The sequence below is a fragment of the Methylorubrum rhodesianum genome (genome assembly GCF_014199985.1).
Taxonomy (GTDB): Bacteria; Pseudomonadota; Alphaproteobacteria; order Rhizobiales; family Beijerinckiaceae; genus Methylobacterium; species Methylobacterium rhodesianum.
Genome location: NZ_JACHOS010000018.1, coordinates 1 through 57,244 on the forward strand (window position 1 = coordinate 1; position 57,244 = coordinate 57,244).

51 protein-coding genes (1 of these 51 cut by a window edge) are annotated in these 57,244 nt (G+C 69.2%); 33 read left to right on the forward strand and 18 right to left on the reverse strand.

Translation table 11 applies throughout. The features are described from left to right. Positions 1-560 (reverse strand): saccharopine dehydrogenase NADP-binding domain-containing protein (locus HNR01_RS21980; protein WP_183669838.1); only part of this gene is annotated, 560 nt, incomplete at its 3' end. Between the two features lie 278 nt (positions 561-838). Here HNR01_RS21980 and HNR01_RS21985 point away from each other — a divergent pair. Further along, positions 839-1,027 carry a hypothetical protein gene (locus HNR01_RS21985; protein WP_183669840.1) on the forward strand — a complete coding sequence of 63 codons (189 nt, stop codon included), beginning with the start codon at positions 839-841 and terminating at the stop codon, positions 1,025-1,027. 157 nt (positions 1,028-1,184) lie between these two features. Here HNR01_RS21985 and HNR01_RS21990 read toward each other — a convergent pair whose 3' ends face one another. Next, positions 1,185-1,742, reverse strand: coding sequence for a GNAT family N-acetyltransferase (locus HNR01_RS21990; RefSeq protein WP_183669842.1), 558 nt, complete (start codon positions 1,740-1,742; stop codon positions 1,185-1,187). Between the two features lie 192 nt (positions 1,743-1,934). After that, complete coding sequence (locus HNR01_RS21995; protein ID WP_017485402.1) at positions 1,935-3,101, reverse strand: type III PLP-dependent enzyme; 1,167 nt, start codon at positions 3,099-3,101, stop codon at positions 1,935-1,937. A 672-nt stretch (positions 3,102-3,773) separates the two neighbouring features. Here HNR01_RS21995 and HNR01_RS22000 point away from each other — a divergent pair. The 4 genes from HNR01_RS22000 to HNR01_RS22015 all read left to right on the forward strand — a co-directional run bounded on the left by HNR01_RS22000 (position 3,774) and on the right by HNR01_RS22015 (position 7,988). Continuing rightward, on the forward strand, positions 3,774-5,399 hold the full coding sequence (locus HNR01_RS22000) for a glucan biosynthesis protein G (RefSeq protein ID WP_183669844.1): 1,626 nt from the start codon (positions 3,774-3,776) through the stop codon (positions 5,397-5,399). Next, complete coding sequence (locus HNR01_RS22005) at positions 5,396-5,908, forward strand: GNAT family N-acetyltransferase (RefSeq protein ID WP_183669846.1); 513 nt, start codon at positions 5,396-5,398, stop codon at positions 5,906-5,908. Before HNR01_RS22000 ends, HNR01_RS22005 begins: the two co-directional genes overlap by 4 nt. A gap of 146 nt (positions 5,909-6,054) precedes the next feature. Beyond that, complete coding sequence (locus HNR01_RS22010) at positions 6,055-7,143, forward strand: alkene reductase (RefSeq protein ID WP_017485405.1); 1,089 nt, start codon at positions 6,055-6,057, stop codon at positions 7,141-7,143. 113 nt (positions 7,144-7,256) lie between these two features. Beyond that, positions 7,257-7,988, forward strand: a complete 732-nt coding sequence (locus HNR01_RS22015) for an HAD hydrolase-like protein (RefSeq protein WP_183669848.1) — start codon at positions 7,257-7,259, stop codon at positions 7,986-7,988. On the opposite strand, the gene HNR01_RS22020 is transcribed toward HNR01_RS22015, so the two are convergent. Continuing rightward, a complete protein-coding gene (locus HNR01_RS22020) occupies positions 7,925-8,422 on the reverse strand; it encodes an outer membrane protein assembly factor BamE (RefSeq protein ID WP_017485407.1) in 498 nt (165 codons plus the stop codon). The genes HNR01_RS22015 and HNR01_RS22020 overlap by 64 nt on opposite strands. Positions 8,423-8,579: 157 nt before the next feature. Between HNR01_RS22020 and HNR01_RS22025 the strand changes: the two genes are divergently transcribed. From HNR01_RS22025 to HNR01_RS22075, 11 genes are all read left to right on the forward strand, one after another. Further along, positions 8,580-9,140 (forward strand): ubiquinol-cytochrome C chaperone family protein, encoded by a 561-nt coding sequence (locus tag HNR01_RS22025; protein WP_183669850.1) that lies wholly within the window; start codon positions 8,580-8,582, stop codon positions 9,138-9,140. Then, positions 9,137-9,655: a YceD family protein gene (locus HNR01_RS22030; RefSeq protein ID WP_017485409.1), complete on the forward strand. Its 519-nt coding sequence runs from the start codon at positions 9,137-9,139 to the stop codon at positions 9,653-9,655. The genes HNR01_RS22025 and HNR01_RS22030 overlap by 4 nt, the downstream gene beginning before the upstream one ends. 165 nt (positions 9,656-9,820) lie before the next feature. Next, the gene (plsX, locus tag HNR01_RS22035) at positions 9,821-10,891 is read left to right on the forward strand and encodes a phosphate acyltransferase PlsX (RefSeq protein ID WP_153876258.1); all 1,071 of its coding nucleotides are present in this window, start codon (positions 9,821-9,823) and stop codon (positions 10,889-10,891) included. A gap of 35 nt (positions 10,892-10,926) precedes the next feature. After that, positions 10,927-11,907 carry a beta-ketoacyl-ACP synthase III gene (locus tag HNR01_RS22040; RefSeq protein ID WP_153876257.1) on the forward strand — a complete coding sequence of 327 codons (981 nt, stop codon included), beginning with the start codon at positions 10,927-10,929 and terminating at the stop codon, positions 11,905-11,907. A gap of 209 nt (positions 11,908-12,116) precedes the next feature. Then, on the forward strand, positions 12,117-12,443 hold the full coding sequence (locus HNR01_RS22045; RefSeq protein ID WP_183669852.1) for an integration host factor subunit alpha: 327 nt from the start codon (positions 12,117-12,119) through the stop codon (positions 12,441-12,443). A 68-nt stretch (positions 12,444-12,511) separates the two neighbouring features. Further along, positions 12,512-12,994 (forward strand): MerR family transcriptional regulator, encoded by a 483-nt coding sequence (locus HNR01_RS22050; RefSeq protein ID WP_153876256.1) that lies wholly within the window; start codon positions 12,512-12,514, stop codon positions 12,992-12,994. Positions 12,995-13,114: 120 nt separating this feature from the next. Next, entirely contained in the window at positions 13,115-13,534 is a 420-nt protein-coding gene (locus tag HNR01_RS22055) for a hypothetical protein (protein ID WP_026105662.1), read from the forward strand. A 149-nt stretch (positions 13,535-13,683) separates the two neighbouring features. After that, positions 13,684-14,157 carry a 4-aminobutyrate aminotransferase gene (locus HNR01_RS22060; RefSeq protein WP_153876255.1) on the forward strand — a complete coding sequence of 158 codons (474 nt, stop codon included), beginning with the start codon at positions 13,684-13,686 and terminating at the stop codon, positions 14,155-14,157. Between the two features lie 257 nt (positions 14,158-14,414). Next, positions 14,415-16,367, forward strand: a complete 1,953-nt coding sequence (locus HNR01_RS22065) for a PrkA family serine protein kinase (RefSeq protein WP_017485416.1) — start codon at positions 14,415-14,417, stop codon at positions 16,365-16,367. An 88-nt stretch (positions 16,368-16,455) separates the two neighbouring features. Then, entirely contained in the window at positions 16,456-17,754 is a 1,299-nt protein-coding gene (locus tag HNR01_RS22070) for a YeaH/YhbH family protein (protein WP_017485417.1), read from the forward strand. A gap of 53 nt (positions 17,755-17,807) precedes the next feature. After that, entirely contained in the window at positions 17,808-19,379 is a 1,572-nt protein-coding gene (locus tag HNR01_RS22075; RefSeq protein WP_017485418.1) for a SpoVR family protein, read from the forward strand. Between the two features lie 130 nt (positions 19,380-19,509). On the opposite strand, the gene purN is transcribed toward HNR01_RS22075, so the two are convergent. Both purN and purM read right to left on the reverse strand, forming a co-directional pair. After that, complete coding sequence (gene purN / locus HNR01_RS22080; RefSeq protein ID WP_183669854.1) at positions 19,510-20,169, reverse strand: phosphoribosylglycinamide formyltransferase; 660 nt, start codon at positions 20,167-20,169, stop codon at positions 19,510-19,512. After that, positions 20,166-21,233, reverse strand: coding sequence for a phosphoribosylformylglycinamidine cyclo-ligase (gene purM, locus HNR01_RS22085; protein ID WP_153876254.1), 1,068 nt, complete (start codon positions 21,231-21,233; stop codon positions 20,166-20,168). Before purM ends, purN begins: the two co-directional genes overlap by 4 nt. A gap of 243 nt (positions 21,234-21,476) precedes the next feature. Here purM and HNR01_RS22090 point away from each other — a divergent pair, with 243 nt between their 5' ends. The 5 genes from HNR01_RS22090 (at position 21,477) to ppx (ending at position 28,141) form a co-directional block, all read left to right on the forward strand. Then, the gene (locus tag HNR01_RS22090) at positions 21,477-22,568 is read left to right on the forward strand and encodes an AI-2E family transporter (protein ID WP_183669856.1); all 1,092 of its coding nucleotides are present in this window, start codon (positions 21,477-21,479) and stop codon (positions 22,566-22,568) included. Between the two features lie 52 nt (positions 22,569-22,620). Beyond that, positions 22,621-23,094 (forward strand): hypothetical protein, encoded by a 474-nt coding sequence (locus HNR01_RS22095; protein WP_183669858.1) that lies wholly within the window; start codon positions 22,621-22,623, stop codon positions 23,092-23,094. A gap of 61 nt (positions 23,095-23,155) precedes the next feature. Next, entirely contained in the window at positions 23,156-23,953 is a 798-nt protein-coding gene (locus tag HNR01_RS22100; RefSeq protein ID WP_183669860.1) for a P-loop NTPase family protein, read from the forward strand. A gap of 193 nt (positions 23,954-24,146) precedes the next feature. Continuing rightward, positions 24,147-26,513, forward strand: a complete 2,367-nt coding sequence (locus tag HNR01_RS22105) for an RNA degradosome polyphosphate kinase (RefSeq protein ID WP_183669862.1) — start codon at positions 24,147-24,149, stop codon at positions 26,511-26,513. A gap of 131 nt (positions 26,514-26,644) precedes the next feature. Next, positions 26,645-28,141, forward strand: coding sequence for an exopolyphosphatase (gene ppx, locus HNR01_RS22110; RefSeq protein ID WP_375373204.1), 1,497 nt, complete (start codon positions 26,645-26,647; stop codon positions 28,139-28,141). A gap of 292 nt (positions 28,142-28,433) precedes the next feature. Here the strand turns inward: ppx and HNR01_RS22115 are convergent, their stop codons facing one another. Then, the gene (locus tag HNR01_RS22115) at positions 28,434-28,733 is read right to left on the reverse strand and encodes a hypothetical protein (protein WP_017485425.1); all 300 of its coding nucleotides are present in this window, start codon (positions 28,731-28,733) and stop codon (positions 28,434-28,436) included. Positions 28,734-29,140: 407 nt separating this feature from the next. After that, the gene (locus tag HNR01_RS22120) at positions 29,141-30,343 is read right to left on the reverse strand and encodes a pyridoxal phosphate-dependent aminotransferase (protein WP_153876251.1); all 1,203 of its coding nucleotides are present in this window, start codon (positions 30,341-30,343) and stop codon (positions 29,141-29,143) included. Between the two features lie 453 nt (positions 30,344-30,796). Between HNR01_RS22120 and HNR01_RS22125 the strand changes: the two genes are divergently transcribed. The 5 genes from HNR01_RS22125 (at position 30,797) to pyrH (ending at position 38,010) form a co-directional block, all read left to right on the forward strand. Beyond that, positions 30,797-32,779 (forward strand): acyl CoA:acetate/3-ketoacid CoA transferase, encoded by a 1,983-nt coding sequence (locus HNR01_RS22125; RefSeq protein ID WP_183669865.1) that lies wholly within the window; start codon positions 30,797-30,799, stop codon positions 32,777-32,779. 381 nt (positions 32,780-33,160) lie between these two features. Beyond that, positions 33,161-34,837 carry a methyl-accepting chemotaxis protein gene (locus tag HNR01_RS22130; RefSeq protein ID WP_183669867.1) on the forward strand — a complete coding sequence of 559 codons (1,677 nt, stop codon included), beginning with the start codon at positions 33,161-33,163 and terminating at the stop codon, positions 34,835-34,837. 211 nt (positions 34,838-35,048) lie between these two features. Then, a complete protein-coding gene (locus HNR01_RS22135) occupies positions 35,049-36,113 on the forward strand; it encodes a 30S ribosomal protein S2 (RefSeq protein WP_017485429.1) in 1,065 nt (354 codons plus the stop codon). 129 nt (positions 36,114-36,242) lie between these two features. Then, positions 36,243-37,163 (forward strand): translation elongation factor Ts, encoded by a 921-nt coding sequence (gene tsf, locus HNR01_RS22140; RefSeq protein WP_183669869.1) that lies wholly within the window; start codon positions 36,243-36,245, stop codon positions 37,161-37,163. A 124-nt stretch (positions 37,164-37,287) separates the two neighbouring features. Beyond that, positions 37,288-38,010 carry a UMP kinase gene (gene pyrH / locus HNR01_RS22145; RefSeq protein ID WP_183669871.1) on the forward strand — a complete coding sequence of 241 codons (723 nt, stop codon included), beginning with the start codon at positions 37,288-37,290 and terminating at the stop codon, positions 38,008-38,010. Positions 38,011-38,391: 381 nt separating this feature from the next. On the opposite strand, the gene ppa is transcribed toward pyrH, so the two are convergent. Further along, on the reverse strand, positions 38,392-38,931 hold the full coding sequence (gene ppa, locus HNR01_RS22150) for an inorganic diphosphatase (protein WP_017485432.1): 540 nt from the start codon (positions 38,929-38,931) through the stop codon (positions 38,392-38,394). A 387-nt stretch (positions 38,932-39,318) separates the two neighbouring features. On the opposite strand from ppa, the gene HNR01_RS22155 reads away from it, so the two are divergent. After that, positions 39,319-39,774 carry a hypothetical protein gene (locus HNR01_RS22155; RefSeq protein WP_246417609.1) on the forward strand — a complete coding sequence of 152 codons (456 nt, stop codon included), beginning with the start codon at positions 39,319-39,321 and terminating at the stop codon, positions 39,772-39,774. Between the two features lie 184 nt (positions 39,775-39,958). On the opposite strand, the gene HNR01_RS22160 is transcribed toward HNR01_RS22155, so the two are convergent. Further along, complete coding sequence (locus HNR01_RS22160) at positions 39,959-40,465, reverse strand: GNAT family N-acetyltransferase (protein WP_183669873.1); 507 nt, start codon at positions 40,463-40,465, stop codon at positions 39,959-39,961. 151 nt (positions 40,466-40,616) lie between these two features. On the opposite strand from HNR01_RS22160, the gene HNR01_RS22165 reads away from it, so the two are divergent. Together HNR01_RS22165 and HNR01_RS22170 are read left to right on the forward strand one after the other, a co-directional pair. Next, positions 40,617-41,342, forward strand: coding sequence for a fused DSP-PTPase phosphatase/NAD kinase-like protein (locus HNR01_RS22165; protein ID WP_017485435.1), 726 nt, complete (start codon positions 40,617-40,619; stop codon positions 41,340-41,342). Positions 41,343-41,352: 10 nt separating this feature from the next. Continuing rightward, on the forward strand, positions 41,353-42,351 hold the full coding sequence (locus HNR01_RS22170; protein ID WP_183669875.1) for a WcbI family polysaccharide biosynthesis putative acetyltransferase: 999 nt from the start codon (positions 41,353-41,355) through the stop codon (positions 42,349-42,351). A 76-nt stretch (positions 42,352-42,427) separates the two neighbouring features. Here HNR01_RS22170 and lpxD read toward each other — a convergent pair whose 3' ends face one another. From lpxD to frr, 7 genes are all read right to left on the reverse strand, one after another. After that, complete coding sequence (lpxD, locus tag HNR01_RS22175; RefSeq protein ID WP_153876443.1) at positions 42,428-43,480, reverse strand: UDP-3-O-(3-hydroxymyristoyl)glucosamine N-acyltransferase; 1,053 nt, start codon at positions 43,478-43,480, stop codon at positions 42,428-42,430. A 167-nt stretch (positions 43,481-43,647) separates the two neighbouring features. Next, positions 43,648-46,212, reverse strand: a complete 2,565-nt coding sequence (gene bamA / locus HNR01_RS22180) for an outer membrane protein assembly factor BamA (protein WP_183669877.1) — start codon at positions 46,210-46,212, stop codon at positions 43,648-43,650. Between the two features lie 350 nt (positions 46,213-46,562). After that, on the reverse strand, positions 46,563-47,723 hold the full coding sequence (gene rseP, locus HNR01_RS22185; protein WP_153876442.1) for an RIP metalloprotease RseP: 1,161 nt from the start codon (positions 47,721-47,723) through the stop codon (positions 46,563-46,565). 213 nt (positions 47,724-47,936) lie between these two features. Further along, complete coding sequence (gene dxr, locus HNR01_RS22190; RefSeq protein WP_183669879.1) at positions 47,937-49,115, reverse strand: 1-deoxy-D-xylulose-5-phosphate reductoisomerase; 1,179 nt, start codon at positions 49,113-49,115, stop codon at positions 47,937-47,939. Positions 49,116-49,130: 15 nt separating this feature from the next. Further along, a complete protein-coding gene (locus tag HNR01_RS22195) occupies positions 49,131-49,997 on the reverse strand; it encodes a phosphatidate cytidylyltransferase (RefSeq protein WP_183669881.1) in 867 nt (288 codons plus the stop codon). Then, positions 49,997-50,776, reverse strand: a complete 780-nt coding sequence (locus HNR01_RS22200; RefSeq protein WP_183669883.1) for an isoprenyl transferase — start codon at positions 50,774-50,776, stop codon at positions 49,997-49,999. Before HNR01_RS22200 ends, HNR01_RS22195 begins: the two co-directional genes overlap by 1 nt. A 101-nt stretch (positions 50,777-50,877) precedes the next feature. Then, positions 50,878-51,441 carry a ribosome recycling factor gene (gene frr, locus HNR01_RS22205; protein WP_017485443.1) on the reverse strand — a complete coding sequence of 188 codons (564 nt, stop codon included), beginning with the start codon at positions 51,439-51,441 and terminating at the stop codon, positions 50,878-50,880. Positions 51,442-51,875: 434 nt separating this feature from the next. Here frr and HNR01_RS22210 point away from each other — a divergent pair, with 434 nt between their 5' ends. Beyond that, positions 51,876-53,564 (forward strand): methyl-accepting chemotaxis protein, encoded by a 1,689-nt coding sequence (locus tag HNR01_RS22210; RefSeq protein WP_026105667.1) that lies wholly within the window; start codon positions 51,876-51,878, stop codon positions 53,562-53,564. A 109-nt stretch (positions 53,565-53,673) separates the two neighbouring features. Here the strand turns inward: HNR01_RS22210 and HNR01_RS22215 are convergent, their stop codons facing one another. Then, positions 53,674-54,975 carry an FAD-dependent monooxygenase gene (locus tag HNR01_RS22215; RefSeq protein ID WP_183669886.1) on the reverse strand — a complete coding sequence of 434 codons (1,302 nt, stop codon included), beginning with the start codon at positions 54,973-54,975 and terminating at the stop codon, positions 53,674-53,676. Positions 54,976-55,220: 245 nt separating this feature from the next. Here HNR01_RS22215 and HNR01_RS22220 point away from each other — a divergent pair, with 245 nt between their 5' ends. From HNR01_RS22220 to HNR01_RS22230, 3 genes are all read left to right on the forward strand, one after another. Next, the gene (locus HNR01_RS22220) at positions 55,221-56,129 is read left to right on the forward strand and encodes an acyl-CoA thioesterase (protein WP_017485446.1); all 909 of its coding nucleotides are present in this window, start codon (positions 55,221-55,223) and stop codon (positions 56,127-56,129) included. A gap of 260 nt (positions 56,130-56,389) precedes the next feature. Further along, positions 56,390-56,728, forward strand: a complete 339-nt coding sequence (locus HNR01_RS22225) for a P-II family nitrogen regulator (RefSeq protein WP_026105669.1) — start codon at positions 56,390-56,392, stop codon at positions 56,726-56,728. Positions 56,729-56,858: 130 nt separating this feature from the next. Further along, a protein-coding gene (locus HNR01_RS22230) for an ammonium transporter (RefSeq protein WP_183669888.1) crosses the window boundary here: on the forward strand, positions 56,859-57,244 show its beginning. The gene runs 1,111 nt beyond the window's last position; the window shows 386 of its 1,497 coding nt (coding positions 1-386); it begins with the start codon at positions 56,859-56,861; its stop codon lies off the right edge, out of view.

Genomic DNA, 57,244 nt, shown 5'->3' on the forward strand with positions numbered 1-57,244 from the left:
CCGGTATCCCGGGCGATGTTCAGCAGCGCCTGCTTGACGAACCACGACACCATGCCGGGATTGGCCCCGCAGCACGACACCGCCGTCGGGCCGCCGGGGGCGGCGCGGCGGGCGGCGAGGATGTTCTCGCGCAGGGCGTAGTTGGTGCGGTCGGCCTGGCTCAGGTCCTTGTCGAAGTAGAAGCCGGCCCAGGGCTCGGCCACCGTGTCGATGTAGAGGGCGCCGAGTTCGCGGCAGAGTTCGAGGATGTCGCGCGAGGAGGTATCGACGGAGAGGTTCACGCAGAAGCCCTGGCCACCGCCCTCGGTCAGCAGCGGCGTGAGGACGTCGCGGTAGTTCTCCTTGGTCAGCGCCACCTTCTCGAAGCGCAGGCCGTGCTTGTCGGCGAGATCCTTGTGGGCGTCGACGGGGTCGATGACCGTGAAGCGGCTCTTGTCGTACTCGAAATGCCGCTCGATCAGGGGCAGGGTTCCCCGCCCGATCGAACCGAAGCCGATCATCACGATCGGGCCGGTGATGCGGCCGTGGACAGGCCAATCCTTCTGCGGACCATCGGACATGGCGCGGACACTCCTTCTCAGGGCTTGCGCTCGGAACACGAGCGGCGTGCTTTGATGCTTGGAAATGACGAGCGGATGACGGTTCGGCGCCCCGGGGTCAACCGGCACGATCACGAGAATATTGCAGAAGCGTGAAGGTCGCGGTCTTCAGCTATGAGGTTAATGCAGGGCTGCGGCCGGACAGCCGCGGAAGCCAGATGCGGCGAGATAGCATATATTGCAGTGCAACAAGGGAGAGGCGCTCCAAGGGCAGACAGCACGCACAAGGGATTTGAGCCATGCTGACCGTCCTCACCGCACCGTCCATCCATCCGGAAGTCGAGGCGATCGGCCGCGATCCGGGCATCATCACACTCCTTTCCGCTCTCGTTCGAGCCGGCCGCACGGCCGCTGGGCAGGCCCGCGCCTTCCACGAGAGCGCCAGTCGTCTATCCTTCTCCGCGACGGCGTGGCCCGGCCACCGCTGAGGCTGGGACGCCGCGGCGACGTCTCCCGCCGCCGACGGAGCAAGGCACGACATGCAGGGCCGGGATCCGCTGCCGCCCGGAAGGGTTCGCCGGTATCCCGGTTCAGCCGCCATCCAATGACGTGAACGTGAAGCGGACGCCGTGCTCCGCCCCCGGTTCAGGCGGCGTGTCGTCGCGCAGCCACCGCGGCGGCCTCGGCCGCGGCCTCCGGCAGCACCTCGAATGCCCCGGTCGCCCGCAGCACGCCTTCCGCGCCTTCCAGGGCGTCGGCGCGCAACTCCAGCCCGAGGAAGCGCTCGCGCTCGAACGGGCCGGGCATGTAGAGGGCATCCGCCTTCGCCTGCGCGAAGCCGAAGCGGGCGTAGTAGGGCGCATCGCCCACCAGCAGCACGGCGCCGTGGCCGAGATCCGCTGCCCGGGCCAAGGCCGCGCGCATCAGCGTTCCGCCAAGGCCGACGCCCTGAAGCGCCGGATCGACCGCGAGCGGACCGAGCAGCAGGGCCGCGCGACCGCAGCCGGTCTCGACATCCCACAGCCGCACGGTGCCGACGAGCACGTCGTCCCGCACGGCCGAGAGGGCCAGCCCACGCGACGGCAGGCGTCCCTCGCGCAGGCGCTGCGAGGTCTTCAGGAAGCGGCTCGGACCGAAGCAGGCGTCGAGCAGGTGCTCGCGGGCCGCGGCGTCGGCAGCGATCTCATCGCGGATCTGGATCATGGCCGTACCCTCCCCAAGGTCGCTGACAAGCGGGAAGAAACAGCCCTCGCACCTGCCGCGAGGGCAGGCCGTCCGGGACACGTCGAGAGCGCGTCCCATGGGACGCGCGGCTGTTCTGGCGGGAAAGGCGTGAACGAAGCCTGACCGGGCCGGGCGCCCCGCGCGATGTTGGGGCGCCCGGCGCGCGGCCGGTCAGATCACGATCTGCTCGAGCGGCGGGAAGCCGTTGAAGGCCACCGCAGCGTAGGTCGTAGTGTAGGCGCCCGCGCCCTCGATCCACACCTTGTCACCGATCGAGAGGGAGACCGGCAGCGGGTAGTGGTTCTTCTCGTAGAGCACGTCGACCGAGTCGCAGGTGGGGCCGGCGACGACGCAAGGGCTCATACGGTCCTCGTCGTGGTCGGTGCGGATCGCGTAGCGGATCGACTCGTCCATGGTCTCGGCGAGGCCGCCGAACTTGCCGATGTCGAGATAGACCCAGCGCACCTCGTCCTCGGCCTCCGACTTCTTGGAGACGAGCACGACCTCGGCCTCGATCATGCCGGCATTGCCGACCATGCCGCGGCCCGGCTCGATGATCGTCTCCGGGATCCGGTTGCCGAAATGCTTGGTCAGCGCGCGGAAGATCGCATCGCCGTAGCTCTCCACGCCCGGCACCTGCTTGAGGTACTTGGTCGGGAAGCCGCCGCCGAGGTTGACCATCGACAGGCCGATGCCGCGAAGCGCGCATTCCCGGAAGATCTCGGAGGCCGAGGCGAGCGCCCCGTCCCAGGCTTCCGTGTTGGCCTGCTGCGAGCCGACGTGGAAGGAGACGCCGTAGGCGTGCAGGCCGTGCCGGTGGGCGTGCTCCAGCACGTTCACCGCCATCTCCGGCTCGCAGCCGAACTTGCGCGAGAGCGGCCAGTCGGCGCCGGCACCGTCGCAGAGGATGCGACAGAAGACCTGCACGTCACCGGTCTCGACGCCCGCCTCGCCGGCGGCGCGGAAAATCTTCTCGACCTCGGCCTGACAATCGACGGCGAAGAGGCGGATGCCGAGCTTGAGTGCGCGGACGACGTCGCGCTCCTTCTTGATGGTGTTGCCGAAGGAGACGCGCTCCGCCGTGGCGCCGGCGGCGAGCGCCATCTCGATCTCGGCGACGGATGCGGTGTCGAAGCAGGAGCCCATCTCGGCGAGCAGGCGCAGCACTTCCGCCGCCGGGTTCGCCTTCACGGCGTAGAACACGCGGGTATCGGGGAGCGCACGGGCGAACGCCGTGTAGTTGTCGCGCACGACATCAAGGTCGAGAACCATCACCGGACCTTCGTCCCGGCCGAGGTCACGGCGCGCGCGCAGGTAATCGCGGATGCGATCGGTCATAGGTCGTCCCCACCACAGGTTCGAGGCGCCATCGTCGGGCGCGAGATCGAATCGAGACGACCCGGATACGGGCCGTCGGCGTCAGGGGGCGATGCATCGCTTCCGCTTCGCGCTTTGGAGACGCGAACCGGTCAGCGGGCGCAGAGCACCCGGAAGCTGCCGTGGATTGGATGGGGGAACCCCAACCGCACGCCGGGCAAGGATAAACAAGCCTCTTCGGTGTCGGCCTTTGGAGGAGCCGACGAGACCAAAAAAGCCCGTTCGTCGTTGCTTTAAGCTGCGTCCCCCGTGGAGAGCGGGGTTCGCCGGTTTCGCCTCCGGCTGCCGGTTGTTGTTAGGGTCTGGTGTCGCCACCCGGATGCCGGCCGTAGGGATCCACCCTTTACGACCATCGATCCTTTAAGACCCCTGGCGGCTGTCCGGCAGTTGACCGGATGCCCACCAACCGGCACGCGGCCACAGGCACGTGCGAAATTGGGCAGGGGCGATATACGGCCGGGTGTCCCCGATCACAAGGGAAAAAGCCGATCCCCGCTGCGGATTTCGGGGATTGGCGGATGAAGAGCGGGATTGTGGCGCGGAAGACGCAGTACGCCCTCGCGCCGGACCGCACGACCCCTTCCCAAGCCTAGCTGAAGCAGCCATTGAGCCGGGGCATTTCGGGATGGGGACATGATCCGCGCAAAAGGCCATCACTCCGGTATCGACCCCAACGACGCGACGGCACCGATGGGCGCGCCCTCGCGCCGGGACATGATGTCGGGACTGGCCGCCGCCGGTCTCGCCGCGTCCCTGCCGGCCGCAGCTCTCGCGCAGGACGAACTCAGGAGTTTTCCCTTCGACGCCGCCGCGGTCGAGCGCCGGGCCCAGGCACTCGCCGCGCAGCCGTTCGATGGCAGCTTTCCACCCCTGCCGGCGCCGCTCGCCGGTCTCGACTACGATGCCTATCGCGACATCCGCTTCCGGAAGGACCATGCCTTCCTCGGCGAGTCCGGCGGCCCTTTCCGTCTGCAACTGTTCCACCGCGGCTTCCTGTACCCGCGGCCCGTCGCGGTGAATCTCGTGCGCGACGGGATCAGCACGCCGGTCAAGTACGATCCGGCCCTGTTCGATTTCGGCCGCACGCGGGTCGAGGGGCCGCTGCCGAGCGACTTGAACTTTGCCGGCATCCGGATCCACGCGCCGCTCAATCGGCCCGACCGTCTCGACGAGCTGATCGTCTTCGTCGGTGCCAGCTACTTCCGCTTTCTCGGGCAGGATCAGCTCTACGGCCTCTCCGCCCGCGGTCTGGCGATCGGTACGGAGGGCGACAAGGAGGAGTTTCCGTTCTTCCGCGCCTTCTTCGTCGAAGTCCCGCCCGCGGATGCGAAGGCGCTGACGATCCACGCTCTCCTCGACAGCCCCTCGATCGCCGGCGCCTATCGCTTCACGGTCGAGCCGGGTCGAAACACGACGGTCCGGGTGAGCGCCACGCTCTATCCGCGACAGGAGCTGTCCTCGGTCGGCATCGCGCCGCTGACCTCGATGTTCTTCATCGGCGAGACCGACCGCGGCCACAGCGACGATTACCGACCGGAGCTGCACGATTCGGACGGGCTCCAGATCGCCACCGGTTCCGGCGAGTGGCTGTGGCGGCCTCTCGACAATCCTCAGGGCCGGCGGATCTCGACCTTTCTCGACCGCGACCCGAAGGGCTTCGGGCTGATGCAGCGCGACCGCGCCTTTGCCAGCTACCAGGATCTGGAAGCCGGCTACGAGCGGCGTCCCGGCTACTTCGTCGAGCCGGACGGAGCCTGGGGCGAGGGCAGTGTCGTGCTGATGGAGCTGCCGACCGACAACGAGACCGCCGACAACATCGTCGCCTTCTGGCGACCGAGGCAGCCCTATCCCGCGGGCAAGCCGGTGCGGCTCGCCTACACCATCAGTGCGCATACCGGCGAGGATCTCCACCCGAACGGCACGGTGATGAACACCTTCATCGCCGAGCCGGCCGCGAGCGGCGCCGCGCGACGGGCTGCGGATGCCCATGCCCTGCGCAGCCGGCGCTTCCTGATCGACTTCGGAGGCGGGGAGCTGGGCAAAAGTCTCGGCGACGCCGCGCCGCCCGAAATCGTCGCCAGCGCGAGTGCGGGCCGCATCACCGCGACCTCGATCGTGCCCAATCCCCATATCGGCGGCTATCGCGTTGCCCTCGACGTGCGACTCGAAGGAGCGGGAACCGCCGATTTGCGGGCCTATCTGAAGAGGGGTGATCAGGCGCTGACCGAGACCTGGTCCTATCCTTGGAGCGTGGCGTGAGCACCCGCAGCGAGCGCAGCGCCGCGCGGCAGCCGGTGGAGATCCGGCCTGCCTGCCTGGCCGACCTCGACGCGCTGCTCGCCCTCGAACACGCCGCCTTCACCACCGATCGGGCCGAGCGGAGGGCGATCCGCCACGCGATCCGCTCGGCCAGCATGACACTCCTCGTCGCGGTCGTGCGGGAGCCGGCGGAGGGCGGCGAGGCCGAGATCCTCGTCGGCGCCGCCACCATCGAGCGGCGGCGCACGAGTCGCGTCGCCCGGCTCTCCTCCCTCGCCGTCGCCCCCGCCCGCACCGGCCTCGGCCTCGGCCGCCGGCTGCTGGAGGCGGCGGAACGCGATGCCCGTGCCCATGGCTGTCAGCGGCTGCGCCTCGAAGTGCGCGCCGACAACGGCGGCGGCATCCGGCTCTACGAGCGGGGCGGCTATGCACGCACCGGGACGAAGCCGGACTATTACGAGGACGGCATGGAGGCGTGGTGCTACGAGATGGCGCTGTCCGAGGGTTAGGGCCCGGGCCGCGTGCGTCGCAGCGCAGGTGCGCCAGCGCACTGGCGAACCGGCGGGCCGGATACAAGGTTCAGCCCATCCGAAGGCCGCTCTCGCGCCGGCGATGCCGCGCTTCCCAGGGCTGCTCCCTCCAGACAGAGTCTCGAATGCCCTCACTGTTCGACCCGATCACGCTCGGCGCGTTGAAGCTGCCGAACCGCATCCTCATGGCCCCGCTGACCCGTGCCCGCGGCACGCGAACCCATGTCCCGACGCCGGTGATGGCCGAGTATTATGCCCAGCGCGCCACGGCCGGCCTCATCATCTCCGAGGCCACCGGGATCAGCCAGGAGGGCCTCGGTTGGCCCTACGCGCCGGGAATCTGGTCCGACGAGCAGACCGAGGCGTGGAAGCCGGTGGTGAAGGCCGTCCACGACGCGGGCGGGCGCATCGTCTGCCAGCTCTGGCACATGGGCTACCTCGTCCATTCCGACTTCCTCGGCGGCGAGCCGCCGGTCGCGCCCTCGGTCGCCACGGCCCCGGACCAGGCGCACACCTACGACGGCAAGAAGCCCTACAGCCAGGCCCGCGCGCTGCGTGAGGACGAGATCCCCCGCCTCATCGCCGATTACGAGCGGGCCGCGCGGAACGCCGTCGCGGCGGGCTTCGACGGTGTGCAGATCCACGCTGCGAACGGCTACCTGCTCGACGAATTCATCCGCGACGGCAGCAACAAGCGCAGCGACCGCTACGGCGGCTCGCCCGAGAACCGGGTGCGGCTGGTGACCAAGGTCGCGCAGGCGGTGGCCGGCGTCGTCGGTGCGGACCGCACCGGCATCCGCTTCTCGCCCAACGGCCCAATCCAGGGCGTGGACGATTCGAACCCGCACGAGGTCTTCGGGCTGGCCGCCGAGATGATGGAGCGCGTCGGCCTCGCCTTCATCGAGATGCGCGAGCCGGGCCCGGACGGCACCTTCGGCAAGGCGACCGTGCCGCCGGTGGCGCCCGTGATCAAGGAGCGCTTCGGCGGTCCGGTGATCCTCAACTGCGACTACGACGCCGAGCGCGCCAAGCGGGCCGTGGCCTCGGGCGAGGCGGACGCCATCGCCTTCGGCCGGCCCTATATCGCCAATCCCGACTTGGTCGAGCGCATCGCCCGGGGCCTGCCCTTCGCCAAGGACGACATGAAGACTTGGTACAGCCAGGGGCCCGAAGGCTACGTCGATTACCCGACGCTGTCCCAAAAGGCGGCGTGAGGCGCGGGGCCGGTCCTCGGGCCGGCTCGGCATCGATCGAAATCGAGGAGGCGGTCTCGCGGGAGCGGGGCCGCCTTCGTCCGTCCGGAGGCCGGTCCCGTGAGGGTCATCCCGTGAGCGTCACGATATCGGCGGCAGCCACCGCCCCCTACCGCCTCGTCGCCTTCGACTTCGACGGGACGCTCGCCGACACCTTCCCTTGGTTCTGCGCCAACCTCAACGACGTGGCCGCACGCTACCGCTTCCGCCGGGTCGAGGCGGGCGAGACCGAGCGGCTGCGGGGCCTGAGCGCGCGGGCGATCCTGAAGGATCTCGGCATCCCGGCCTGGAAGGTTCCCCTGATCGCCCGTCACATGCGCGCGCTCGCAGCCCGCGAGGCTTCGCGGGTGCGGCTGTTTCCCGGCGTGCCGGAGATGCTGGCCGACCTCGCCGCCGCGGAATTTTCGCTGGCCGTCGTCAGCTCGAACAGCGAGGCGAATGTCCGCCGGGCGCTCGGCGCATCGGCCGGGCTGATCCGCCGCTACGATTGCGGGGCGGCGCTGTTCGGAAAGGCGCGGCATCTGCGCGCGGTCGCGCGGGCCGAGGGCGTCGACCCGGCGGCGATGCTGGCGGTCGGTGACGAGATTCGGGACGCCGAGGCGGCGGTGCGGGCCGGTTGCGCCTTCGCCGCGGTGGCCTGGGGCTACAACAGCCCCGAGGCCCTGGCCGGCATGAGGCCGGCCTATCTGTTCACCGAACCGGGCGCGATCGCCCGCGCCCTCGCGGACCCGATCGGACGCTCTTACTGCCCCGCGCGTGCGCCGGGGACCACCGAGGCGCCGGCACCGCTGCCGAACGGCTCGTAGCGGGTCAGGCCGCGGAAGAGCTGGCTGATGAAGGCACGGTCGGCGCCGCTGGCCGGGGTCTTGCGCTCGATGAAGTCGAACACGCGCCCATCCTGCAGGCCGTAGAGCGCCACGCGCTCCACCTTCATGCCCTGGTTGAAATAGATCGCCGTGACCTTCTGGTCCTCGACCTGCTCGCCGAGGAACATCACCGTGCGGCGGGTGTTCTGGCTGATGTAGTACCAGGACTTGTTGCCGACCGTGGAGACGGTGGACGGCGTGCCGAGGATCTGCAGCACCTGCTCGGCGCCCATGCCCGGCTTCACCGTGGCCAAGGCGGCCTGATCGATCTGATAGCCGTGGCGGATCTCCTCGCCGATGCAGCCTGATACGCCGATCGCGACGGAGCCGAGAACGGCCGCGCGGGCAAGCGACGAGACGAGACGGCGCGACATCGGCCCCCCTGATTTCCTGCCAATAGGGCCTGCATCCGCGGCGCGTTTGAACTCGCGCGTCTTCGGACTTGCACCCTGGTCCGCGGTTGCCGTACCGCGGGGATATGGCTTTGACAAGGCAAGCTCGGCCACAGCGCCGGCCGATCCGGTGGACCGCATGCTAGCGGGCCTGTTCCGCCGCGCCGAACGGCGCCGCCGCACCATCCGGGCGCTGCACCGAAGGATCGGCGAGGCTGCGCGCCAGCCCGGCCTCTACACGGCGCTCGGCGTGCCCGACACCGTCGAGGGCCGGTTCGAGGCTCTGAGCCTGCACGTCATCCTCGTGCTGCGCCGCCTCGGCCAGTTGCCGCCGCCGGCCGCGGACGTGGCGCAGGATCTGGTCGATTCCGTCTTCATGCAGCTCGATGCCTCGCTGCGCGAGCTCGGCATCGGCGACATGGGCGTCCCGAAGCGCATCAAGAAGCTCGGCGCCTCCTTCTACGCGCGGGCCGGAGCCTACGGCGCGGCGCTCGATGCGGGCGACCGGACCGCGCTGGCCGAAGCCCTCGCCCGCAACGCCCTCGACGGGGCCGGGCCGGAAGCGGCCGTCCCGCTCGCCGCCTATGTGGAGGCCGCCGCCTCGGCGCTCTCCTCCCAGGATCTCGACGGATTGCTGGCGGAGGGACCGGACTTCCCCGAGCCGGCGGGCGAGGCCGGCACTTCAGGAGACCATCGATGACGCCGAAGGCCGAGGGGCCGCTCTCCCGCTCCGTCAACGTGGAGCGCCTGCCCAAGGACCGCGCCGAGATCGTCGTCGAGGCCAGCCCGGCCGAGTGCGAGGCGCTGGCGCGCGACTTCAAGATCCCCGCCATCCGCGACCTCGTCGGCCGCTTTTCCTTGAGCGGCTCGCTGACACGGCTGCGGGCGGAGGGCAAAGTCGAGGCGGTGGTGACGCAGGTCTGCACGGTGACCCTGGAGCCGTTCGAGGCGAAGGTGTCCGAGCCGGTCGAGGTCGAGTTCACCAATGCCGACATCCTGGAGGGCACCGAGGCCGAGGATGTCGACCTGCCCGACCCGATCGTGAACGGGCGCGTCGATTTCGGCGTTCTGACCGCCGAGTTCCTGGCGCTGGGCATCGACCCCTATCCGCGCAAGCCCGGCGTCGCCTTCGAGCCGGTCACGGTCGGCGAGGAGCCGCTGCCCTTCTCCGACCTCGCCGCCCTGCGGGCCAAGCTCGGCCAGGACAAGGGGTGACCGGCGGGCCTGTCGGCCCTCTCGCCGACACCCGCGTGACAAAAAGTTGAGTTTTCGTTTGCCCGGCGGGGCGCTGCCGCTATTTTGCGCCGCCGATTCCGGGGCCACCGACGCCCCCTCACGCTCGCTGCCCGCCGGCTCTCCCCGCGGCGTCCCGAAGGAACCATGTCGAACCGCGTTTGCATCTCGCTCGACGCCATGGGCGGCGATCACGGCCCCACGACCGTCGTGCCCGGCGCGGCCATCGCCCGCGATCGGCACCCCGAGCTTCACTTCATCCTGTTCGGCGACGAGGCGGTGGTGCGTCCCCTCGTCGAGGCCGAGCCGCGCCTGAAGGGCGCCGTCGAGATCCGCCACACCACCGTCGCCGTTGCCATGGACGACAAGCCGAGCCAGGCGGTGCGCCAGGGCCGGGGCAAATCCTCGATGTGGCGGGCGATCCAGGCGGTGCGGGACGGCGAGGCCCAGGCCGCGGTCTCCGCCGGCAATACCGGCGCCCTGATGGCGATGTCGAAGATCTGCCTGAAGACCATGGCCGGCATCGAGCGCCCGGCCATCGCCTGCCTGTGGCCGACGGTGCGCGGCGAGAGCGTGGTGCTCGATGTCGGCGCCACCATCGGCACGGATGCCGAGCATCTGGTCGAGATGGCGGTGATGGGCTCGGCCATGGCACGCATCGTCCTCGACGTCGAGCGGCCGACGGTGGGCCTGCTCAATGTCGGCACCGAGGAGATGAAGGGCAACGAGGCCGTCAAGGAGGCCGCCCGCCTGCTGCGCGAGGCGGAGCCGGCCAACTTCACCTATCACGGCTTCGTCGAGGGCACCGACCTCGGCCGCGGCACCACCGACGTGGTGGTGACGGAGGGCTTCACCGGCAACATCGCCCTGAAGACGGCGGAGGGCACGGCCAAGCAGATCGCCTCCTACCTCAAGGCGGCGATGGGGCGGACGCTCTCGGCCAAGATCGGCTACCTGTTCGCGCGCCAAGCCTTCGCGGCCCTGCGCGAGAAGATGAATCCGAGCCGGGCCAATGGCGGCGTGTTCCTCGGGCTCGAGGGCATCGTCATCAAGAGCCACGGCTCGGAGAATGCGCAGGGCTTCGCGGCGGCGGTCGATCTTGCCCACGACATGGCGCGCTACGACCTGATGCGGACGATTCGCGACATGCTGGAACAGACGCCGTCGGTCGCCGCCGGCGTGAGCGTCGGGCTCGATGCCAGCGTGGCACAGAAGTGAGCCCGGCACGGACGTTGAGAAAAGGGTCGGATCTGATGGCGCATCGGCGCTCCGTCGTGGTCGGTTGCGGGGCGTACCTGCCCGACACCGTCGTCACGAACACAGACCTCGCCGAGCGCGGGATCGAGACCTCCGACGAGTGGATCGTCCAGCGAACCGGCATCCGCCAGCGCCACATCGCGCGTCCGGACGAAACGACGTCGGTGCTCGGCACCCGCGCGGCGCTGGCGGCACTCGACGAGGCCGGGCTCTCGCCCGCCGATATCGACCTCGTGATCTGCGCGACCTCGACGCCCGACCACACCTTCCCCTCGACCGCCACCCAGATCCAGGCGGCGCTCGGGATTGAGGGCGGCTTCGCCTTCGATCTCCAGGCGGTCTGCGCCGGCTTCGTCTACGCGGTGGCCACCGCCGACCGCTTCCTGACGACCGGCGGCGCAAGGCGCGCGCTGGTCGTCGGCGCCGAGACCTTCTCGCGGTTGCTGGACTGGGAGGATCGCACCACCTGCGTCCTGTTCGGTGACGGAGCGGGCGCCATCGTGCTCGAGGCCCGCGAGGGGGACGGCACCAACGCCGACCGCGGCGTCCTGTCGAGCTGCCTGCGCTCGGACGGGCGCCACCGGGCCAAGCTCTACGTCGATGGCGGCCCCGGCTCGACCGGCACCACCGGCAAGCTGCGGATGGAGGGCCGCGAGGTGTTCCGCTTCGCTGTCGGCTCGGTGACCGACGTGATCGAGGAAGCGTTCCGCGCCTCCGGCACCACGGCGGACGACCTCGCGTGGTTCGTGCCGCATCAGGCCAACCGACGCATCATCGAGGCGTCGGCCGACAAGCTCGGCATCGCCCGCGAGAAGGTCGTGCTCACCGTCGATCGCCACGGCAACACCTCGGCCGCCTCGATTCCCCTCGCGCTGGACGCCGCCCGCCGCGACGGGCGCATCCGCGAGGGCGACCTCGTGATGATCGAGGCGATCGGCGGCGGCTTCACCTGGGGCGCCGCCCTGATCCGCTGGTAGGCGAAGCGTGCCGGATCGGGCCCGGGTTTTCTGTCAACCACAAGGTTCTGTTGACCGTCGTCCCTCTGCCGATTAGCGTGTTCGATCATAGAGATACACGACGAGATCCTGTTGTCGGGGAGCTCGCGCGGCATTTGAGCGGAGCCAGCGTCCGGGCGTCCTGAAAAGGACGGTGCGGAGGCAAAAAACTCGGCCGGAAGGGGGAGCGCATGGCGGGCAAGACGGTCACACGCGCCGATTTGAGCGAGGCCGTTTACCAGCAGGTCGGCCTGTCGCGGGCCGAATCGGCCGCCCTGGTCGAGACGGTGCTCGGCGAGATCTGCAACTGCCTGTCGTCGGGCGAGACGGTGAAGCTGTCCTCGTTCGGCTCCTTCGTCGTCCGTTCCAAGGGGAAGCGCATCGGCCGCAACCCGAAGACCGGCGTCGAGGTCGAGATCGAGCCGCGGCAGGTCATGGTATTCAAGCCGTCGAACGTGCTCAAGGCGCGCATCAACGGCGGCCACGTCAACGGGCTCGACACGGACGACGACGATTGATTCGGCCGGACCGGCCCGGTCCGCTTCCGCGCATATCGGTTTGAGGCGCTGCCATAGGACTGCCGATCATGGGACTGCCGATGGAATCGTCCGCTCTCGAATCGACCGCCGACGAGGAGCGCGGCGAGAAGAGCCCCGGAGCCTTCCGCACCATCACCGAGGTCTCCGAGGATCTCGGTGTGCCCCAGCATGTTCTGCGCTTCTGGGAGAGCCGGTTCAGCCAGATCAAGCCGATGAAGCGCGCCGGCGGGCGACGCTACTACCGGCCCGACGACGTCGATCTCCTCAAAGGCGTTCGGCGGCTGCTGCACGGGCAGGGCTACACGATCCGCGGGGCGCAGCGCGTCCTCAAGGAGAACGGCGTGCGTTTCGTCCAGGCGCTCGGCCGAGGCGAGGTGGAGGTCGGCGCGCCGACCGGCGCCGACCGGGACGAGGAGAGCGTCGAGGCCGCCGCCGCCGATCGCCGCTCCCTCGAAGGAGCGCTCGCCGAACTGCGCGCCTGCCGAGCCCTGCTCGCGGGGCTCGACGAGGCGGGTCACGACGCGGCCTGAAGCCGCCCGTAACTCGCTTGCGCGCAAGGCATTGGCCGGCCTTGCGGATTTTCGCTCGTTGCGGCGCCTTCGCGCATCGAACGGAGCTGAACTTTACCGGCGGATCGGCGTTGAGGCGCCATGGCCCCCCCTCGATCCCGGATGTCTCCGACCCAGGAACTCATCGCCCGCGTCATGCGGATCGTGCGCGCTTGCCCGGAAGCCGCCAGCGAGGTTCTGGAACTGATGTTCCTCGTCAGCCAGATCGAGGCCTCGACCACGGTGGACCGGGAGTACCGGGACGCGCGGCGGGTCATCAGCCGTCTGCGGGCGCCGCTGTGGGACATGGGCCCGGCCGATCGGGAGACCCTGCTCAAGGCTGCCGACACGATCCGCCGGGTCTGCGACCTGGCCGACGGGGACATCCCGTCCGCGCCCTTCGCCGATCTCGGCGAGCGCGAGCGCGTCGAGAGGGCGCTGACTCAGGCGCTGGCGGGTCAGCTCGACGAGGCGCAGATCGCCCGGGTGGCCGGCACCGTCGCGGCCGCGCTGCAGCACTGATCGGCCGTCGGGTTCAGCAAGTTTCGAGAAGGCAAGCCTCGACGCGGGCTCGGGACCTCCCCACATCTTCGCCTACGCCCTGCGGCGCGGAGGCCGGATCGTCCGGCCGCTGGACTGCGGTTCGCGAGACGACGCTCAAGGAAACGCCGATGGATCTGCCGACCTCTTCCGCCAAGCCGATCGCGATGCGGCCCGCTGCCCTCGCCGCCGCCATCGCGGCCTCGTGGCTCTGCCTTGCCGGACCGACCCTCGCGCAGACCACCGTTACCCGCAGCGAGACCGTGCCGGCCGGCAAGCAGGCCCGCCTCGTCATCGTGCCGAACCTGAAGAAGGATTGCTCGCTCGGCCCGATGCCCGAGATCAAGGTGGTGACGCCGCCGACATCCGGGTCGCTCATCACCAAGGCCGGCAAGCTGAAGACCCCGGCCAAGTACCGCTGTCCCAACAAGGATGCCGAGGTCCAGGCGATCTTCTATCAGCCCAACAGCGGCTATACCGGCTCCGACGGCGTCGTGGTCGAGATCAAGAATGCCGATGGCGAGGTCGAGAAACGCGACATCCGCATCACCGTCGACAAGGGCGACAAGCCCAAGGACGAGAAGAAGAGCGGCACCGATCTCTGATCCGGAAGATCCCTGCGCGCGGGTACGCTGCGCCGCAGCAATTTCGGCTGATTCTGGAAGCCTCCGGCCGTGGGCCGGGGGCGGCCCTCCCTTATACGAAGTCGGTTAAGCTTGCGCTAAATCCCGGCCAGCTCTGAGTGTGTCCCGTTTCACACGCAGGACGGGCCTCCTGTGGGCGGTGCGACAAAACCCGCAATGTCGGTTGCGTTCGACCCGAGACAGGATGAAGCTGTCATCAGCCTGAAGGGGGTGTTCGAATGCCGCTGCACTCGACGAACGACCTGTTCCAGAGCTTCGCTCGCGGCTATGAAGCGCGCCGCGACACGGAGATGACGCTCTCCGAGTATCTCGAGGCGTGCCGCGACAATCCGCTGATGTACGCCTCCGCCGCCGAACGCATCCTCGATGCGATCGGCCAGCCGGAGATGGTGGATACCGCCCGGGACGCGCGTCTCGGCCGCGTCTTCATGAACCGGACGATCCGGGTCTATCCGGCCTTCGCCGAGTTCTACGGCATGGAAGAGACGATCGAGCGGATCGTCTCGTTCTTCCGCCATGCCGCTCAAGGGTTGGAGGAGCGCAAGCAGATCCTCTACCTGCTCGGCCCCGTCGGCGGCGGCAAGTCGTCGCTCGCCGAGCGCCTCAAGGCGCTGATGGAGGTCCATCCGATCTACGTGCTCAAGGCGGGCGACGAGATCTCGCCGGTCTTCGAGAGCCCGCTCGGGTTGTTCGATCCGGAAGCGATGGGCCGGGAGATCGAGGAGCGCTTCGGCATCCCGCGCCGCCGCCTCACCGGACTGATGAGCCCCTGGGCCCTCAAGCGCCTCGACGAGTTCGACGGCGACATCTCCCGCTTCAAGGTGATCAAGGTGCGACCCTCGCGCCTGCGCCAGATCGCCATCGCCAAGACCGAGCCGGGCGACGAGAACAACCAGGACATCTCCTCGCTCGTCGGCAAGGTCGACATCCGCCGCCTCGAGACGCTCTCCCAGGCCGATCCGGACGCCTATTCCTACTCGGGCGGGCTCAACCGGGCGAACCAGGGCGTTCTCGAATTCGTCGAGATGTTCAAGGCGCCGATCAAGATGCTGCACCCCCTGCTCACCGCGACGCAGGAGGGCAACTATGTCGGCACCGAGAATATCGGCGCGATCCCCTTCACGGGCGTGATCCTGGCGCACTCGAACGAGGCCGAGTGGCAGTCGTTCAAGACCAACAAGAACAACGAAGCCTTCATCGACCGGATCTACGTCATCAAGGTGCCCTACTGCCTCCGGGTGACGGAGGAGCAGCGCATCTACGAGAAGCTGATCTCGGGCTCGGAGCTGTCCACGGCGGCCTGCGCCCCGGGCACGCTGGAGATGCTGGCCCGCTTCTCGGTGCTCTCGCGGCTCCGCGAGCACGCCAACTCCAACCTGTTCTCGAAGATGCGGGTCTACGACGGCGAGAGCCTTCGCGAGGTCGATCCCCGCGCTCGCTCGATGCAGGAATACAAGGACACCGCCGGCGTCGACGAGGGCATGGACGGGATCTCGACCCGATTCGCCTTCAAGGTGCTGGCGGCGACCTTCAACCACGACACCACGGAGGTCTCGGCCGATCCGGTCCACCTGATGTACGTGCTGGAGCAGGCGATCCGGCGCGAACAGCTGCCGCCGGAGACCGAGAAGCGCTACATCGAGTTCATCAAGACCGAGTTGGCGCCGCGCTACGCCGAGTTCATCGGCCACGAGATCCAGAAGGCCTATCTCGAATCGTATCACGATTACGGGCAGAATCTGTTCGATCGCTACATCGACTACGCCGACGCCTGGATCGAGGATCAGGACTTCAAGGACGCCGAGACCGGCCAGCTCCTCAATCGCGAACTCCTGAATCAGGAGCTGACCAAGATCGAGAAGCCGGCCGGCATCGCCAACCCCAAGGATTTCCGCAACGAGGTGGTGAAGTTCGCCCTGCGCTCGCGGGCGCAGCACGGCGGCCGCAACCCGTCCTGGACCTCTTACGAAAAACTCCGCGAGGTGATCGAGCGGAGGATGTTCAGCCAAGTCGAGGAACTGCTGCCCGTAATCTCGTTTGGCTCAAAGAAGGACAGCGAGACCGAGAAGAAGCACGGCGAGTTCGTCGACCGGATGACCGACCGGGGCTACACCGAGCGGCAGGTTCGGCGGCTGGTGGAATGGTACATGCGCGTGAAGCAGGCGGGTTGAGGAGGGCTTCGGCCCTCCGGCATCCGCCGCACTTTCGCACCTTTGTCCCTCGACGAGGGACGTGAGACTAGGCGTTGAGCGACCCCGGATGCACATCGTCGACCGACGGCTCAATCCAGGTGGGAAGAGCCTCCCGAACCGCCAGCGCTTCCTGCGCCGGGTCAAGGACGTCGCGCAGCGCGCGGTTCGAGAATCCGCCCGCGAGAAGGACATCAAGGATCTCGGCAAGGACGGACGCATCTCCGTGCCGGGCGACGGGGTCCGCGAGCCGCGCTTCGCCCGCCAGCCGGGAACGGGCCATCAGGATTACATCCTGCCCGGCAACAAGACCTACGTGGAGGGTGACCGCATCGAACGCCCGCCGGGCGGCGGAGGGGGCGGCGGCGCCGGCGAGGGCGGAGAGGGCTCGGAGAACGGCGAGGACGCCTTCCACTTCGTCCTGACGCGGGAGGAGTTCCTCGACCTCTTCCTCGAAGACCTCGAACTGCCCGACCTCGCCAAGCGCCGCCTCGCGGTGGTGGAGACGGAAGGGCTGCGCCGGGCCGGCTACACGGTTTCGGGCTCGCCGGCGAACCTCGCCCTGTCGCGCACCCTGCGCAACTCGATGTCCCGGCGCATCGCCCTCAAGCGCCCCAAGCTGGAGGAAGTGGCGGCCCTGGAGGCCGAGATCGCCGCCGCCGAGGCCGCCGGCGATCCGCGCCTGCCCGACCTGACATCGAAGCTGATGGAGCTGCGCGAGCGCTCCAAGCGCATCCCCTACGTCGATCCGATCGACCTGCGCTTCCGCCGGTTCGAGCCCTATCCGAAGCCGATCGCCCAAGCCGTGATGTTCTGCCTGATGGACGTCTCGGGCTCGATGACCGAGCACATGAAGGATCTGGCCAAGCGCTTCTACATCCTGCTGCACATCTTCCTGACGCGCCGCTACAAGCACGTCGAGATCGTCTTCATCCGGCACACCGACAAGGCGACGGAGGTGGACGAGGAAACCTTCTTCGGCTCCCGCGAGACCGGCGGCACGCTGGTCTCTTCGGCGCTCGTCGAGATGAAGCGCATCGTCGCCGAGCGCTACTCGCCGGACGACTGGAACATCTATGCGGCCCAGGCGTCCGACGGCGACAACGTCTCCTCCGACGGGCCGACTTCGACGGAACTCCTGCGCGCGCACATCCTGCCCGCCTGCCAGCACTTCGCCTATCTCGAAGTCGGCGACGAGAACGGTCCGCGCGCCGGCTTCGTCGAGCACCGCACCACCCTGTGGCGGACCTACGAGGCCCTGGCTAAGGCCGGCGAGCCCCTCGCCATGCGCAAGGTGAACCACCGCCGCGACATCTATCCCGTGTTCCGCGAGCTGTTCGGCCGCAAGGATGCGCGGGCGGAGGCGTAGCGAATAACCTCCTCGCGAGGGGAGGAGAGACAGCGTCGAAGAGAAGGGCCGACATGGTCGCGAGCCTGAGCCGCACGAAGTCCACAGCCCCGGCACCGGGCGAATTGCTGTTTTCCGGCAACGACTGGGACTTCGAGACGATCCGGCGCATCCACGATGCCTGCGAGGCGGTGGCCGGGCCGGAGCTCGGCCTGTCGTGGTATCCGAACCAGATCGAGATCATCACCGCCGAGCAGATGCTCGACGCCTATGCCTCGATCGGCATGCCGCTGTTCTACAAGCACTGGTCCTTCGGCAAGCACTTTGCCCAGCAGGAGGCGAGCTACCGCCGCGGCCTGATGGGGCTCGCCTACGAGATCGTCATCAACTCCGATCCGTGCATCTCCTACGTCATGGAGGAGAACACGGCGACGATGCAGACGCTGGTGATCGCCCACGCCGCCTTCGGCCACAACCACTTCTTCAAGAACAACTACCTGTTCCGCCAGTGGACGGACGCCGAGGGCATCCTCGACTATCTCGATTTCGCCAAGGGCTACATCGCCCGCTGCGAGGAGCGCTACGGCCATCAGGCGGTGGAGCACGTGCTCGACGCGGCCCACGCCCTGATGAGCCAGGGCGTCCACCGCTACCCCCGCAAGAAGCGGCCGGACCTGGCGAGCGAGCAGCGGCGCGAGCGCGAGCGCGAGGAGCACGGCGAGCAGATCTACAACGATCTCTGGCGCACCCTGCCGGCCAAGGCCGGCGGGCAGAAGGGCGATCCGGCGCTGGAGCGGCGCCGGGCGCTGCTCGAACTGCCGCAGGAGAACATCCTCTACTTCCTGGAGAAGGTGGCCCCGCGGCTGCGGCCCTGGCAGCGCGAGATCCTGCGGATCGTGCGCCTCGTCGCGCAGTACTTCTACCCGCAGCGCCAGACCAAGGTGATGAACGAGGGCTGCGCCACCTATTGCCACTACCGCATCATGAACGCGCTCTCGCAGAAGGGGCAGCTCAGCGAGGCGGCCTATCTCGAGTTCCTGACCTCGCACACCAACGTCATCCGCCAGCCGAACTTCGACGACCGTTCCTTCGGGGGTCACAACCCGTATGCGCTGGGCTTTGCCATGATGCAGGACATCGCCCGCATCGTCGAGCAGCCAAGCCAAGAGGATCGGGAGTGGTTCCCCGACATCGCCGGCACCGGCGACGCCATGGCGGTCTTGCGCGACTGCTGGGAGAATTACCGCGACGAGAGCTTCATCGCGCAGTTCCTCTCGCCGAAGCTGATGCGCGACATGCGCCTGTTCCACGTCGTGGACGATCCCGACGAGCCCGAGATGCGGGTCGAGGCGATCCACGACGAGCGCGGCTATCGCAAGATGCGCCGCTCCTTCGCCCGCCAGTACGACGTGGCCTGGCTCGACCCCGATATCGAGGTGGTGGACGTTGATCTGGAGGGCGACCGCCGGCTCATCCTCCACCACAAGGCGCTCAACCGCATCACCCTGCAGCGGGAGGATGCCCGGCGCGTGCTCCAGCACCTCGCGGATCTGTGGGGCTACGACGCGGTGCTCAAGGAGGTCGATCCGGCGAGCGGCGCGGTGCTGGTCGAGCACACCGCGAGCGCGCGGCCGATCTTCTTCTGAGCCCGTCCTCGCCGCTTCCGTCCTGGCGCGGCGGCGCCGAAGCAATCCAGGGCGCGACCCTTTCCTGAGGGGACGCGCTTCCGAAACGCTTCGCCGTCGCTCTATGACGGGGAGTGGATGAAGCAAACCTTCAGAGCGAGAGGATCGCGGCCCCCGCATCGCGCTCCTGCGCCGTGAAGCGGACGCGGCCTCCGTCCAGCACGGCGCCGCCGCCCGCGATCAGGGCGAGCGCGGCCGGGTAGAGCCGGTGCTCCTGCACGATCACCCGGGCGCTCAGCGTGTCGGCGTCGTCGCCCGGCAGCACCGGCACGGCGGCCTGCGCCACGATCGGCCCGGCATCGAGCTCCGGCACCACGTAGTGCACGGTGCAGCCGTGAAGGCGCACCCCCGCCTCCAGGGCGCGCTCGTGGGTGTGGGTGCCCTTGAACAGCGGCAGCAGCGAGGGGTGGATGTTGATCATCCGGCCCGCCCACGCCTCCACGAAGGCGTCGGTCAGAATGCGCATGAAGCCGGCGAGCACGATCAGCTCGACCCCGGCGGCCTCGAGTTCCGCCTGGAGCGCGGCATCGAAACGCGCCCGGTCGGGGAACGCCTTGTGATCGATGGCGCTGGCCGGAATGCCCGCCTCCCGTGCCCGGACGAGGCCGGCGGCATCGGGGCGGTTCGAGAGCACGAGCACGATCTCGGCCGGATAGTCCGGGGCGCGCGCCGCTTCGATCAGCGAGACCATGTTCGAGCCGCGGCCCGAAATCAGGATCGCGATGCGCTTCTTCCGGATCGGAGCGCTCACAGGGCGAGCTGCCCCGTGAACGTCACCGCCTCCGCCCCGCGCTCGGTGATGCGCCCGAGCCGGACCGGTGCCTCGCCGGCCTCGGCCAGAGCGTCCGCCACGGCGTCGGCGGCGTCGGCGGCGGCGACCACCACCATGCCGATGCCGCAGTTGAAGGTGCGCAGCATCTCGTGCTCCGCGACGCCGCCCTCGCGCGCCAGCCAGCCGAAGACCGGCGGCACGGCGATGGCGGACAGGTCGATGTCGATGCCGACACCGTCGGGCAGGACGCGGGGGAGGTTGTCGGGGAAGCCGCCGCCGGTGATGTGGGCAAGCGCCTTGATCCCGCCGGCCCGCTTCAGGGCGGCGAGCAGCGGCTTCACGTAGATCCGGGTGGGCTCCAGCAGCGCCTCGCCGAGGCTGCGGCCGGGGGCGAAGGGGGCGTCGGCGTCCCACGGCAGTCCGGTCCTGGCCACGATCCGCCGCACCAGCGAGAAGCCGTTCGAGTGGACGCCCGAGGAGGGCAGGCCGAGCACGACGTCGCCGGGCAGGATGCCGGGGCGCGGCAGCAGCGTGCCGCGCTCGGCCGCGCCGACCGAGAAGCCGGCGAGATCGTAGTCGGACCCGTCGTAGAGGCCCGGCATCTCGGCGGTCTCGCCGCCGATCAGGGCGCAGCCCGCCTGCCGGCAGCCTTCGGCGATGCCGCGGACGATGTCGGCGCCGACGCCGGGCACCAGTTTGCCGGTGGCGTAGTAGTCGAGGAAGAACAGAGGCTCGGCACCCTGGACGATGATGTCGTTGACGCACATCGCCACGAGGTCGATGCCGATCGTGTCGTGGCGTCCCGTTTCGATCGCGATCTTCACCTTGGTGCCGACGCCGTCATTGGCGGCGACCAGGATCGCGTCCTTGAAGCCGGCGGCCTTGAGATCGAACAGGCCGCCGAAGCCGCCGATCTCGGCGTCCGCCCCCGGCCGGCGCGTGGAGCGCACCAGCGGCTTGATCGTCTCCACGAGCGCGTTGCCCGCGTCGATATCGACGCCGGCCTGCGCGTAGGTGAGCCCGTTCCCGTCCTGCGCCGTCATCGCCGCCCCGTCGTCCGGTCTGTGCTGGTCATCTGGCTGATCATGCGGAAACCCGCTGCCACATCGCGCCGCGATTGACCACTGCCGCCGGTGCGAGGCAGTGGGTTCGGCACAGCATCATGTTTCGCCGGATGCGGAAAGGGGCCGCGAACGGAGCCGCCCGGTTCCTTGCGGGCCGTGCCTTGACCCGGACCGTCACGCTTCCCACTGTCCGTGCCGGCCGACGGAAAGGAAGAGACCTCGATGCGCAGCCGAGCAATCATCGGGCTCTCGATCCTCGCGGTCCTCATCTTCCTGCTCTACGAACTGCGCGAGGTGATGCTGCCCTTCGTGGCGGGGCTGGCGCTCGCCTACCTGCTCGATCCGCTCGCCGACCGGCTGGAGCGGCTCGGCCTCGGCCGGCTCGCCGCGACCCTGCTGATCCTGGCGGGCTTCGTCGTCGGGTTCGTGCTGCTGCTCATCATCGTGGTGCCGCTCGCCGCCGGCCAGATCGCCTCTCTGGTCAACGCCCTGCCGACCATGGTGGGCAAGCTGCAGAGCATCCTCGTCGAGCGTGCCGGCCCGCTGCTTCAGCGCGTCGGCGGAACGGAGGTGGTCAGCGAGCTGCAATCCTCCGTCGGCACGCTGGTGGGGCAGGGCGGGACATGGTTCCTCGCCTTCCTCAAATCGCTCTGGACCGGGAGCCAGGCGCTGGTCTCGATCGCCTCGCTGCTCGTCGTCACGCCGGTCGTCGCCTTCTACGTGCTGCACGACTGGGACCGGATGATCGCCACCCTCGACAGCTGGGTGCCGCCGCGCCACCGCCCGACCGCGCGGCGTCTCGCGGGCGAGATCGACGGGGCGGTGACCGGCTTCGTGCGCGGCCAGAGCCTCGTCTGCCTGATCCTCGGCTCGTTCTACGCGGTCGGCCTGTTCCTCGTCGGGCTGAACTTCGGCGTCCTGATCGGGATGATCTCGGGGCTCCTCACCTTCATCCCCTATGTCGGTACGCTCACCGGCTTCATGCTCTCCGTCGGTGTCGCCCTGGTGCAATGGTGGCCCTCGGGCGACTGGCTGCATATCGGGCTCACCGTCGGCATCTTTCTCGTCGGGCAGTTCCTGGAGGGCAACGTGATCTCGCCCAAGCTCGTGGGCGACTCGGTCGGCCTCCATCCGGTCTGGCTGATGTTCGCGCTGCTGGCCTTCGGCTCGCTGTTCGGCTTCCTCGGGCTGCTGCTCGCCGTGCCGGTCGCCGCCTCCATCGGCGTCGTCGTGCGCTTCGGCATCGAGCGCTATCTCGAGAGCCGGCTCTATCGGGGCGAGGAGCCCGTGCTGATCATGGACCGGGACAAGTGAGGCTGCCTCCGCTCCGAGCCGAGCCGAACCGTTCCCAAGGCGAGAGCGAACGATGCGTCCCGAATTGGCAGACCCCTTTCCCGATGCGCTGCGCCTGAGGCGCGCGATCCGTGCCGCGAGGGAGCTCTACACCCGGCACGAGGCGGGGCAGCCGACCCGCGAGGCGCTGGAGGCCTTTTCCCGGCTCGTGGGCGTGAAGGTCGGCGCCGCCGATCTCGACGGGGCCTTCGGATCGGTCGATCCGGACACCTTCGCCAAGCGGCACCTGCTCTCGCCCGACCGCGTCCACGGCGATCTCGACCGGGACGAGATGGTGGAACTGGTCGAGCGGATCATGGCCGCGGAGGGCGGGGAGTTCGAGCTGGAATACTCGCTCGCTTGCATCGCCCGCAGCAGCGGCAATCCCGACATCTCCGCGTTCATCTTCTCTCGGGCAGGCGAATCGGCCGGCGCGGACGAGATCGTCGCCCGGGCGATCCGGGATGCGGGGGCAGCCGTCATCGCTCTCCCGCCCCCGCGCGGCTGAGGCGCCGCTCCCCGTCGATCCGCAAGGACGCGGCCGTGCCTCCCTGTGTATGCTGAGCCCCATGCGCGACACCGCTCCCCCCAAGCAGCTCACCTTCGACCTGCCGCTCGACCCGCGCTACGGCGCCGAGGATTTCCTCGTCAGCCCCTCCAACGAGGAGGCCTATGCGCTGATCGAGGCGTGGCCCGATTGGCCCGACACCGTGTTCCTGCTGCGCGGGCCGCCCGGCAGCGGCAAGAGCCATCTCGCCTCGATCTGGGCGACGCGGGCGCAGGCCTGGACGGTCTCCGCCGCGGATGTCGGCGGGAGCAACGTCTCCCACCTCATCTCCAACGGCGCCCTCGTGATCGAGGACGTGGACCGCGAGGCCGGCCGCGACGAGGCGGCCCTGTTCCACCTGCTCAACCTCGCCCGCGAGCGGCGCTTTCCGGTGCTGCTCACGGCCTGCGGAGGAGTGGACGGCTTCGGCCTGAGGGTCGCCGACCTGCGCTCGCGGCTGCGGCTCGCGCCCGGCGCCGAGATCGGTCCGCCGGACGACGCGCTGCTGAAGGCGGTCATCGTCAAGCTGTTCGCCGACCGGCAGCTCGGGATCGACACCTCGGTGGTCGACGCTCTGGCCCTGCGGATCGATCGCTCGCTCGCCCGCGTCCGCGAGGTCGTGGCCGAACTCGATCGCGATGCGCTCGGTCGCCGCCGCCGCATCACCCGCCCGCTGGCCCTCGCCGTCCTCGAGCGGATGGAGGCGGCCGACGGGCGCCAGGAGGCGGGCGAGGAAGCTCAAGATGCGGAAGCCCAGGATTCGGAAGCCCAAGACGCGAAAGGTCGGGATGCGGATCCGCCGGACGAGGGCGTCGTGTGAGCCCGGGACGGTTGTCACGAAACCGTCAAACAGGTTCGATGCCCCTATGCTAGGGAGCCGCGCCGGAACGAAGCGTTCTCGGACTGAGGCGGGGGCCGCTTCGTCGCGAGGGTGCGCCACGATGCATGGATCGGAGCCGTTCCCGGTCGCATTGTGATCGGTAGGGCCTGCGAGGCGGAAGGGAGTCAGGGCGTTGTCGGAAGTGGAGTCGGATGCCGTCGTCCGGAACGCGGAGATGACCGAGGCCGAAGAAACGAGTCTCGCCACCGAGCGGGGGGTGCGCAGCGAATCCGCCCGCGCCCGCACCGCCCGCGCCGCCCGCATCCTCGCCGCGGAAAAGGCCGCCGAGAAGCCGGCCGAGCCCGTTGCGGAGAGGGAGGGTGCCGCAGCCGAGGCCGCCCGCGAGCCGGTGCTGGAGGCCGGCCGGTCGCTGCGCCACTCGCCCGAGCGTTTCGTGAATCGTGAGCTGTCCTGGCTCCAGTTCAACCGCCGGGTGCTGGAGGAATCCGCCAACCCGAACCATCCGCTGCTGGAGCAGCTTCGCTTCCTCTCGATCTCGGCCAACAACCTCGACGAGTTCTTCATGGTGCGGGTGGCCGGCCTGCACGATCAGGTTCGTGCCGGGCTCGTCGTGCCCTCGCAGGACGGACTGACCCCCTCCGAGCAGCTCGCGCGCATCGGCAACGAGGTCTCGCGGCTGGCCCTCGACCAGCAGGAGCGCTGGCGGGCGCTGCGGGAGGAGCTGAACGCCAGTGGCATCCATCTGGCCGATCCGTCCGAGCTGTCGGACGAGCACCTCGCCTGGCTCGACGACTACTTCCTGTCCTACATCTTCCCGGTGCTGACGCCGCTCGCCATCGACCCGGCGCACCCTTTCCCGTTCATCCCCAATCTCGGCTTCACTGTCGCGCTGATGATGGTGCGCCCGCGCGACGGGCGCACCCTGCGTGCCCTGATCCGCCTGCCGTCCCTGCTCGACCGCTTCGTCCGCCTGCCCGACGTGGCCGGCGACGGCACCGCCCGTTTCATCGCGATCGAGCAGGTGATCGCGAAATACGCGAGCCGGCTCTTCCCCGGCTACTCGCTGAAGGGGCAGGGCGCCTTCCGTGTCGTGCGCGACTCCGATCTCGAGATCGAGGAGGAGGCGGAGGACCTCGTCCTGCACTTCGAATCGGCGATCAAGCGCCGCCGCCGCGGCGTCGTCATCCGCCTTGAGATCGAGGCGGGCATGACGGAGGAGCTGCGCGCCTTCGTCGCCGACGAACTGGAGATTGCCCCCGATTCGGTCTTCGTGGTCGAGGGAATGCTCGCGCTCAACGAGCTGTCGCAGATCGTCGGGATCGACCGGCCGGACCTCAAGTTCAAGCCCTACAATCCGCGCTTCCCCGAGCGGATTCGCGAATCGGGCGGCGACGTCTTCGCCGCGATCCGGCAGAAGGACTTCATCGTCCACCACCCCTACGAGTCGTTCGATTCGGTGGTGCAGTTTCTGGGTCAGGCCGCCCGGGACCCCAACGTGGTGGCGATCAAGCAGACGCTCTACCGCACCTCCTCCAACTCGCCGATCGTCGCCGCGCTGGCGGAGGCCGCCGAGGCCGGCAAGTCGGTCACCGCGCTGGTCGAGCTGAAGGCCCGCTTCGACGAGGAGGCCAATATCCGCTGGGCGCGCAACCTGGAGAAAGCGGGCGCGCAGGTGGTGTTCGGCTTCGTCGAATTGAAGACCCACGCCAAGCTGTCGATGGTGGTGCGCCGCGAGGGCGACCGCCTAGTGACCTACTGCCATCTCGGAACCGGCAACTACCACCCGATCACCGCCCGGATCTACACCGACCTCTCCTTCTTCACCGCCGATCCGGCCATCGCCCGGGACGTCTCGCGCATCTTCAACTTCGTCACCGGCTATGCCGAGCCGGCGGAGCTGGAGCGCATGGCGGTCTCGCCGCTGACCCTGAAGCCGCGCCTCCTGCAGCACATCGAGGAGGAGATCGCCCATGCCCGGGCCGGACGTCCGGCGGCGATCTGGATCAAGTGCAACTCGCTGGTCGATCCGCAGATCATCGACGCGCTCTACGACGCGAGCCAGGAGGGCGTGCAGATCGACTGCATCGTGCGCGGCATCTGCTGCCTGCGGCCCGGCATCCCGGGCCTGTCCGACACGATCCGGGTGAAGTCGATCGTCGGGCGCTTCCTCGAGCACGAGCGTGTCTACGCCTTCGGCAACGGCGCCGGGCTGCCGCACCCGAAGGCCACCGTCTACATCTCCTCGGCCGACCTGATGCAGCGCAACCTCGACCGGCGGGTCGAGGCGCTGCTGCCGATCACGAACCCGACTGTGCATCAGCAGGTGCTCGACCAGATCATGCTGGCCAACCTTCTCGACAACCGGCAGAGCTGGCGTGTACTGGCATCGGGTGCGAGCGAGCGGATCAGCCCCGCGGAAGGGGAGGAGCCGTTCAATGCGCACAAGTATTTCATGACGAATCCGAGCCTATCCGGGCGCGGCAAGTCGTCGAAGAAATCAAGTCCGCGGGCGCTCAGCCGCCGCGCCCAGCGGTCCTGATTGCGGGGTCGGCCTCCCGGCCCCATCATCGTGAGCGCCCCGTCCGCGGGGCGCCTCCCTGACACGGGGGCTGCATGGGTCCGACACGTCCTCACCTGACGCTCGCCCACTCCGCCGAACGGCCGGCTCCGATGATCACTGGCATGACGTTCGAACCCGTCGCGATCATTGATATCGGTTCGAATTCCGTGCGGCTCGTCGCCTATGACGGCTTCCAGCGCGCCCCGACGCCGCTCTACAACGAGAAGGTCCTGTGCGGTCTCGGCCGCAGCGTCTTCTCCACCGGCCGCCTCAACGAGGATTCGGTGCAGCGGGCGCTCACGGCGCTCCGCCGCTTCCGCGTCCTGTGCGACACGATGCGGGTCTCGCGCACCTTCGTCCTGGCCACCGCCGCTGCCCGGGATGCCGCCAACGGCCCGGCCTTCCTGGAGGCGGCGCGCGAGGCGCTGGGCCAGGAGATCGAGCTCCTCTCCGGCCGGCGCGAGGCGGAGCTGTCGGCGCTCGGTGTCGTCTCCGGCTTCTACGCACCCGACGGCGTGGTGGGCGATCTCGGCGGCGGCTCGCTCGAACTCGTCGACGTCAAGGGCACCACGGTCGGCCAGGGCGTGACCATGCCGCTCGGCGGGCTGGCGCTCCAGGATCTCTCCGAGGGCTCCCTCAAGAAGGCGCGCAAGATCGCCCGGGAGCATCTGAAGAAGGCCGAGCCGCAGCTCGACACCCTGCGCGGGCGCAGTTTCTACGCCGTCGGCGGCACGTGGCGGGCGCTGGCCCGCCTGCATCAGGCCGCCCGGCAATACCCGCTCCACGTCATGCACGGCTACACGGTTGAGCCCTCCGACGAACTGAGCTTCCTCGAAATGGTCGAGCAGACCGATGCCGCGACCCTGCAGGAGGTCGAGAGCATCTCCGAGGCGCGCCGGCCGCTTCTGGCCTTCGGTGCGGTGGTGCTCGAAGAGATCATCCGGCTGGGCCGGCCCCGCGAGATCGCAATCTCCGCCTTCGGCGTGCGCGAGGGCCTGCTGTTCGAACAGCTCGACCGCGAGACCCGCCTCACCGACCCGCTGATCGTCTCGGCCCAGGAATTGAACGGGCAGCGCGCCCGCTCGCCCGATCACGGCGAGGAACTGCGCGACTGGACCGACCACTTCATCACCACCCTCGACGGCCCCGAGACCGCGGGTGAGCGCCGCTTGCGCCACGCGGCCTGCCTGCTCTCCGATATCGGCTGGCGGGCGCATCCCGATTACCGCGGCGAGCAGAGCCTCAACGTGCTCGCCAACGCCGCCTTTGCCGGCATCGACCATCCCGGCCGCGCCTATCTCGCCCTGTCGGGCTACTTCCGCCACGAGGGCGTGGCGCCGGAGAAGGCGAGCCCGACCCTGCGCGCGCTCGCCGGTCCGCGCCTGTTCGACCGCGCCCGTCTCGTCGGCGCGCTGATGCGCGTCGCCTTCCCGATCTCGGCCGGAATGGCCGGACCGCTCAAGCGGATGCCGGTGGCGGTAGAGGACGGCAAGGTGGTGCTGCGCCTGCCCGCCGACCGGGCCGAGCTCAACGGCGAGCGCCTGCTGAGCCGCGTGCGGGGTCTGGGCCGCGTGGTCGGCCTCGACGGGCGCGTCGAGATCGTCTGAGATCCCGGCGGGGAACCGCCGCAAACGGGTTTCCCGGACACCGGCTCGCCGTCCTCGCGGATGCCTCTGGAGGATTTTCGACGGGTCGTTCGGAGCGAGGATCGACGAGGCCGGTCAGCGCCTCGCATTCGAGCAAGGTCTCGCTGTCGACCGCGTACATCCCGTCGTGGTCGTCACGCCAACGCGTCGGCACAGCGGGATAGGCTCTCTCCCGCGGTTCCCGGTACGGCCCGCGAGCCGCGCTCCAACCCTTGGTTCATGTCGCGGTGGGTTCCCGACCACCGCGGCCGGCTCAGCCCGACAGGCGGGTATGGGCGATCGCGATCTCCCGCTCGGCATCGGCCATCAGGTAGGCGATGCGGGACCCATCGAGGTTGGCGTCGGTCAGGCGCTGGCGCAGGTCGGCCTCGTAGCTCTTCTGCTCGGCGCGCCGCGGGGGCGGCAGCAGACGCAGCAGCATCGGGCTGGCGATCTCGCTGCGCACGAGGCCGCGATGATTGGCGAGCCGGCGCAGGCTGCTGGCGAGATCCTCGAGCTTCGATTCCGGCAGGTACTGGCGGGCGGAAGCGCGGGCTCTGCCGGCGTGAGACATGGAGCGACCTCTGTTGGACAACTGGCGAAATATTGCCCGCGAGTGGTTCGCTTTCCCTTGAGAAAGACCGTTAACGGCACTCCGGCACAGGGCCGGGTGACCTCTTCGGCCTGACGGGAGCCGAATAGGTGGGCCTTGCGCCGGGATCGCGGTTCCTGTTCCCCGCGCTCCCGACGCACCGGCAGCCGCTCGGCCCACTGAGCGTCACAGGAACGGCGCAGAGAACTGGTCCGCACCGCCCCGTCACTGCCGGCCCCGCCGCCACGCAGGCCCGAGAGGGCTCGCGAAACCATCGGGCGCATCGGCCGCGGGGAGGGCCGATGTAGAGGCCCGCGCCGCCGCGGGCAACCGCGCCCTGACGCCGCTGCCCTACCGGCAATGCATTGCCAAAACGATCGGAGCGCCGCTTACCGCAGCGAGCCGCAGAAGCGCTGGATGCGCCGGCAGGCCTCCTCCAGGGTCTTGTTGGAGGTGGCGTAGGAGATGCGCAGGTTCGGGCCGAGGCCGAAGGCCGAGCCGTGCACCGCGGCGACACCCTCCGCCTGGAGCAGCTCGGTGACGAAATCCTCGTCCGTGGCGATGGTCTTGCCGGTCTCGGTGGTCTTGCCGATCAGATCGGCGCAGGACGGATAGACGTAGAACGCGCCCTCCGGCACCGGGCATTTCAGGCCGTTCGACTGGTTGAGCATCGAGACCACGAGGTCGCGCCGCTCCTGGAACGCGGCCTTGAACCGGGCGAGGTGCTCCTGCGTCCCGTCGAGCGCCGCCACCGCCGCCCATTGCGAGATCGAGGAGGCGCCCGAGGTCTGCTGGCCCTGCACGAAGTCCATCGCCTTGATGAGCTGTTCGGGGCCCGCGGCGTAGCCGATGCGCCAGCCGGTCATGGCGTAGGCCTTCGAGACGCCGTTCATGGTCAGCGTGCGCTCGTAGAGGCCCGGCTCGACCTGGGCCGGCGTGACGAACTCGAAGTCACCGTAGGTCAGGTGCTCGTACATGTCATCGGTGAGCACCCAGACCTGGGGATGGCGCATCAGCACGTCGGTGATCTTCTTCATCTCGTCGCGGGTGTAGGCGGCACCCGAGGGGTTGGACGGCGAGTTGAGGATGATCCACTTGGTCTTGGGGGTGATGACGCGTTCGAGATCCTCCGGCTGGAGCTTGAAGTCGTGCGCCATGTCGGTGTCGGCGAAGACGGGGGTGCCGCCGCACAGGATCACCATCTCGGGGTAGGAGACCCAGTAGGGACGCGGGATCACGACCTCGTCGCCGGGATTCAGGGTCGCCAGCAGCGCGTTGTAGATGACGTGCTTGCCGCCGGTGCCGACGATGGTCTGCGAGACCTTGTAGTCGAGCCCGTTCTCGCGCTTGAACTTCTTGACGATCGCCTCGCGCAGCGGATTGATGCCGGAGACCGGCGGGTACTTCGTCTCGCCGCGGCGGATCGCGTCGATCGCCGCCTCCTTGATGTGGTCGGGCGTGTCGAAGTCCGGCTCGCCCACCGAGAGGCTGATGACGTCGACGCCCGAGGCTTTCAGCTCACGGGCCTTCTGGGTCATCGCGATGGTCGCGGACGGCTTCACCCGCGAGAGGGCGTCGGCGAGAAAGCCCATGGAAGGTCTCCGAAAAGTGTGTTCGCGTGCGCGAGCGCCCGAAGGATGTCTCGGGCAAACGCGGCCCTCGTAATCTTGCGCCGCCGCACGGGCAAGCGCGGCGAGCGGGGGACTGTTCCCCGATTGGAGACCCCCTCCCGGATCGGCGCCCGCGAGAGACCCGCCGCGCGAGTCGGCGCCAAAGCTCTGCAATTTTTCTCAAGCTGGAGCGAAGAGTTTTTCAGGCGTACGCTGCCGGAGTTCTGCGGTATTGTTGACCGCAAGATGTGCAGTTTATTGCAGCGCGACAGCATATCGATGCGCTGCAATGAGAAATGCATGCAGAATTCGATTGGTGCTGCGGTGCTGGACATTGTCCGGATTTCGCGAGTCCACGATTCGATGTTGGGTGGAGACGGCGAAGGGCGGGATGCACCGTCCAGCCGGATGAGGCGAGCGGAGAACGTCGGTCCCATGAAAAAGAACAAGGTCATCACGGCGGAGGAAGCGATCGCGTTGGTTCGCGAGAACGACGTCCTGACCACGACCGGCTTCGTCCAGAGCTGCATCCCGGAGGCGCTGCACGCGGCGCTGGAAAAGCGCTTCGTCGAGACCGGGAGCCCGCGCGGCCTCACCTTGATCATGACGGCGGGCGCGGGCGACTCGAAGGGCCTCGGCACCGGCCGCCTGCACCATGACGGGCTGCTCTCGCGGGTCATCGCCGCCAATTTCGGGCGCATGCCGAAGGTGGCGCAGGCCGCACAGGCCAACCTCATCCGCGGCTACAACCTGCCCCAGGGCGTGATCTCGCAGCTCTACCGCGCCTGCGCCGCCGGCCAGCCGGGCCTGTTCTCGAAGGTGGGACTGAAGACCTACGTCGATCCGCGCCACGGGGGCGCCAAGGTCAACGAACTGACGACGGAGGATATCGTCAAGCTCGTCGAGGTCGATGGCGAGGAGTGGCTGTTCTACACCGCCACCAAGATCGACGTGGCCTTCATCCGCGCCACCTCCGCCGACCCGTCGGGCAATCTCTCCTTCGAGAAGGAGGCTTTGACCCTCGACTGCCTCGCCCAGGCCATGGCCGCGCGAAACAACGGCGGCATCGTCATCGCCCAGGTCGAACGCATCGTCGATGACGGCTACCTGCTGCCCAAGGACGTGCGGGTGCCCGGCATCCTCGTCGATTGCGTCGTCGTGGCCGAGCCCGAGATGCACCGGATGAATTACGGCGTGATGTACGACGCGGCGCTGGCCGGCGAGATCCGGGTGCCGGTCACCGGGATCAAGCGGATGGCGCTCAACGAGCGCAAGATCATCGCCCGGCGCGCGGCCTTCGAGCTGCCGCCCAACGGCGTGGTGAATCTCGGCGTCGGCGCGCCCGAGGGCATCTCCTCCGTGGCGAACGAAGAAAAGATCACCCCCTATATCACGCTGACCACGGAGGCCGGAGCGGTCGGCGGTGTGCTGGCCTCCGGCTCGAGCTTCGGCGCGGCGACGAATGCCGACTGCATCATCGACCAGAACCAGATGTTCGACTTCTACGACGGCGGCGGCCTCGACATGACCTGCCTCGGCATGGCCGAGTGCGACGGGGCCGGCAACGTCAACACCTCGAAGTTCGGGGGCAAGCTCAACGGCTGCGGCGGCTTCATCAACATCTCGCAGAACGCCCGCTCGGTCGTCTTCGCCGGCACCTTCACCGCAGGCGGCCTGGAGATCGCCGTCCAGGACGGCCAGGTGAAGATCGTTCAGGAAGGCAGGGCCCGGAAGTTCGTCACCCAGGTCCAGCAGAACACCTTCTCCGGTCCCTACGCGGTCGAGCGCTCGCAGCCCGTCATCTACGTGACCGAGCGCTGCGTCTTCCAGTTGACGAAGGAGGGACTCGAGCTGATCGAGGTGGCGCCGGGCATCGACATCGAGCGCGACATCCTCGCCCACATGGATTTCGCGCCCATCGTCCGCAATCCGGTGGCGATGGACGCGCGCATCTTCCGCGATGAGCCGATGGATCTGATCTCGGATCTGCTCAACCTCGACCTGAAGTCGCGTGTCAGCCTGGATGCTGAGCGCAACATCCTCTTCATCAACCTTGAGGGCTGGTACTGCCGGGTGAAGAGCGACATGGACGAGCTGCGCATGACCATCGTCGAGGCCTGCCGCAAGGCCGGTCAGCGGGTCAACGCCGTGATCAACCACGACGGGTTCCGGCTCAATGAGAACCTCTACGATGATTACGCCGGGATGATCCAATATCTCCAAGCGAACTACTACGCGACGACGACGCGCTACGCGACCAGCGCCTTCCTGCGCCTGAAGATGGAGGAGGCGCTGACCAAGCGCGGCGTCGCTCCCCACGTCTTCGAGCGCAAGGAGGAGGCCCAGGCCTTCCTCGGCACGACCGAGGACAAGAAGGCCCGGAAAATGATCTCGCCGGCGGTGGCCTCGGCGGCCTGACCGTCGGGGCCGAACCTCTGGGGCCAGACCGCTGGAGCCAGACCGCTGGGGCCGGATTTGCCGGCCCCTCCGCCCGCTCGAAGGGCTCGCGAACCTCCCGCACGTGAACATCCGGCGTCGGAATGGATGTCTCGGCGGAACGGGCGGCCCGGTGCTGCGCGCCCGATCCTCGTCGGCATCAGAACGGGCGCGCCGAAGCGATGCCGTCCGGGCCGGAGAGAGGGTGCAGGCCCAGGCCGCGCACGCGCTCTCGGCCAAGGCTTCGAGGGCGGGGCAGGCAAGTCGATCTTTGCAAATGATCGCAGGGCGTAGGCAAGATTATCGAACTATTTGTTAATCGGATTTCGGCGAAGGGTTGTATCTCGCCCTGGGATACGTCGGATGAAGATCACCCTCAGAAACAGCCTGATGGGGCTGTTTGCCATCATGCTCGCCCTCTCCGTGACGCAGGGCGTCGTCACGCTGTCCAAGCTCGACGCCATCGACGCCAAGACGTCGGAACTGCTCGACAACGCAGTCCCGTCGATGAACGAGGCGAACGCCATTAACGCCCTCGTCATCCGCACGCGCCTCTGGCAGTTCCGCTACATGACCGCCGAGAACGAGGCGGCGAAGACGGAGAGCGTCGGCAAGGTCGCGGAATTCATGCGGGACCGCGCCGCCAAGGTTGAGGCCTACCGCTCCCTCGTCGCCTCGCCCGAGGAGCAGACGGCCTACGACGCGCTCCGGGGCAAGCTCGATCTCCTGCTCTCCGACTGGGAGCGGCTGCGCGCCTATCCGGCCGACCGCTACGAGGAGGCGATGGCCGCCTTCCGGGGACCGATGAACACGAACTACCTCGCCGCCTCGGCCGCCGTGCGCGCGCTCATCGACATCAACCTCGCCGCGAGCCGCACGGCCGAAGCCGAGGTCCGGCAGGCCCAGCGGGAGGCGAGCCGCATGACGCTGATCATGCTCGCCGTCAGCCTCCTCACCGCCATGGGTGCCACCGCCTTCTCCTTCCTCGGCGTGTCGCGGCCGATCGGCCGGATGAGCGCGGCCATGCGCCGCCTCGCGGCGGGCGATACCGCCTCGCCGATTCCCTACGGCCACCGCCACGACGAGATCGGCGAGATGGCGGCGACGGTCAGCGTGTTCCGCGACGGCATGATCCGCACCCGCGCCCTGGAGGAGGAGACCGCGCTCGCCCGCGCTTCGGCGGAGGAGCAGCGCAAGGCCGGCATGCGGCAGATGGCCGACAGCTTCGAGGCCGCGATCGGCGGCATCGTCGCCATAGTCTCGGCCTCGGCGACCGAGCTGCGCACGACGGCCCAGTCGATGAGCGCGAATGCCGAGGAGACCGCGGCTCAGTCCGTCAGCGTCGCCGCCGCCGCCGAACAGGCCTCCGCCAACGTCCAGACCGTGGCCGCCGCCGCCGAGGAGCTCGGCGCCTCCGTCAACGAGATCGGCCGGCAGGTGGCGGGCTCCGCCGACCTTGCCCACTCCGCCGTCGGCGAGGCCAACGGCACCGGCGCCCTGGTCCAGGATCTCGCCCAGGCCGCGAGCCGGATCGGCGACGTGGTCAACCTGATCTCGTCGATCGCAGCCCAGACCAACCTGCTGGCCCTCAACGCCACGATCGAGGCGGCCCGCGCCGGGGCGGCCGGCCGCGGCTTCGCGGTCGTCGCGGCCGAAGTGAAGGAGCTGGCCAGCCAGACCGCCCAGGCCACCGCCGAGATCTCGAGCCAGATCACCCAGATCCAGGGATCGACCGATCAGGCCGTTGCCGCCATCGGCGGCATCGCCGGGCGCATCCGCGAGATCAGCTCGGTCGCCACCGCGATCGCCTCTTCGGTGGAGCAGCAGGGGGCGGCCACCCGTGAGATCGTCATCAATGTCGGCCAGGCGGCGACCGGCACTGGCGAGGTGACGAGCACCATCGCCAGTGTGGCGGGGGCTGCGGAGGAGACCGGCGCGGCGGCGAGCCAGATGCTCGCCTCGGCCTCCGCCCTGTCGCAGCAGGCCGACCACCTCGGCGCCGAGGTCGCGCGCTTCCTCGCGACGGTGCGGGCCGCCTGAAGCGGCGGAACCTGCCGCGGTGGAAAGCGCGGAACCGATCGGAAGGGCGGGGGCGGCATGCGCTGCCTTGCCATCCCGCCCCGTCTCTGCTAACGCCCCGCCCATTCCACACGCGGAGCCGGCCCCATGCCTGAATGGGGCGTTTCCGGTGGCCGGCGAGCAAGCCGGCTACTTCCTCCGCGGCGGTATCAACCGGAGAGAACAAAGAATCATGGCCGTCGATTTCTCTATGCGCCAGCTCCTCGAGGCCGGCGCCCATTTCGGGCACCAGTCGCACCGCTGGAACCCGAAGATGCAGCCCTACATCTTCGGCACCCGTAACAACATCCACATCATCGACCTCGCCCAGACCGTGCCGGCGCTGCACGCCGCCCTCCAGGCGGTGAGCGACACCGTGGCCCGCGGCGGCCGCGTGCTGTTCGTCGGCACCAAGCGCCAGGCGGCGGACGCCATTGCCGAGGCGGCCAAGCGCTCGGCCCAGTACTACGTCAATTCCCGCTGGCTCGGCGGCATGCTGACCAACTGGAAGACCATCTCCGGCTCGATCCAGCGCCTGCGCAAGGTCGACGAGACGCTCGAGGGCGGGGCCGTCGGCCTCACCAAGAAGGAGCGCCTCATGCTGACCCGTGAGAAGGACAAGCTCGAGAAGGCGCTCGGCGGCATCAAGGACATGGGCGGCGTGCCCGACCTCCTGTTCGTGATCGACACCAACAAGGAGCAGCTCGCGATCAAGGAGGCCCAGCGCCTCGGCATCCCGGTCGCCGCCATCGTCGACACGAACTGCAACCCGGACGGCATCTCCTACATCGTGCCGGCCAATGACGACGCGGGCCGCGCCATCGCGCTGTACTGCGACCTGATCGCCCGCGCGGCGATCGAGGGCATCGGCCGCGGCCAGGGCGCGCTCGGCATCGATGTCGGCGCCTCCGAGGAGCCGACCGCCGAGGAACTGCCGGCCAACGACGACGTCGTGGCCTCCGTGGCCTCCGACGCGATCGCCCCGGCCGACGTTGCGGCGCTCGCCGAGTCGACCGAGCATTTCGAGCAGCTCGTCGCCCCGCGCGGCGCGCCCGACGATCTGACCAAGCTCACCGGCGTCGGCCCGCAGCTCGTGCAGAAGCTCAACGATGCCGGCGTGTGGCACTACTGGCAGATCGCCGCCATGCAGCCCGAGGACGTGGCCAAGCTCGATGCCGACCTGAAGCTCAACGGCCGGATCGACCGTGACGGCTGGATCGCGCAGTCCCGCGGCTTCGTCGAGGCCGCCGCCGCCTAAATCTCACGCGCGCCGCCGGGATCTTCGCCCGGCGGCCCGAGTGTCATCACGCTGCAAAGCCCGGTGCTTTCAACGAGCGCCGGGCTCATTCGCTTCAAGACCCGCATTCCAGACCCCGAGAGGATCGCCATGGCCAACATCACCGCCGCACTCGTGAAGGAGCTTCGCGAAAAGACCGGCGCCGGCATGATGGATTGCAAGGGCGCGCTCAACGAGACCAACGGCGATCTCGAAGCCGCGGTGGACTGGCTGCGCAAGAAAGGTCTCGCCAAGGCCGCCAAGAAGGCCGGCCGCGTCGCCGCCGAGGGCCTCGTCGCCGTAGAGTCCGCCGGCCGCCACGCCGCCATCGTCGAGGTGAATTCCGAAACCGACTTCGTCGCCCGCAACGACGGCTTCCAGACCTTCTCCCGCGAGGCCGCCAAGCTCGCCCTCAACACCGACGGCACCCTGGAGGGCCTCCAGGCCGCGACCTTCCCCGGCTCGTCCGAGACGGTCCAGGAGAAGCTCTCGAACCTGATCGCCACGATTGGCGAGAACATGACCCTGCGCCGCGTCGCCAAGCTCGAAGTGGCCAAGGGCGTGATCGCCTCCTACGTCCACGGCCAGATCAGCGAGGGCCTCGGCAAGATCGGCGTCCTCGTCGCGCTCGAGTCCGAGGGCGACGTCGAGTTCCTCTCCACCCTCGGCCGCCAGATCGCCATGCACATCGCCGCCACCAGCCCGGTGGCGCTCGACGCCTCCGGCGTCGATCCGGCCGTGGTCGAGCGCGAGTCGAACATCCTGCGCGAGAAGAACGCCGGCAAGCCGGACCACGTGATGGCCAAGATCGTCGAGAGCGGCCTGAAGAGCTACTACAAGGAGGTCACACTCCTGGAGCAGCCCTTCGTCCACGACGGCTCCAAGACCATCACCCAGGTGCTCAAGGAAGCCGCGGGCAAGGCCGGCGGCGAGGTCACGATCAAGGGCTTCATCCGCTACGCCCTGGGCGAGGGCATCGAGAAGGAAGAGGGCCCGGATTTCGCCGCCGAAGTGGCGAGCATGTCGCGCTGATCTTCACCGATCCTCACAGGTCGTCCGAAAGGGGCGGCGGCAGCGATGCCGCCGCCCCTCGACGTTCCGGCCCTCGTGTTGTTAGAAGCCGCGGCGCTGTGCAGCCCGAGCCGACGAGGATCCGATGCCGGAGACGAAGCCCTACCGCCGAGTCCTCGTGAAACTGTCCGGAGAGGCACTGGCCGCCCCCGACGGCTACTGGCTCCACCCGCCGATGCTGGCGGCCTTGGCCGAGGACATCGCCGCCACGGTCTCCCGCGGGATCCAGATCGCGGTGGTGGTCGGCGGCGGCAACCTGATCCGCGGCGCACGCATCTCCCAGGCCGGCTGGATCGACCGGGCGACCGGCGACTCGCTCGGCATGATGGCCACCGTGATGAATTCCCTCGCGATCGAGACCGCGCTCAATGCCGCGGGCGTGCAGGCGCGGACGATGTCGGCGGTCTCGATGCCGACGATCTGCGAGACCTATGCCCGCCAGCCGGCGCTGCACCACCTCGACAAGGGGCAGGTCGTCGTGCTTGCGGGCGGCACCGGCAACCCGTACTTCACCACCGACACGGCCGCGGTCCTGCGCGCGGCGGAATTGCGCTGCGACGCCGTGCTGAAGGCGACGCAGGTGGACGGCGTCTACTCGGCCGACCCGAAGCGCGATCCGGAGGCGATTCGCTACGATTGCATCACCCACGACGAGGCCATCGCCCGCGATCTCAAGGTAATGGACACCGCCGCCTTCGCCCTCGCCCGCGAGAGCCGGCTCACTATCGTGGTGGGCTCCGTTCACGCCCCGAGTTCGATCAACGCGATCCTGACCGGCGCCTCGGTGTCCACGCGCGTGGTGCCGTAGGCAGCGATTGATCACATCTGACACGATCGGCGGCTGCTCCTGTACGGTTCGGCCCGCATCCCCGTCGTTCCCGGGCGCCGAAGGCGAACCCGGGATCCAAGACGAGAGCCGTATCTGACCTGACTGCAACCACGTCGGATACGGCTCTCGGTACTTGTCTTGACGCGCATTCTTTCGGCGAAGCAGCGACCACTTCATCGACCGCGCTCTAGCCAGGATGTGGCCCTGTGCGCCGCATCACGGGGGATCCCGGGTTTCCGCAGCGGGGCCCCGGGATGATGGTGGCAGAGGCGTCGAAGGCGTCAGCCGGAAACAGAATGATCCCACCGCCCACACGACGGGGAGAGGAGGGACGCTTCTGCTCAGCCCGACATCCAAAAATCAGCCGGCCTTGAGGGCCTTCTCGCGCTCGATGCCTTCGAGGATGAGGCGCTGGGCCTCCGCCTTGTCGCCCCAGCGCACGACCTTCACCCACTTGCCGGGCTCGAGGTCCTTGTAGTGCTCGAAGAAGTGCTGGATCTGGCTGACCGTGATTTCGGGCAGGTCGGTGTAGTTCTCGATCCGGTTGTAGCGCTGGGTCAGCTTGCGCGAGGGCACGGCGATGATCTTCTCGTCCTCGCCGCCGTCATCCTCCATCACCAGCACGCCCACGGGACGCACCGAGATGATCGCGCCCGGGATGATGGCGCGGGTGTTGGCCACCAGCACGTCGCAGGGGTCGCCGTCGCCCGAGCGGGTATGAGGGATGAAGCCGTAGTTCCCCGGATAGAACATCGGCGTGTAGAGGAACCGGTCGACGACGAGCGTCCCGGCATCCTTGTCCATCTCGTACTTGATCGGCTCGCCGCCGAGCGGAACCTCGACGATGACGTTGACGTCCTCCGGCGGGTTCTTGCCGATCGAGATGGCGTTGATGTCCATGGGCCTATGCTCTCTGAAATCCGGCCGCCGGACGCGTCGCCCCGTCCGGCGGATGCATCGTGCGGGAGCAGCTTAGGATGCCGCACCCATCGCTCGATGTCTTAGATTGAGCGGGCCGGAAATGAAATCGTTCCTCCGGCCAAGTTGACGCGTGCTGCACCGTCCAGCGGTACAAATACCGCGTCGTGCCACCCGGTGCGGCCTCCCTTCCGCCCCGCCGCCGGTCCGCCACCGTCGTCGCGCGATCCGGAACGCTTGCGGCGGCTCGCGCGGGAACACGCGCACGGTTCAAGCGTAAGCATAAGCGGACAACCGGGCGCGAGGGCCGGTTTGGCCCGCGCGAGCGAAGGGCTTGCGCAACCGGCTCGCGCAACGAGAGGGCATGACATGAAGCGCATCGCCATCATCGCCATGGGTACATTGGCTCTGGCTGCGGGCGCCTTCGCCGGCGCCACATCGGCGCGCGCGGACGAGGAGGCCGGGTACGGCCGCAGCGTCCATCGGGAGGCCAGAGTGGTCCGGCGCCACGCCGCACACCGGCCGCGCCGGATCGTGCGCGAGGTCGTCGTCGAGCGGCCCGTCTACCGGACCCGCATCGTGCGCGAGGTCATCGTCGAGCGGCCGATCTACCGGCCGCGCCGGATCGTGCGCGAGGTGGTCTTCGATCCCTACGATGTCGGGCCGCCGCCCTTCGCCTACGGACCGCCGCCGCGGTTCGCCTATGGACCACCGCGGTTCGCCTACGGACCCCGCTTCTTCCGTCCGCCGCTTCGTCCGGCCGGTTATGGTCCGGGCTTCGGGTTCGGCTACGGCCCCGGTTTCGGCTACGGCCCGTACTTCTAGAGTCGTATCCAACCTGATGACATCAGGTCGGCGTCTCTCATTCCCCGTTGTGACGCGCATTCCTGCGATGCCCGGCTTCCGCTTCGTCGGGATGCGCTCTCGCGCGTCGCCGCCCGCCGTACCCGCATCGTCCGAACCGGTGGTGCGGGTGCATCCGTTCGCCGTGCGGCCGGCTCCCGTGCGCTCAGGCGAACAGGTAACCGATCTTCGGCAGGCAGATGCCGGAGACGCGCTCGACCGATTCCGGGCCCGCGACGCCGCCTAAGCCCTCGTAGAAGCTGCAGGCGCGGGGATTGTCGGCGAGCGCCCAGACGCCGATGCGGGTGAGGCCGCGGTCGATCAGGTCGTTGCGCACCGCCCGGAACAGCCGGGTGCCGAGTCCGAGCCCCTGGAATTCCGGGGCGATGTAGAGTTCGTCGATCTCGCCGTCCGCCCGCATGATGCGGTCCCGCGCTCGCCCGTAGGCGGCGTAGCCCGCGATCCGCTCGCCGAAGGCGATGACGGCGAGACCGCGCCCGCCAGCGATCATGCCGTGCCACGTCTCCGGCCCGCGGCGGGCGAGGAAACGCTCCAGGGCGACCCCTGGAATGATGCCCTGATAGGCCTCGCGCCACGCGGCATCGAACACCGCCGAAAGGCCGGCGGCATCCGCGGCGCGGGCGCGGCGCAAGCTCACCGTGTTCGTCGTCATCGGTTCGTCGTCATCGCGGGCTCCGATCGCCAACAGGCGCCGTATGATGCTGGCAAAGGGACCGGTTCGGCAACGGTCTGAGACGGTGCGCGTTGTCGCCCGAATCACGGGCTGTTAGAGGAGCGCTCCGACAGGCCTCTCGCAGCGATCCGTGTTCAACCGCTTCCTTCCTCCCGAGACGCGCTACGCGCGGCGCATGGCCCGCATCGCGAAGTTCGAGCGGCCGATCGATGGCTCCGTCTCCCGGGCGAAGGCCTGGGCGAACATGCTGCTCGTCGATCATGGGATCTTCCGTCTCGCCTACCTCAACCGGCACCGGATCGGCACCGGGCTGGTCTGGCGCTCGGCCCAGCCGACGCCGCACCAGCTCGCATGGTTCAAGCGCCAGGGCGTGCGAACGATCGTGTCGCTGCGCGGCGGGCGCGAGCACGGCTCCTGGCCGCTGCAGCGCGAGGCCTGCGAGCGGCAGGGGCTGACCCTGGTCGAGTTCGTGTTGCGCTCCCGCGAGGCGCCCTCCCGCGAGACACTGCTCGCGGCGCGCGACTTCTTCGCCGGCCTCGAATATCCGGCGGTGATGCATTGCAAATCCGGGGCGGACCGGGCGGGGCTTGCCGCCACCCTGTTCCTGATCCTGCACGAGGGCCGGCCGGTGCGGGAGGCGCTGCGTCAGCTCTCGCCGCGCTACGGCCATTTCCGCTTCGCCAAGACCGGCATCTTGGATGCGTTCTTCGCCACCTATCTGCGCGAGGGCGAGGCGCGCGGCCAGAGCTTCCTCGATTGGGTCGAGCACAGCTACGACCCGCAGGCGCTGACGCAAAGCTTCCGCGCCGGTTTCTGGTCCGACATCGTCGTCGACCGCCTGCTGCGGCGCGAATAGGCCGGCCGCCTTGGTCCTCCGGCTTCCGCGGCTGCTCAAGGCCGTATCGCGATCCTGGGCCGGGCGGCGCGGGTCGGAAGAGGTCGCCCCGAACGGTCCCCGGATCGCGGTGATCGGCAATTGCCAGGCGAAGGGCGTGGCGGAGGCCGTGCGGGTTCTCGCGCCGGGCGCGCGGGTGCAGCTCGTCCCGATGAGCACGCTGGGCCGGCGCGGGCAGGGCCTCGGCGCCTTCGCGGCCACGCTCGAGCAGTGCGACCACGTCTTCTCTCAGCCCTTCCCGACGGGCTTCTTCGCCGAGGGCGGCTCGGAGGCCCTGCGCGAGCGGCTGCCGCGGATGCGGCTCTTCCCTTCGATCGTCTTCACCGCGTTCCATCCCGACGCGGTCTATGTCGGCGATCTCGCCTCGGTGGCGTGGGTGAAGCTCGTGCCCTCGCCGCTCGGCACCTACCATTCGGCGATCACTCTGTTCGGCTACCTCCGGGGCCTGCCGGGAGAGCGGATCCTCAGTCTGTTCCGGGAGGATGTGTTCGCGCGGTTGGGCTATCTCGATGCCTGGGATCTCGCCGCGGCGGACCTGATCGCGTCGAGCCGGGCAATCGGCTTCGACCTCTCGGAGGATCTGCTGCGCTGGTCGCGCGGCGGCCAGTTCATGCACAACATCAACCATCCGCGGCTGAACGTGCTCGGCGACATCGCCGCACGGCTGCTGCGCGAGGCCGGGCTCGCGCCGCGACCGGTCGCGGTCGAGGCCTACGCGCCGGACGCACTCCTCGACGACGCGATCTGGCCGGTCTATCCGCCGGTGGCGACGCTCTACGGCGTGGCGGGCTCGACGGTGTTCAAGCGGCGCCAGCGCCGGAGCGCTCCGCCCGAGACGCTCGGCCTCGACGCCTTCGTCGCGGAGAGCCTCGCGATCTATCGGACGCAGCCGCGCGAGACCCTGACCTGCCACCGGGTCGAGCACTGGGCGGGCTCGCCCGAGATCCGATCCCTGTTCGACGCCGCGTGAGGGCGCCGCAGCCGGTTACAGGCTCCCAAAGGACGAGCCCTCCTGTGGCGGGTCTCAGGGCGGAGCCCCGGAGCGATCACTCCGCCTCGTCCTTCCCTCCGCGCTCGGCGAGGCGGGCGAGGGTCGTCATCTCGCGGAACCATGTCCGCACCGGCTTGGCCGGCGTGCCGCCCCAGCGCGAGCCCGGCGGCACGTCGCGGTTGACGTTGGAGGAGCCGGCGATCTGCGAGCCCATGCCGATGCGCAGGTGGCCGACGACGCCGACCTGTCCGCCGAGCACCACGTAGTCCTCCAGCGTCGTCGAGCCGGAGATGCCGACGCCGGAGACGATCACGCAGTGGCGGCCGATCACCACGTTGTGGGCGATCTGTACGAGGTTATCGATCTTGGTGCCTTCGCCGACGACGGTGTCGCGCGAGGCGCCCCGGTCGATCGTCGTGTTGGCGCCGATCTCGACATCGTCCTGGATGATGACGCGGCCGACCTGCGGCACCTTGATGTGGCCGCCCGCGCCCATGGCGAAGCCGAACCCGTCCTGTCCGATCCGGGCGCCGGGATGGACAATGACGCGGTTGCCGACGAGCGCGTGGGTCAGGGTCGCTCCCGCGCCGATGGAGCAGTCGCGGCCGATCCGAACGTTGGGGCCGATGACGGCGTTGGGGCCGAGCACCGTGCCGGAACCGATCTCGGCGCCGGGGCCGACCACCGCACCGGGATCGATGCGAACCCCGTCCTCGAGCCGTGCCTGCGGATGGACATGGGCGCCGGGGGAGATGCCGCTCGCGCCGAACAGCGAGCCGGGCCGCATCGCCTCCTCGTAGAGGCGGGCGAGCAGCCCGGCATAGGCGCGGTAGGGATCGCGGGTGACGAGGGCGATCGTGCCGGACGGGACCCGCGGGGCGAAGCGCGGCGAGACGAGACAGGCGAGGGCCCGCGTCGTGGCCAGCGCCTCGCCGTAGCGGGCGTTGTCCATGTAGGCGAGTTCGGTCGGCCCCGCGGTTTCGAGGGGAGCGGCCCCGGTCACCGGCAGCGCCGGGTCGACGCCCTCGGGCAGCGGCACGCCGCAGGCATCGGCGACGGCGCCGAGGGTCAAGCCGCCTCTCGGCGCGATGAAGACGGGATCTGACATGAGGTTCGAGCGGCGCCGGGCGGGGGAGGGGTTCGAGTGCCGCTATAGCGCTCTTCGTCCGAGGGAACACCCGCCCGGGGGGCGGCGGAGCGGGTCCGACAACGCAAAAGAGCCGTGCCTGACCCCAGCGGGTCAGGCACGGCTCCCTCAGGCGAGCCTGTCGGGGATCAGAAGCGCGAGCCGCCGGAGAAGCGGAACGCCTGGAGCTGGTCCTTGCCGACCTTGCCCAGCGCCGTCTGGACACCCTCGTCCTTGGAGAGGGCGTAGGCGTAGTCGAAGCGGATCGGGCCGAGCGGCGAGTTCCACAGGATCGAGGCACCGACCGAGGAGCGGATCGTCGGCTTGTCGCGGACGTTCACGCATTCGGGCTCGACCTTGATCGCGTTGGCACCGAAGTTCGTGTAGTTGCAGCCCGATCCCGGCGCGAAGCCGTTGATGAAGCCGTCGCGGTTGACGTCGAAGTTGCGGCGGCCGTCATAGCCGAACAGCGTACCGGCATCGGCGAAGACCGCGCCCTTCAGGCCGAGATCCTTCGGCAGACCCCAGATCGGGAACTGAACCTCGACCGTGGCGCCGAAGTAGGTCGTGCCGCCGATGGCGTTGGAGCGGGCATCGGCGATGCCGACGTCGCGCGGACCGAGACCGTTCGGAGCGAAGCCGCGGACCAGTGACGGGCCGAGGAAGAACTGGTCGGTGATGCGCAGCGGCTGGTTGTCCAGCGACGAGATGTGGCCGCCCTGGAGGCGCACGAAGCCGACCACGTCCTCCCAGATTTCCTTGTAGTAACGGGCGTCACCCGTCACGCGGAAGAACTTGGAGTCGCCGCCGATGCCGGCGATATCGGGTTTCAGCTCGCCGTAGAAGCCGTTCGTGGGCCGCTGCAGGTTGTCGAGGGTCGAGTAGGCCAGGGTGACGCCCGCGAGCGAGGTCAGCACGTTGCCCTGCTGGCCCTTGAGGGCGATCGAGGCCTCGCCGTCGAACGCGCAGTTCGGGTAGGCCGGAAGACCACCCACGTCGCGCCCGCTCGCCGGATCGATCGTTCCGGCCGGATTGATGGCGGTGTAGCCGGGGATCGCCACCGAGCAGTCGTTGTAGGGCCGCTTGATGGTGTTCGGGACCCGCAGCTCGGTGTTGTAGAGCGAGTAGCGGAAGGTGACGCCGAACTCTTCGGTGATCGGCAGGCCGAGGCGGAGCTGGCCGCCGTAGACGGTCGTCTCGTAGCGCGACCAGCGGGTCAGGTCGGAGTACTTGTAGAAGGCATCGAAGCCGGCGGCGAGGCGGTAGCCGAGGAAGTACGGCTCGGTGAAGGAGAAGTCGATGCCGCGGGCATACTGGCCGCCCTGCACCGCGAGGCGCACGTACTGGCCGCGGCCGAGGAAGTTCGACTCGGAGACCGAGACCTCGCCGATGATGCCGTCCTGGGTGGAGTAGCCGCCCGCCACCGAGAACGAACCCGTGGGCTGATCCTCGACGTCGATGTTGACGACCACCCGGTCCGGCGATGAGCCCGGCTCGTTGGAGAAGCGGACCTTCTTGAAGAAGCCGAGGCCGTTCAGGCGGCGCTCGGCCCGGTCGACCAGCACGCGGTTGTAGGCATCGCCCTCGGTCAGGTCGAGCTCGCGGCGGATGACGTAGTCGCGGGTACGGGTGTTGCCGCGGATGTTGATGCGCTCGACGTAGACGCGCGGGCCGTCCTCGACCACGAAGCCGAGGGCCACCTGATGGGTGGCGCGGTCGCGCTGACCGGTCGGCCGCACCTGGGCGAAGGGGTAGCCCTGGCGGTTGACCTCGTTGGTGACGCCGACGAGCGTCTTCTCGACATCCTCGGCGTTGTAGACATCGCCAACCTGGGCGCGGATCTGCCCGTCGAGCGCCTCGCGGTCGATGCCGGGGATACGCGGATCAACGGCCACCGCGCCGACGGTGTACTGCTCACCCTCTTCGACGGTGACGGTGATGACCCAGCCGGTCTCGTCGCCGGACTCGACGTAGCGGGCATCGGCGTTGACGACGCGGAAGTCGGCGTAGCCGTTCTTGAGGTAGTAGCGGCGCACGACGTCGAGGTCGGCGGAGATGCGGTCGGGATCGTAGACGTCGGAGGTCTTGATGAACGAGAGGAAGTTCATCTCGGAAGACGACATCAGACCCTTGAGGGTCGATTCCGAGTAGGCGCTGTTGCCGACGAAGTTGATGGCGCGGATACCGGTCTTGTCGCCCTCGTCGATGGTGAAGACGACGTCGGAGCGGCCGGTGGGAAGGTCGACGAGGCGGTAGCTGACCTTGGCGGTGCCGCGGCCCGAACGCTTGTAGACGTCGCGGATGCGCTCGACGTCGGCGGCAATCACCGCCGGGCTCAGGGCGCCGCGATCCTTGGTCTCGACGACGCTCTCGAGGGTCGCCTTCTCGATTTTCTTGTTGCCCTCGAAGAAGACGCGGCCGACCACGCTGTTCTCACGCACGCGCACCACGGTGGTGCCACCGCGGCCGGAGACCTGCACGTCGGAGAAGAGGCCGGTGGCGAGAAGGTTGCGCCGCGCCTCCTCGGGTGAGCCCGAGGCCGTGCCGGTGACGTAGGAGCGGATCGTGTCGGCGTCGACACGGCGGTTGCCTTCGACGACGATCTGCTGCGCCTGTGCGGCCGCGCCGCCGAGGATCACGCTGGCGGCGGTGGCGACCAGAACGATGGCACGCTCCGCCGACTTTCGCCGGCGCTTTCCCGTCATCGACATCATGTAATCGCCCGTCTCTTTTTATCTCAGCACGGGTTCGCACCCGCAGGCAGCCGCCCTTAAGGCTCGCCGCCCTCTGGTCCCAGCCACGCTTGTATCGGGATTCCCCCACGAAGCAAACGAGAGGGCCGTCCGACATACCGGGATTTTGGGGGGTCGTGGCCTTCGCGCCACTTAACGACGAAGCGCCTTTACGATCGATCTCAGATTAGCGTGAATAGGGCGTAAATATGGTCGCAGACACGACTTTCCCATTCGTGTCCGGACCACGGTAAGCCGGCCTTCACCGTAAATGCGAACGGCCCGGCGCATGCGCCGGGCCGTCGATTCGGGTGGGGAAGGGCGCCCGCCTGTCAGGTGCCGCGCTGGCTCAGCGAGGCGCCCAGATTGAGGATGTCGTTCCAGGCCGCGAACAGCATCAGCATCAGCACGAAGGCCAGTCCGATGCGGAAGCCGATCTCCTGCGCCCGCTCGCTCAAGGGGCGGCCGCGCACCGCCTCGAAGGCGTAGAACATCAGGTGTCCGCCATCGAGGAGCGGGATCGGGAACAGGTTGAGGAGTCCGATCGAGACCGATAGCAGCGCGACCAGTCCGATCAATCCGCCGACGCCGCCGACGCGGGCGACCTCGCCCGAGACCCGGGCGATGCCGATCGGGCCGGAGAGCTGGTCGGCGGATTCACGGCCGGTGACGAGCTTGCCGATATAATCGAAGGTGCGCTCGACCACGAAGGCCGTCTCGTGGACGCCGAGCTTCAGCGACTCGAACGGGCCGTAATGCACCAGCTTGGCCGCGTCGGCCTTCGGGCCGTTGATGCCGAGCCGGCCGAAGCGGTGGCGGCCGAAGGGCGTGCGCTCCTCGATCATGTCGGGCACGGCGGTCAGGGTCTGGACCTGGCCGCCGCGATCGACGGCGACCGCCAGCGACGAGCCGGCGGCGGCCGAGACGACGCGCTGCATCTCGTTGAAGGTCTTGACCGGCTCGCCGTTGATCGTGCGGATCACGTCGCCGGGCTGGAAGCCCGCCCGCGCGGCGGCGCTGTTCGGCTGCACCGCCTCGACGCGAGCCGGCGTCTCGTAGCGGCCGCTGAAATAGATCGCGCCGGCGAAGACGGCGATCGCCAGGATGAAGTTGGCGATGGGGCCGGCGGCGACGATCGCCGCGCGCTTGGCCACCGGCTGGGTCGGGAAGCTGACTGCCCGCTCATGCGGGCTCATGCGGGCGACCGCCTCCGGATCGGGCACGCTGGCGCCGTTGGCGTCACCCACGAACTTCACGTAGCCGCCGAGCGGGATCGCCGAGAGCTTCCAGCGGGTGCCCCGCCGGTCGGTGAAGCCGACGACCTCCGGGCCGAAGCCGATGGAGAAGGCGGTCACCCCGACTCCGCACCAGCGCCCGACGAGGAAGTGACCCATCTCGTGCACGAACACGACGATCGTCAGCACGATCAGGAAGGGGATCACCGCCCCGAAGAAGCCGGCGGCGTTGCCGCCCATGCCGCTCAAGAATTCCATGGCCATCATCCTTCAGGCCGCGATACGCGTTGGGAGATCCGTGCACGTCAGGCGCGAATCGGTCTTGACCACCCGCCCTGGCAGAGCGGGCCCACGGCGGGCAAGTCGCGGATCGTCGCACGCCTCACGTTCGAGCGCGAGATCTAATCGCCCGCGCAACCGCCGGGATCGGGCCGTCCGTCCCCGACAACACTTCGTAAAGGTTAATTCGCCTCAGCCCGCGGCGCGGGCCGCGGGCACGGCCTCCAGGCTCCAGGCGCGCACCCGCGCGTCGATGGCCAGCGCCTCCTCCACGTCCTGCGGCGCGCGCTGGAATTCGGCGGCGAAATGTTCGACCGCTCGCTCCACCAGTTCGGCGATGCCGTAGAACGGGATCGCGCCGCGGATGAAGGCGGCCACCGCGATCTCGTTGGCGGCGTTCATCACCGTCGGCGCCGCGCCGCCCTCGCGCAGCGCCGCGCGGGCGACGCGCAGGCAGGGGAAGCGCGCCTCGTCCGCCGGCTCGAAGGTGAGGCTGCCGGTGGCGGCGAGATCCAGCGGACGGCCGCGGGAGATCTCCAGGCGGTCGCCCAGCCCGAGGCAGTGGGCGATCGGCACGCGCATGTCGGGCATGGCGAGCCCGGCGGTCACCGCGCCGTCGCGCCACGCGATCAACCCGTGCACGATCGATTGCGGGTGGACGATCACGTCGAGTCGTGCCGCGTCGATGCCGAAGAGGTGGTGGGCCTCGATCAGCTCCAGCCCCTTGTTCATCAGCGAGGCGGAATCGATGTTGATCTTCATGCCCATCGACCAGGTCGGATGGGCGGCGGCCTCGGCCGGGGTCGCGGCGGCGATGCGCTCGCGGGTCCAGGTGCGGAAGGGGCCGCCCGAGGCGGTCAGCGTCATCTTGGCGATGTCGGCGACGCGGCCGTCGCCCATGGCCTGGGCCAGGGCGTTGTGCTCGGAATCCACCGGCAGGATGCGGGCGCCGTAGCGTCCGGCGTCGCGCATGAAGGCGTCGCCCGCGCAGACGAGGCTCTCCTTGTTGGCCAGCGCGATGGTGCGCCCGAGCCGGAGCGCCGCGTGCGTGGGCTTGAGGCCCGCCGCGCCGCTCACCGCGGCGACGACGATGTCGGCCTCGCGGGCGACCGCCTCCAGCACGGCGCTCTCGCCGGCACCGTTCGGGATGCCGGAGCCCGCCAGCGCCTCGGAGAGCGCCGGGCCGGCGCTCTCGTCGGCGAGCGCGGCGAAATCCGGCTGCATCTCCAGGGCGAGCTTGGCCAGGGCCGCGGCGTCCCGGCCGCCGACCAGCGCCCCGACCCGGAAGCGGCCCGCATGCTGGGACAGGAGATCCGTGGTCGAGCGGCCGATCGAGCCGGTGGCGCCGAGGACGGTGACGGTGAGACTCACGGGATCCAGTTCCGTTCAGGCATTCAGGAGCCGCAGGGCGGCGAGGCACAGGCCGGCGAGAAGCGCGACGGCGAAGAAGCCGTCGAGCCGGTCCATGACGCCGCCATGGCCGGGGATCGAGCGGCCGGAATCCTTGACGCCGTAGCGGCGCTTGAGGGCGGACTCAACCAGATCGCCGGCCATCGACAGGATCGAAGCGAGGCCGCTCACCGCCGCGACGAGGGGCAGCGAGACGGCGGGCAGCGCGTCCCAGCCCTGCCCGCGTGCGACGACCACGGTGAGGGTGCCGCCGACGATCCCCGCGAAAAGGCCGCCGAGCGCGCCGGACCACGTCTTCTTCGGGCTGACCCGCGGCATCAGCTTCGGCCCACCGATCAGGCGGCCGGTGAAGTAGGCGACGCTGTCGGTGGACCAGACCACCGCGAACATCCAGGCCGGCCCGACGATGCCGATGGCGGTATCGATCCGCAGCAGCGTCGGCACCAGGGCGACCACCGCGCCGCCCAGGAGGCCCCAGATCGGCTTGCGCCGGCCCGGACCGTGGCCGAGGGCGAACAGGCCGAGGCTTCCGGCGAGCAGGAGGAGAAGCGGCACCCAGAGCGGCGTGCCGACGAGCACGGCCGCGAGCACGGCGAACAGCGTCGCACCGGTGAGGCCGAGCAGCGGCAGCAGAGGCTCGGAGCGAGTCATGGTGAGCCATTCGGCGGCGCCGACGATCCCGGCGATGAGCCAGACCGCGGCGAAGGCCCAGCCTCCGATCACCAGGCTGCCGAGCACCGCCGCGCCGAGCACCAGGGCCGAGGCCACCCGCAGACCGAATTCGCGGTTGGCGAAGGGGGCCCGCTGAGCCGGCGCGGGAGGAGCCGCCTCGTCCGGCGCCATCAGCCGGCCCCGGTGTTGAGGCCGCCGAAGCGGCGGTCGCGGCGGCGATACTCGCCGACGGCGGCGAGGAAGGCGTCGTGGTCGAAATCCGGCCAGAAGCCGGGCTCGAACACGTACTCGGCATAGGCCGTCTGCCACGTCAGGAAGTTCGAGAGCCGCTGCTCGCCTGAGGTGCGGATGACGAGATCCGGATCGGGGATGCCGGCGGTGTCGAGGGCCGCCGTTACCGTCGGCAGGTCGATCTCCTCCGGACGCAGGCGCCCCTCGGCGACCGCCGCCGCGATGCGCCGCACCGCGCGCAGGATCTCCTGGCGTCCGCCGTAATTGAAGGCCACGACCAGGGTCAGCCCGGTATTGGCGCGGGTGCGCGTCTCCGCCTCGTCGAGCAGGCCGGCGATGTCCGCCGCGAGGTCGTTCCGGTCGCCGATCACCCGGACGCGGACGTTATTGGCGTGCAGATCGGCGAGGTCGCTGCGCACGAACAGCTTGAGCAGGCCCATCAGCTCGGAGATCTCCGAGGGCGGCCGGCGCCAGTTCTCGGAGGAGAAGCTGTAGACGGTCAGATAGTCGATGCCGAGGGTGATGGCGGAGCGCACGGCCCGGCGGACGGCCTCGACGCCGCGGCGGTGCCCCTCGAAGCGGGGCAGGCCCCGGCTCGCGGCCCAGCGGCCGTTGCCGTCCATGATGATGGCGACGTGCCGCGGTGCGGGCTGCGCCGCGCCCTCGGGGGCGGCAGCTGCCGCCTCCCCGATCTGCCGCGCGCCTTCCGAGCGAACCACCGCAGCCTCCCCCTCCTGGCGCACCCTAGACCGCCTCCCTGGCCGTGCTGCGGCCCGGCACGGCCCGCCATCCTTCCCTTCTACGTTGCAGGTCGGGGGCGTCAGACCTGCATGATCTCCTTTTCCTTCGAGGCCAGCACGCCGTCGATCTCGGCGATGGCATCGTCGGTGGCCTTCTGCACGTCGGCGGCCTGACGCTTCTCGTCGTCCTGGCTGATGGCGCCGTCCTTCTCCAGCTTCTTGAGGATGTCGAGGCCGTCACGGCGGACGTGGCGCACGGCGACGCGGGCCTCCTCCGTGTACTTGTGGGCGACCTTGACCATCTCCTTGCGGCGCTGCTCGTTCATCTCGGGGATGCGCAGCCGGATGGTCTGGCCTTCCGTCATCGGGTTGAGGCCGAGATCGGATTCGCGGATCGCCTTCTCGACATTCGTGACCATCGAGCGATCCCATACCGAGATCGAGAGCAGGCGCGGCTCCGGCACGCTGACCGTGGCGACCTGGGCCATCGGCATCGACGCGCCGTAGGCCTCGACCTGGATCGGATCGAGCAGGCTCGGTGTCGCGCGGCCCGTGCGCAGCGATCCCAGATCCTTGCTCAGGGACGAGACGGCGCCCTGCATGCGGCGCTTGATGTCGCCGAGGTCGAATTCCGGTGTGGCCATGGATTCTCAGTCCCGATGCGTTCGGGTGGCAGATCGGCGCGCTCGGGACGCGCCCGGCACGCGGTGCCGCTACATGAACGAAAAACCGGGTGGCCGCAAATGCGGTCGGGCGGCATCCGCAAGGAGCCCCCGCCGCCACCCAGCGACACGGTCCCGCTTCGACGCGTCCGCGCGGCGATCCACCCGGCCCCCGGCCTCGCGAAGAGCGCGCGGCCCGGCCCGTCACCGAGGCGGCAAGGTCCCGGCTCGGCGCTTCGTTGCCCGGGCGAGGATCGGTTGGACCATCGTCGGCCGGGACTTCGTCGGCAGCTCGAAAGGCCGATCGCGTTTTAATCCCACCGATGCTCCGAGTGACCTTGGGTTAGTAATTTCAGGGTAAAAAATCTCGGCGACCACCTAACATATGTAATGCCGGTCGCTTCGGGAGCTATGCCGTGCCTGTCCGGAATCTGTCTATCCGCTCGAAACTGATCGGAAGCTTCACGATACTGACGGTTCTGGTGCTCGCACTGGGGATCGTGAGCCTAGGTGGTCTGTCTCACATCAATGGGCATCTTCAAACTATCGAGCGAAATTGGCTTCCCAGCGTCCGCGCGGCCGGGGACGTCGACGCACTGACGGGGCGCTACAACACCAGCCTCCTGAGACATGTTCTGACCGAGGACGCGAAGAGCCTTGCCGCCGTCGAAAACGATGTCGTTCAGCGCGGCAAGAAGCTCGACGCCGCCGCGGACGCCTATGCGCCGCTCGTCAGCTCGCCCGAGGAGCGCAAGCTCTACGACACGTTCCGGCAGGAATGGAGCGCCTTCGCCGCTGTCGGCGAGCGCATCATGGGCCTGTCGCGCCGGGGCGAGAAGGCGCAGGCCCTGGCCCTGTACGAAGCGGAGGCCGTGCCCCCGCGGCGGCGCGCGTCGCTGGCGCTCGAATCCCTGATCAAGCTCAACAACGAGGGCGCGGCGGCGGCCGAGGTGGCCGCCACCAGCGCCTACGCCTCGACCAAGATCCAGGTTCTGGGCGCGATCGCCGCCGCCATCCTGCTCTCGGTCGGGCTCGCCCTCGTCATCGTCCGCGGTGTCTCGCGCGGCATCGACTCCGTGGTGCGGCCGATGCAGGCCTTGGCCGGCGGCGACCTGAGCGTCACCGTTGCGCATCAGGGGGAGGCTACCGAGATCGGCCGCATCGCCGATGCCGTTCAGGTCTTCAAGACCGGTCTGATCCGCGCCCGGGCCCTGGAGGAGGAGACCGCGCTCGCGCGCGCTTCGGCCGAGGAGCAGCGCAAGGCCGGCATGCGGCAGATGGCCGAGAATTTCGAGCAGGCGGTCGGCGGCATCGTCGGCATGGTGTCCGCCTCGGCCACCGAGTTGCACGCCACCGCCGAGAGCATGACGACCACGGCGTTCCAGACCGCCAACCAGTCGAGCGCGGTGGCGGCTGCGGCCGAGGAAGCGTCGGTCAACGTCAACACGGTGGCGGCGGCCTCCGAGGAGCTCGGTGCCTCCGTGCAGGAGATCGGCCGGCAGGTGTCGGGCTCGGCGGATCTGGCGCAGCGGGCGGTCAACGAGGCGGACCGGACGGTCTCGCTCGTGCAGGAGCTCAGCGGTGCCGTCTCGGAGATCGGCGACGTGGTGAGCCTGATCTCGAACATCGCCAGCCAGACCAACCTTCTGGCCTTGAACGCCACCATCGAGGCGGCGCGCGCGGGCGAGGCCGGCCGCGGCTTCGCGGTGGTCGCCGCGGAGGTGAAGGAGCTGGCGAGCCAGACGGCGCGGGCGACCGAGGAGATTTCGGGCCAGATCGGTCAGATCCAGGGTGCGACGCGTCAGGCGGTCGGTGCGATCGGTTCGGTCACGGAGCGGGTCCGCGAGATCAACGCCGTGGCCACCGCCATCGCGGCGGCGGTCGAGCAGCAGGGCGCCGCCACCCATGAGATCGTGTCGAGCGTCGGTCAGGCCTCGGCCGGCACGACCGAGGTGACGAGCAACATGGTCGGCCTCGCCCGCGCCTCCGAGGACACGGGCGCGGCTGCCTCTCAGGTGCTCGCATCGGCCTCCGAACTCTCGCGCCAGTCCGAGCATCTCTCGGCCGAGGTCACGCGGTTCCTCGCCTCCGTGCGCGCCGCCTGACGGACGCGCGCCATCGCCTCATGCCCGAGCTCTCGGGACGGCGGATCCGGGTCCGCTCAAGCGCCGGGCGGGCCGTCACGGTGTCGGCTTCGAACAGGCCGACACCGCTCTACAGGGCCTCACCCCGCAGCAGGCGCGGGGTCTCTCCCCGCAGGGCGGAGGCCCGGCCGATGAAGAAGCGCTTCAGGCCCGGCATCCGGTCGACGAGGCCGAGCCCGAGGTCGCGGGTGAGGCGCAGGGTCAGGCTGTCGTTCGAGAACAGGCGGTTGAGCCCGTCGGTCGCCGCCGCCATCGCCACGGAATCGAAGCGGCGGGCCTGCTCGTAGTCGCGCAGCACCGCATCGGCACCGGGATCGAGCCCGAGCCGCAGGGCACCGGTCACCGCCTCGGCGAGGGCCGCCGCCCCCGCGAGGCCGAGATTGAGCCCCTGGCCCGCCAGCGGGTGGATGACGTGGGCGGCGTCGCCGAGGAGCGCGAGGCGCGGCGCCCGGAAGCTGCGGGCGATGCCGAGATGCAGAGGGTGGGCGCTCGGACCATGCTCCAGGGCGATGGGGCCGAGTTCTGGCCCGAACCGGCGCTCGATCTCGGCCAGCGTTTCGGCAGCGTCCCCGCCGAGCAGGGCCGGCACGTCGGCGCTGCGCTCGGTCCAGACGATGGAGGAGCGGTGACCGAGGGCGCCCCCCGCCCGGAGCGGCAGGATCGCGAAGGGGCCGCTCGGCAGGAAATGCTCGAAGGCACGCCCCTCGTGGTCGCGGGCATGCTGGATCGTCGCGACGATGCCCGATTGCGGGTAGGACCAGCCGACCCAGCCGATGCCGGCCGCCTCGCGCAGGGCCGAGCGCGCCCCGTCGGCGGCGACCACCAGGGCGACCTCTTCCGTGCTGCCGTCGCTCAAGGTGACCCGGCTCGCCCGCGGACCGGGCGCAGCGGCGCGGACCCCCGCGGCGACGAGCCGGACGCCCGCCTCGCGCGCGGCATCGAGCAGCGCGCTGACCATCGGCTCGGCCTCGACCATATGAGCGAAGGGCTCGCCCTCCGCGCCCGCGTCCCGGCGCGCCTCGGTCCCGTCGCCGAAGGTGAGGAAGACCGGCCGCACCGGATCGCCGACGCGGCTGTCGCTGATGACGAGCCGGCGCATGGGCTCCGCCGCCGGTTCGATCCGCGGCCACACGTCGATCTGCTCGAACATCCGCCGCGGCCCCGCCGCGACGGCGTAGGCGCGCCCGCGGTGGCGCGCGGCACCCGCGTTCAGGCCGGGATCGCAGAGCATGACGTCGAGAGCGGGGCCGTGCGTCCGCTTCAGGGCGACCGCCAGGGCGAGGCTGGCGATGCCCGCTCCGGCGACGAGCAGGCGGCGGCTTCCGGGACGATGGCCGGTGAAGTTGCCGGGATGGCGATCCGTCGTGCTCATCGGCGCTCCTCGTCCTCGGCACCGCGGCCGCCTCCGACGAGGCGTGCCGCTGCGCTTCACATAGCGCGCGCGCCGCGCGTACGCGATCCCGGTGGCAGTGTCCCCATTCACGCAGCCGGAGATGTTTCCCGGGGGCGAGCGCCCCGCGTGGCATCGCCGGGCCGAGCCGCTATGTGCGTCGGGCGCGCCCCGAGTCGGGACCGCCCCTCATCGTCACCCGCCGTCCCAGAGCCGCAGAAGCCGTCATGTCCGAAGCCGCCACGTCCGAAGCCGCCACGTCCGAAGCCCTCCGGCCCGATCCCGTCGACGCGCTTCTGTCGATCCTCGACTTGGAGCGCCTGGAGACCGATCTGTTCCGCGGCATCAGCCCCCGGATCGGCTGGCCGCGGGTCTTCGGCGGGCAGGTCGTGGCCCAGGCGCTGGTCGCGGCGTCCCGCACCGTCGAGGCATCCCGCCCGCCCCACTCGCTGCACGCCTATTTCCTCCTCGGCGGCGACCCCGCGGTGCCGATCGTCTACGAGGTCGAGCGCATCCGCGACGGCGGCAGCTTCACCACGCGCCGGGTCAAGGCGATCCAGAAGGGCCGGGCGATCTTCGCCATGTCGGTGTCGTTCCATCTGGCAGAGGCGGGTGTCGAACACGCCGCAGGGCTCCCCGAGGTGCCGGGACCCGGTGAGCTGGCGGATGCGCGGACCCTCGTCCGGGAGGGCGGCAGCATCGTGCCCGAGCCGATGCTCGCCTATTTCACGCAGGCCTGGCCGATCGAGTTGCGGCCGGTCGAGACCGAGCGCTACCGCGACCGCGCGCCGGGGCCCGCCCGCTACCATGTCTGGATGCGCGCGACGAAGCCCCTGCCGGAGGATCCGGCGGTGCATCGGGCGGTGCTCGCCTACGCTTCGGACATGACCCTGCTCGACGCGACGCTGATCCCCCACGGCCGCACCGTGTTCGACCCCGAGATCCAGTCGGCGAGCCTCGACCACGCCCTCTGGTTCCACCGGCCGTTCCGGGCCGATTCCTGGCTGCTCTATTCGCAGGACAGCCCGAGCGCCTCGGGCGGACTCGGCTTCGCCCGCGGCACCTTCCACGACGAGGACGGACACCTCATCGCGTCGGTCGCGCAGGAAGGTCTGATCCGCCAGCGCCGCCCCTGACACGGGCAGCGCGAGCGGATTTGCCGAAGTGGAAGGCTGATTGTCTAATAATATGGCAGTTTTCGCGGCCAAGCTGCTCGGCGTGGCGCCAGTGCTCGCTCACGTTCTGGGCAGAAGAGCGAGACCGAAAATGGTTCCGTCTGGCACGGTCCTTGAATGAAGGCGCGCGGTCGCAGGGTCATCCCGATCCCTGCGGAACCGCTGGGTCTCGGCCGGTGCGCGGCCGGCGGTGAGAAGGCAGAACAAAGGGGGCGCCGCCCATGAAAATCGTGATGGCGATCATCAAGCCGTTCAAGTTGGAGGAGGTCCGCGACGCCCTGACCGGGATCGGCGTTCACGGCCTGACCGTGACCGAGGTCAAGGGCTACGGTCGGCAGAAGGGCCACACCGAGATCTATCGCGGTGCCGAGTACGCCGTGAGCTTCCTCCCCAAGCTGAAGATCGAGGTGGCGGTCGCGGCCGACCTCGTGACGAACGTGATCGACACGATCGCGGGCGCCGCCCGCACGGGACAGATCGGCGACGGCAAGATCTTCGTGATGCCGCTGGAAAAGGCGGTCCGCATCCGCACCGGCGAGACCGACGCCGACGCGCTCTGAGAGCCCGTCCCGCACCGGTTCTCTCTCCGATACCCCGACGGCTCATCACCCGTTCCGGCGGAACGCGCCCGGCCGCGCCGCCTCCACTCTCCTCAATGCTTGACGCACGGCGATCAGGAGCTTCCTGTCCATGAAACCTCGTAACCTTCTCGCGCTCGGGCTGGGAGGAGCCGCCCTCGGCCTCCTCCTCGTCGAGCCGTCGCTCGCGCAGGCGCCGGCGGTCGAGCCCGCCGTCACCGCCGCCGCCCCGGTGCCCAACAAGGGCGACACCGCGTGGATGCTGATCTCGGCGGTCCTCGTCCTGCTGATGACGGTGCCCGGCCTCGCCCTGTTCTACGGCGGCCTCGTGCGCACCAAGAACATGCTCTCGGTGCTGACCCAGGTCTTCGCGATCGCCTCGATCGTCTGCCTCCTGTGGGTCACCTACGGCTACAGCCTCGCCTTCACCAACGGCGGCGGCCTCAACGATTTCGTCGGCGGCTTCTCGAAGGCCTTCCTCAAGGGCGTCGATCCCAA

Coding starts and splice junctions, on each gene's coding strand:
- HNR01_RS22090 (WP_183669856.1), top strand. CDS start 21,477: ATGCGCAGCCGAGCAATCATCGGGCTCTCGATCCTCGCGGTCCTCATC.
- ppx (WP_375373204.1), top strand. CDS start 26,645: ATGATCACTGGCATGACGTTCGAACCCGTCGCGATCATTGATATCGGT.
- HNR01_RS22025 (WP_183669850.1), top strand. CDS start 8,580: ATGCTAGCGGGCCTGTTCCGCCGCGCCGAACGGCGCCGCCGCACCATC.
- tsf (WP_183669869.1), top strand. CDS start 36,243: ATGGCCAACATCACCGCCGCACTCGTGAAGGAGCTTCGCGAAAAGACC.
- frr (WP_017485443.1), bottom strand. CDS start 51,441: ATGGCCACACCGGAATTCGACCTCGGCGACATCAAGCGCCGCATGCAG.
- HNR01_RS22155 (WP_246417609.1), top strand. CDS start 39,319: ATGAAGCGCATCGCCATCATCGCCATGGGTACATTGGCTCTGGCTGCG.
- lpxD (WP_153876443.1), bottom strand. CDS start 43,480: ATGTCAGATCCCGTCTTCATCGCGCCGAGAGGCGGCTTGACCCTCGGC.
- plsX (WP_153876258.1), top strand. CDS start 9,821: ATGTCGAACCGCGTTTGCATCTCGCTCGACGCCATGGGCGGCGATCAC.
- pyrH (WP_183669871.1), top strand. CDS start 37,288: ATGCCGGAGACGAAGCCCTACCGCCGAGTCCTCGTGAAACTGTCCGGA.
- HNR01_RS22220 (WP_017485446.1), top strand. CDS start 55,221: ATGTCCGAAGCCGCCACGTCCGAAGCCGCCACGTCCGAAGCCCTCCGG.
- HNR01_RS22115 (WP_017485425.1), bottom strand. CDS start 28,733: ATGTCTCACGCCGGCAGAGCCCGCGCTTCCGCCCGCCAGTACCTGCCG.
- HNR01_RS22060 (WP_153876255.1), top strand. CDS start 13,684: ATGGATCTGCCGACCTCTTCCGCCAAGCCGATCGCGATGCGGCCCGCT.
- HNR01_RS22065 (WP_017485416.1), top strand. CDS start 14,415: ATGCCGCTGCACTCGACGAACGACCTGTTCCAGAGCTTCGCTCGCGGC.
- HNR01_RS22100 (WP_183669860.1), top strand. CDS start 23,156: ATGCGCGACACCGCTCCCCCCAAGCAGCTCACCTTCGACCTGCCGCTC.
- HNR01_RS22010 (WP_017485405.1), top strand. CDS start 6,055: ATGCCCTCACTGTTCGACCCGATCACGCTCGGCGCGTTGAAGCTGCCG.
- HNR01_RS22070 (WP_017485417.1), top strand. CDS start 16,456: ATGCACATCGTCGACCGACGGCTCAATCCAGGTGGGAAGAGCCTCCCG.
- rseP (WP_153876442.1), bottom strand. CDS start 47,723: ATGGAATTCTTGAGCGGCATGGGCGGCAACGCCGCCGGCTTCTTCGGG.
- HNR01_RS21995 (WP_017485402.1), bottom strand. CDS start 3,101: ATGACCGATCGCATCCGCGATTACCTGCGCGCGCGCCGTGACCTCGGC.
- purM (WP_153876254.1), bottom strand. CDS start 21,233: ATGACGGCGCAGGACGGGAACGGGCTCACCTACGCGCAGGCCGGCGTC.
- HNR01_RS22195 (WP_183669881.1), bottom strand. CDS start 49,997: ATGGCGCCGGACGAGGCGGCTCCTCCCGCGCCGGCTCAGCGGGCCCCC.
- HNR01_RS21985 (WP_183669840.1), top strand. CDS start 839: ATGCTGACCGTCCTCACCGCACCGTCCATCCATCCGGAAGTCGAGGCG.
- HNR01_RS22160 (WP_183669873.1), bottom strand. CDS start 40,465: ATGACGACGAACACGGTGAGCTTGCGCCGCGCCCGCGCCGCGGATGCC.
- HNR01_RS22125 (WP_183669865.1), top strand. CDS start 30,797: ATGAAAAAGAACAAGGTCATCACGGCGGAGGAAGCGATCGCGTTGGTT.
- HNR01_RS22130 (WP_183669867.1), top strand. CDS start 33,161: ATGAAGATCACCCTCAGAAACAGCCTGATGGGGCTGTTTGCCATCATG.
- ppa (WP_017485432.1), bottom strand. CDS start 38,931: ATGGACATCAACGCCATCTCGATCGGCAAGAACCCGCCGGAGGACGTC.
- HNR01_RS22030 (WP_017485409.1), top strand. CDS start 9,137: ATGACGCCGAAGGCCGAGGGGCCGCTCTCCCGCTCCGTCAACGTGGAG.
- HNR01_RS22135 (WP_017485429.1), top strand. CDS start 35,049: ATGGCCGTCGATTTCTCTATGCGCCAGCTCCTCGAGGCCGGCGCCCAT.
- HNR01_RS22055 (WP_026105662.1), top strand. CDS start 13,115: ATGGCCCCCCCTCGATCCCGGATGTCTCCGACCCAGGAACTCATCGCC.
- HNR01_RS22225 (WP_026105669.1), top strand. CDS start 56,390: ATGAAAATCGTGATGGCGATCATCAAGCCGTTCAAGTTGGAGGAGGTC.
- HNR01_RS22000 (WP_183669844.1), top strand. CDS start 3,774: ATGATCCGCGCAAAAGGCCATCACTCCGGTATCGACCCCAACGACGCG.
- HNR01_RS22020 (WP_017485407.1), bottom strand. CDS start 8,422: ATGTCGCGCCGTCTCGTCTCGTCGCTTGCCCGCGCGGCCGTTCTCGGC.
- HNR01_RS22215 (WP_183669886.1), bottom strand. CDS start 54,975: ATGAGCACGACGGATCGCCATCCCGGCAACTTCACCGGCCATCGTCCC.
- bamA (WP_183669877.1), bottom strand. CDS start 46,212: ATGATGTCGATGACGGGAAAGCGCCGGCGAAAGTCGGCGGAGCGTGCC.
- HNR01_RS22075 (WP_017485418.1), top strand. CDS start 17,808: ATGGTCGCGAGCCTGAGCCGCACGAAGTCCACAGCCCCGGCACCGGGC.
- HNR01_RS22050 (WP_153876256.1), top strand. CDS start 12,512: ATGGGACTGCCGATGGAATCGTCCGCTCTCGAATCGACCGCCGACGAG.
- HNR01_RS22040 (WP_153876257.1), top strand. CDS start 10,927: ATGGCGCATCGGCGCTCCGTCGTGGTCGGTTGCGGGGCGTACCTGCCC.
- HNR01_RS22120 (WP_153876251.1), bottom strand. CDS start 30,343: ATGGGCTTTCTCGCCGACGCCCTCTCGCGGGTGAAGCCGTCCGCGACC.
- HNR01_RS22095 (WP_183669858.1), top strand. CDS start 22,621: ATGCGTCCCGAATTGGCAGACCCCTTTCCCGATGCGCTGCGCCTGAGG.
- HNR01_RS22045 (WP_183669852.1), top strand. CDS start 12,117: ATGGCGGGCAAGACGGTCACACGCGCCGATTTGAGCGAGGCCGTTTAC.
- HNR01_RS21990 (WP_183669842.1), bottom strand. CDS start 1,742: ATGATCCAGATCCGCGATGAGATCGCTGCCGACGCCGCGGCCCGCGAG.